Below are 51483 nucleotides of genomic sequence, written 5' to 3'. Positions count from 1 at the left end.
AAGCCTTGGTTCTTAACCGACTGGATTTGGCCAGGATCACCGGATCTGACGGCTTCGACGTAGCGTGCCGCGCGCTCCCCCCACGACACGAATGGCGAGCACAAACCCGATACCCAATAGCTGAGCGTCCAGCTCTCCGGCGTCATGCCATGCACGACGCCTTCCCTATCAACCCTCTGACCGGGAGCGACGTACACGCCGCGCGCGTTCATCCACTCCTTATTGTTCATGTTCGAGCCGGCCTTGAGATCCGTTTCAAAGATCTCGGCGCCACAGCACGGACAAATAAGGTGCGCCGTTTTCTGCGCCAACGAAGGCGTAGACGGAAGCTCCCGACCGCTTTCAGCTATCGGCTTCTTCCACTCAAGGCAGGAGAAGCGGGGAATGAAATATTCCCCACATTCGTCATGCGGGCACGGCCAAGCCCAATGGTATCGCGTACCGCTCATCCAGAGCCGCCAGATGGTGGACTCCACCTCCTCTGGGTCGGATTCGGCCCAGAACTCGAGGCCTGTTTCTGGATCCTTTTCCACTTCGGCGGCCCCCTTGCTCGGGGTCGACGTGATCGCGTGGACGAAATCCGCGTAGGTGTCGCCGCGCGCGTCGATCAGGCCGACCGGGTTTCCTTGACCGCGCAGGTTTCCCATCATCTCGTCCACCTCGTCGGTGATTGCGAGGCCAAACGGGTCCGACTTCATCGCTGTCGACGAGCCGCCGTGCGCCAGGCGGAGCGGGACGCCGTTGATGAACTTGCGGGTTTTCTTCTGCTTCGACGGCGGAGCAAGCCGGTCCTTCAGCGGCGTGTTCTGCATGAGATCGTCTAGCCGGGGCTCGAACTGCTCGTTCAGAAACTGCTTTGAAGGTCCGACGTAGATTGTCGGGACCGGCGCGGTGTCGAGGCGCTCGCCCATGATGTCAAGGAACGTCTCGGTCTTGCCCGATTGCGCCGATACCACGAACACGACGCGCTTGTGCGTGCGGCCGTGGACCGCCATGGCGAAAGGCGTCATGTAGGGGGTGATGTGCGGATTGCGCTGACCGGGTCGGCCTGCGGAGTCCGGGTAGTGTCGGTTCTTCGCCCATTCAGTCGGCGTCGTCCTCGGCCTCGGTGTCAGAAGTTTCTCGGCCCTCAAGAAGAGCTTGTCGCTTTTTGGCGAGACGATCTCTGATGCGGAGCCGTTCTCTGTCGAAGATTTCATCCAACCTCTGCCGCTCTCTCGGCACTCCCGTTATCTGCGCAGGAAGTCCAGAAAGGGACGAGACATATAGGCCCGTGACCTCATCGATGGCGCTCAGCGCTTCGTCGAGCGAGATGATTTCCCGGTCCTTCCGCGCTCGGTTAAGGCGGATGTCGAGCGCCTTCTCGGCGCGAAGCTCGTCCATGCTGCTGGAGCCAGATCGCTTTTCCGAACCCTGCTTGAGGAAGTCTGCATATGCCCGAACTGTCGAGCCTACCCGGAACTTCCCCTTCTCAGGCTGGAGCACCCCGTCAACCTGCAATTGGCGGAGAAACCGCGTGCTGATGTCGAGGATCTTCGCCATCTCGGTCTGATTGACCATCTGATCGGCGACCGAGATCTTCGGAGCAGCCTTGGTCGGCCTTGCGGGTTTCGCGCGGGGCGTTGCCTTCGCCATCAGTACCTCAGGAGCTTTGCGATACGCGGCGTCACTGCCGCCTCGAGTACGATCGGCGCGCGAGCCATGAAGTTTGCCGCCGACTGCCCATCCGGGATTTCCTTGCCGAGCGCCGGGCCATACAGCTGGCGAACCTTGCCCCACTTCGTTCCGGTCGATGCGAACCGGCCCTGCGCCGTTCGCGGCTGCCAGGACCGGTTGTCATGGGTCCACAAGATGCGCGGCGCCCGGACACCATCCTGTGCCGTGCGCATCATGTAGAAGGAGCCGTCCACCTCGAACGAGCGCTTGAAGACGCGCGGATTGTTCCAGACGCCTGACCGGACAGTACCCTTGTCGAACGCAGCCCGGCCGCCATTCAGCTTCTTGGCGACACGCCCGCCGCCCTTCAGGGACTTGAGCCCCTTATAGTTCTGGACCTTGATGCCGCCCTTCGACGAATAGATGTCATAGGCGAGGAGCGCCTGGCTTCCGACGCCGCGCGTGTTGGCCACGACATAGCTCTGATAGAGCCCGCGCTTGAGCGCCATCTGCTCGGTGACGACCTTCTGGGTGTCGGTTTTCATCCGGCGACCCGCGTCCACGACACCACGAAACAGCTCTCGCTTCGCCGTGCTGCTGCTGAGCCGCTTGGCCATCTGCGCGAACCGGCCGATGACGACGAGGTTCTGTCCGCTCTTCACGACGTACATCGAAACCTCCAAACGAAAGCTTTGTTCTACAGATCGGGCCGCCGAAGCGGCTTCTGTAGAAAATTATTTGTATTCGCCTTTGCAGCACCCGGGCATTTTTTGCCCGATCCACGCAAAATCATTCCAAGCCGGATCGGTCGGGAATTGCGGAATCGGAACCGCGAAATCGAAAACACCGAAATCGCTCAAATCGTGCGCTGCCGCTGACCCGCGGGCGCCGGGGTGGGAGAGAAGAACCTGCGCGTGGGGGGGTGCGTGCGCGGGTGGGCGGGCGCGCCTACGTGTGCGGGCGTGAGGGCCTGCGCGCATGTGAGGGCGAGCGCATGGGCGAGCGTGTCAGGCAGGGGCGAGCGTGTGAGGCGAGCGCAGGCATGGCGGGCAGGCTGAGGCAGGTGGAGAGGCAGAGGGCTGCTTCCCCCTCGCTACGCTCTCCCCCTCCCGCTACGCTCCTATGAGGCTTCCTTGCCTTCCCCTCTCCCCGTCCTCATGAGCGCGGCGCAGGGCCAGTGTGCGGGCCATCGAGTGACGACGGCGCATTGCCTGCCTGCCACAATCAGCGGGCGGCAGGGCCAACCTCGCAACAGGCGGGCGGCTCGAATGAGGGGGGAGAGGGGAAGCTCTTGCCGGGCGCAATGCCGGCTTATGGGGATTGGTATGACTCGCGGACTTTTGTTTCGTCCAGCGTTTTTTCTAACACCCCTCCCCCTTTCCCCATGCACGGCTTTCCCGGCAGGCCGGGGGGAGTATCACCCTGGGTGACGGCCTTGCCAGCGTTGGAAATCCGAGCTTTGTCCGGCCGTCGGAATGCCTATCGATACGATGTGAATTATTTTTATCTATTTGTTTTCAGCGTCTTACAAAATAATCGCAGTCTCAGCGCATTACCCGCTTGTATTTTCCGATACAAAACGTATCTTTCAATCATCGAACGGCGATACACAGCGGTTCGGGGTTCGGGACTTCCCGAAGGTTATTTGACAGCAAGACAACGGTTTCCTGCCAAGTACGGTTTTGGTTGCCTCAGGTTATCGCTTCGGCGGTCAGGTAGGTGGATTGAGCTTTACAGCGGATCAACAGGGAATGCGGTTTGCGAATCGGGCGACCCAATACGGCGAGAGCCGTAGGTAGCTGGCAAGACAAAGCCAGTGTTGCGGGGAAGGACGTGCGGCAAGGTACGGGCAACAAAATACTTGCATCGGTGAAGGTTCCGGCCGAAGCGGCGAAAGCCGTAGGGCAAAAGGGGCGCGAAGCATGATGTTCATCATGCACTGGAAAGGGGAATGAAACCCTTGGGCACAGCGAAAGACATGCACGACGCGAAAGCGTTAGGTGGCGGAAAGATAACCGGCAAGCGATGGACTCGCTCAGTGCTGCACCCCTCAACCGATACAGGCTTGGGCACCGAGAAAAAGAAATCACGTTGAATTCTGAGGCCGTCGGCGAAAGTTGGCGGTCTCACAAGAGGATCGTTTCTGAAAGGGCAATGGGCTTTGGCCTTTCAGAAGCAATCCGCTTCAAACCGCAATTATGCGAACGATGGAGAAACTACCATGGCAACGTTTTCGATCATCAAGGGCAAGGCTCTCGGCAAAGCTATCGTCGGTCAGGGCAAGCTGGTCGCCAACTTCACCCAGCGCGAGCACCAGCTCGCCGTGTCGTGCCTGATGCACGTCGAGGAACATTCCTGCCCGTCTCACCTCAACAGCCTTCTGGCTGTCACCCCGGCGAACTACCGCGCCGGTCTCAAGGCATGGGCCGTCGCCTTCGGCAAGGTCAAGTTCAACGCTGAGACGATGGTCTTCGACTACCACGGCAAGGGCGAAACCAAGCTCACCGACATGATGGAGATCGCACCGGCGAACTACATCAAGGAAACGAAGGCCGCTGCCGGCGGTGAAAAGGCACTGGACGAGGTGAAGGAGATCACCGCGTTCCTGAAGAAAATGACGGAAAAGGGCGCGTCCATCCGCGTCGTGCAGGCGCTCGAAGGTGCATTGCGTCTTGCGCAGACGCCCGCGGTTGTCGAGCTGGTTCCGGCCAAGCCGAAGAAGGTCAAGGCCGAAAAGACCGCCGACGCCGCCTAAAGCCGTCATGCGGTGCCCGGGGCTCCTCCCCTCCGGGCACCGCCCCCCCCCTCTATCGTGTCCCTACGAAAGGTCGCGCACCTGTACGCCTTTTCGCGGCGTCACGCCGAACCGCAATCATGCGCCAATGGAGACCTTCATGCCCCTTCCTCCTCAGCCGACCATGCGCCGACGCGCCTTCCTGCAAGGCCTCGCCGCGCTCGCCGTGGTTAGCCTCGCGGAGATCGACGTGGAGCCTCCCTAGTTGCGGCTGTGCCGCGCCCCAAACACCGCAATCATGCGAACTATGGAGACCATCATGCAATTCGCACCTGTGAAATCGCGGCGGACCGTCGCCCGCTGGTATCCGCACGCCGTCGCCATCGTGAAAGTCACCGGCGGCTATCTCGCCTTCTTCTCCCGCGCCGTCCTTGCCAGGTGGCGGCGCGATCGCTGCGCGGTCTAGCCATGGCCCATGTCTCCCCACGGGCCTGCCCGTCAATCCGTGCCCCGCCCACCAAGCCGCCTTCGGGCGGCTTTCTCGTCCCCTCTTCCACCTCGAACTATGGAGACTTCCATTGTCAGTTGCGTTTGATACACTCGGCTACTCCAAGCGCCTGCGCGATGCCGGCGTCACCCAGAAACAGGCAGAAGCACAAGCGGAGGCCGCTAGGGATTACATCATGGCCGATCTCGTGACGAAATCCGACCTCACCGCCGCGATGGACACGCTCACGCTGCGCATCACGGTTCGCCTTGGCGCGATCATGATAGCCGGCGTCGGCGCGCTCGCGGTGCTGATCAAGCTGACATAGCGCTCGCCTGCCTCAATAGATGCTTCCTAGAGCCGCCTCCGGGCGGCTTTTTCGTGCGCCTCTGCAATGTCGGCACGCCCGGCATTCCACGGCCGCACGGCCACCCCCGCAATTATGCGACCAAGGAGACCTCCCATGCACCTGCCGCTCGCGCTCGGCCTTACCGCCATTCTCGGGGCTTCGCTTGCCCTGCCCGCCTGCGCCGAAACCATCGGTTTCACCTCCTCCAACATGGCCGCGCTTGTCTCGACCAAGACGAAGGACCTGCCGCCCCCCGCGAAGACGTTCACGCTCGCCGTGGTCGACGAGGCCGCATTCCTCGCTGGTCGCACCATGACGAAATCCGAGGTGAAGACCGCGATTGCGCGCGCCATGCCGGAAGAGGCCTGCACCTCAACCAGCCGCAAGGCGAACGCCTATGGCGCGTTCACGGCCTGCATCGCCGAGTAAACGCCCATGCCCGCGCTCCCCCGACCCCGCACCATCGTGCTTGAGCCGATGGTGAAGCGACCGCCTGCGCCCTCCCGCAAGCTCGGCCTCGTGATCCTCGCTGTTCTCTGCATCGCGTTCGTCGGTGCCTGCGCCGCCATGGCGCACCGCCTCGCCCAGGTCGAGCAGTCGCTCGCCGCCGCGGCCCTCGTTTAACCGTTCCGGGGCCGCGCACCCATCAACCGGCCCAATGCGCGGCCAATGGCAACCGATCCCTCAAACGCGGAGGTGCAGCATGCGCCGGGCCTGAAAGCCGGCTGAATATCATCGGCGGGCTCGCCAGCCTCCCTTCCCGCCCACGCCACGGGGAGGCACCCTGTCCCTCCAGCCTTGGAGACGCATTGTATTGATCGCCTCGATCTATGAGGCCCATAGAGCCGCCGATCGCGCGTGGCTGGTGCAGATCGCCCTCGCCTTCCCCATGGAATGGCCCGGCGAACTCCGCCACACCCAGCGCGCGACAGGCGAACCCGGCACCCGATTGCGTGCCGCGTATGAGCGGTTCACCGAAACCCGCGACAAATGGGAGGCCGCGCATGCCGCGCTGGATCCGGAAGTCCGGGAAGTTCTACCGCTGAAACCCCGATAGCACGAACGGGCGGGATGAGGGCCTCACCCCGCCCGCTTTCGTGCTTCCGGTTGCCTTATCTCTCGAGCTGCCGATGGATAAGGGAGCCGGAATGCTCCACTTCGCCGCGTAGCGCTCCACTCCGCTGCACGTCGCTGCGCGCCGCAACACCACACTTCAGCCCGCCAACTCCCTTGTGGAGTTGGCACCCTGAAATCTGCCGGCACCTCGGCCGCTTTCAGGGTGTCAACACCCACTGCGCCGCGCCCTGCCGCGCGTCGTTTCGCCACGCGCTGCGGCTCGTCGCCCCGCCTCGCAACACATCAGCCCCATCAGAAAGGTCTCCTCAATGCGCATCGTCATCGCACACCTGAAATCCGCCACGCCCTATTCCCAGTCCGCCGCCATCGACCCGGACCATCATCCCAAGTTGGAGAAGGAATCCGCCGCCGACTACGACCTTCGCCTCTGGAAGGAGAAGGCAACCTATGACGACGCAGGCACCGTCTGCATCCCCGCCATGGCTCTCAAAATGAGCATCGATGAGGCGGTGAAGCGTCTCAACATTTCGATCCCCGGGCGCGGCAAGTCCACCTACACGAAGTTCTTCGTCGCCGGGCAGATCTGCGACGGCAACGTGCCGATCGGCGTCCACAAGGACAAGCTCCAGCCCATCACGATCTGGGCGAACGCCGACGGCGTGCGCGGCAGCGGCAAGCGTGTTCGCCGCAAGTTTCCGTACATTCCCTCCTGGGAAGGCAAGGCGCACTTCTCCATTCTGGACGAGGTGATCCCGAACAAAGTTTTCGAGCAGGCCCTCGTCGAAGCTGGGCGGCTCGTCGGCATCGGCCGCTTCCGGCCGGAGAAAGGCGGCTTCAATGGCCGCTTCACGGTCGAGAGGTTTGAGTGGTCTGAGGTTTAACCTCGCGTCACGACGCCACTCGTCGCACCGCGGCGCAGCGCGCGGCAACGTCTCGCATCGCAACACAAAGCATCAGCCAGCCGGTCTCTTCGGAGGCCGGCACCTCTATCTTGCTGAAATGAGCGGGACAGAGGTGTCGGCAACGGCATCACCCGCACCACCCCGCGCCGCAGCACAACGCTTCTCGTCACCCCACTGCGCCCCGCGACACTCCGCATCAGCCAGCCGGCCCGAAAGGGTCGGCACCTGTAAACCCTCGGCAGCACAAGGGCTTATAGGTGCCGAAAATGCACCACATCCGCCACTCCACGTCGCGCCTCTGCACAGCTCGCCACGTCGCAGCGCCCCACAACGTCGCGCCTCGCTATACACCAGCCGCCTCCCCTCTACATGGAGAACCCCATGCCCAAACCCTCATTCCGCATGTCCGTCGAATCCCGCCTGCTTCTGCAGGAACTGAAGAAGATCGAGGTCGGAGAAATCATCACCTACGGCCGCATGAGAGACATCACCTCGCTCCCGTTGAGCAAGCTGCGAGCGCCGCTCCGGACAGCCACCATCCGCGCCATGCGCGACCACGACATGGTTTTCGGCTGCGTTCGCAACGAGGGCTTTCGCCGGCTCAATGACGCCGAGATCGTCGAAGACGGCGCGGCCAATGCCAAAAGCGTTCGGCGGAAAGCCCTGCGCGCGCTGGAGCGCCAGGCCAAGGCCGATTTCGAAAACCTGACCCGCCTGCAGCAAGCGGCGGCATCCGCGCAGGCTTCCATCCTCGGCACCGTCGCGATGATGACGCAGCCGCGCTCACTCCAGAAAGTCGCCGATGCCGTCGCCGAAGGCGTGCGCGAACTTCCTGTCGCGGCCACCCTTTCCATGTTCATCAAGAAGCAGCCGGAGGCACGATGAACCCGTTCCCTCTCCCCTTGCAGTTCGAACCGCATTCGCTTTACGGCTCCGCCATCGATGGCGAGCCCATGCCGTTCGGCTACATCAGCACAGCCGCGCCCATGCCGATTTTCGAACTCAGCACGCCGCTGAAATGGCCGACCGATGCGCTGGCCTCCCTTGCTCGCCAGATGGCTGCAGCCCCTCAGATGTTTACCGCGCTACTCGCCGCCGAATCCTTCATTTCTGGGTTCGAGGACGACGATTTGCAGGAGGGCGTATCTCCCCTCCTACGCTCGATCCGGGCCATCATCAGGCCCTCCGGCGCGGGCTCCGTCGTCATTGTGAAGGCCCAAGCGCTCGGCAAGACCGAAAGCCTGCTGACCATCGTGCAGGAGACGCAGGACCCGACAATCTACGCCGTCACGGCAGACGACTGGCGCCCCATCGAGACCGCCCCGAAAGACGGTACGGCGATCCTCGCCAGATACATGTGGCTCGGCGAGCATCGCTATCTCGTCATTCGCCGGTCCCAAAACGGCCCTTGGTGGCTGGCCGATCATGATGGCCTCATCAAGCACGACGACGACAAAGCCAAACCGAGCAACTACGAGTTCACCCACTGGTGCCCGATCACTCCGCCCGCGCTCGATGGAGGGCGTGACCATGGATGAGGAGCCCAACAAGTACGGGTTCTTGCCCTCAGTATGGGCGGCTATGGCGAAGGAAGAGCGGCGTCGGCATTCCAAGAACTGGGGCGCTCGCAATAGATACCCGACGCGGACGAAGGCGCAGAAACAGCGTATGCGCCAGCTTCAAAAGGAGTTCCGAGAGCGCAACCGGGAAAGGCTTCTCCCCTACTGGAAGGCCCGCAGGGATGCCGCAAAGCTCGTTGAAGGTGCGCGCGAAAAAGAGCGCGCCTATCAGCGAGATTACTACTGGAAGACCATCGAAAAACAGCGCGCCAGGAACAAGCGGCGATATGCGAAAGAGCGTTCGATAAAGAAGATCACGCTGTCACCAGACGAGGTTTTCAAGCTCATCAACAAGGCGGTTTCCCGCGCCATTCCGAAGTTCGTTCGGGATGACGTTATCGCTGAAATGTGCCTCGCAGTGCTGGAGGGCAAACTCTTCATCGAAAACATCGGCAAGGAAGCATCCAAGTTCCTTGCCGCCCACAACCGCGCGTTCGACCACTTCAAGACGATCTCCGTCGATACCAAGATCTCGGAAGGCGTCACGATCTTGGATACGCTAACCCAGGAGAGCCTCGGCTATGTGTGACGCATCGCCCCACCGCCCCTCCTTCGGATTTTTTCAACATAGACAGGACCGCGACATGGCAACAAATCGCACGTCTCAACTGCGCTCCCCAGACCTGTTCGAGCAGGCCGCTGGGCTCCGCCGCGCACATGAGATCCTCCAGCAACTTCACGAAGGCGCCACAAGAGAGCACAAGGCTTTGCCCGGTACGTTTCTCCTCGGCCGCCCTCGGCGCCGCCATCACGAATTGATGGCCGTCAGTCGAATGCTCCGCGAGGCCGGCGCCCAACTCATGAACGAGCATGCCGTTTTGCTCCGTACGGCGAAAGATGGGGCCCACAAGGCGTTTCTCGATGCTGCGCGCGAGGGCTCCGCCACATCATCGAACGGGGGCGAATGATGGGCTGGAAAGCTGTCAAAGAACACTATCGCATCGTTCACGGCGTGCAGCTTACCGATGACGGTATCTGCATCGGATCGCCCTACATCCACGACATCATCGTCATCAATCGGGACGGCAAGATCGTCAAAGATGATGATCGCACGATGAACGACGACCTGATGAGGTATCAGGCCGAGATGAAGGGCGATCCCGAGACCCTGCGCCGCTTGGTCCGGCAGGAGGACACCTTCGAACTCTCCATACCGGTCTACACCTGGCGCGGCGCGGAGATCATCGAAAAGCAATGCGAGGAACTGGGCTGGCCCAACGTCACTCACGATGGCGAGATGATGTACGAGAACCGGTTCTCAAACGACCGGGCGAAGGTGGTTGCGTGGGCGAAAAAGGATGCGCGCATCGGCATCGAGCACTTCGAGGGACGCATCAGGGAGGCCGAAGACAGCCTCGCCTCTCTCAAAAGCGCGCTCGACCAGGAGCGCGAAAACCTCGCATCGCTTGATGCCGCATTCCCCGACGCCATAGGAACATCCGGAGGCGATCATGGCTGAAAACAGCAAGATCGAATGGACCGACCATACATTCAATCCGTGGATCGGATGCACGAAAGTCTCCCCGGCCTGTGACGGGTGCTATGCGGAAAACCTTATGGCGAACCGGTACGGCCGCGTGCAGTGGGGTGCCGGCGAGGATCGCCAGCGCACAGGCAGGGCAAATTGGCGCAAGCCAATCGCCTGGGACAAGGAAGCTGCCGCCAGTGGCACCCGGCCACGCGTGTTCTGCGCCTCACTCGCTGACGTCTTCGACAACGAGGTCGATGAGATGTGGCGTTACGACCTCATGAACCTGATCGAGGCCACGCCAAACTTGATCTGGCTGCTCCTAACCAAGCGGATCGGCAATGTCACGAAAATGACCGATCCGGCGCGAGGTCACCGCATGCTCCCGCGTAATGTCGCCATCGGCGCGACGATCGCCAACCAGCCGGAATACGACCGAGACCGGATGAAGCTCTGGGAGGTGAAGCATTCGCTGTCGCCGCTCTTCACCTTCGGCAGCTACGAGCCGCTCCTCAGCCGCATCATCCTCGATCGGTATGCACCGGACCTGATCATCACGGGCGGCGAGACCGATCAAGGATCGCACAAGGCCCGCCACACCGACCCGGATGATTTCCGCTATTTGCGGGATCAGAGCGCAGCGCTCGGCCGAGCGTTCTTCATGAAGCAAATGACCCGGAAAGCCCCGATCCCGGATGATCTTCTTATCCGGCAATGGCCTGTGGTCACCACAGACACGGACGGAGCCGCCCCCGGAGGCGATCATGGCCAATCTGACTGACGCTCAGTGGTGCGTTCTCGACTTGCTCCTTCGGGCCAAAAACAAGGGTGTTTCACGGGTGAACCGGCACGAATTGCTGCACGCCGCCGCAATCCCCGATGCGGTCAAGCTCCAGCTCGTCTTCGCCGCCCTGACATTGGCGAGCGGCGAATACGTCGCCTTGCACGGGCAGCATGACTTCGAGATCACGCCGGCTGGTGAAACCCTCTTCAATGCGAAATTCGGGCAACCGAGCAATATCGCTGACACGGTGATCGCCCTGCCGGATGGTAGCCGCGAAGTACTTCAATGACCGCCGACAAAGAGCGGGAAGCCCTTCGGCATATCGGCTAAGGCCCTTCCCTTCTCACCCGCTCCCACTCCTCGGGCGGGAGCGCCGCTTTCAGCACCACATCCACCTCCTCGAGCTGGCTTTCCCACATGGGCCGGCCCTCGAACTTCGTGTTCTCCGGCAGACCTCTTGAACTGCAAAGCGCGCGGGCGGCCAGCTCGCGCGGCGGCTTCACCTTTTTCATCGCACTCTCCCAACATGGACGGACCACCATGACCGATCTCCCCTCCCTCATCAATCTGCTGGCGGCTGCACCCGGCCCCTGCCGGTGGCTTGATGCCAAGATCGATGCCGCGCTGCGCGTCGGCGCAGAGAAAATGCTCGGCGATAGGACCGGCTATGCCTGGGCATGGGCGAACTATCCGACCTGGTCGCACCACAAGAACCAGCGCGGCATGTGCGGCCTGCAGTACGACAACGGCGATCTCGGTCTGATCTGGGACAGCTTGCCGTTCACCTCCTCTCTCGACGCTGCCCGCACGCTGGTGCGCATCGCCCTGCCCGGCTGGTCCTACCGTGTCGCCAGTTGCTGCGTCTCCGATGACGCATGGGTGCAGCCGGACTTCAACTGCCCTACGCACGGAGCGCGCCTGCTCTCCGAACTGAGCCCGGCTGTCGATTGGGCCGGCCTCACCGATGTGGACCTCCGCCCCTCCGGGCGGGAGGCTATCGCGCTTTGCATTGCCGTCCTGCGCGGTGTCCTCTCCAGCCGGCAGCAGGAGCATCGCAATGGCGCGGCCTGATCCCGACGCTCCACTCCCCACGGCCGGGCTTTCGCTCGACTTCAACAAGGCCAACTTCATCTGGTTCAAGTATCGCGATCCATATGACGACGGCTTCTTTCTCTCCTACCTCGCCGCCGAGCGCCTCTTCCGCGCCTTTTTCTACACCTGCCCGGCTGGAGGCGATGCAGGCGACACAACTATCCGGTATGCGTCGGACGATCAGTGCGATGAGTTGCGGGCGATGCTCAGCCCGGAGCAGGTTGCGATGTGCGTGAACGCGTCCCTGCGAAGGATCGGCTGATGGTACGAATCCCCTTCGGCAAGTTTGTTTCACGCCCTGCGCTGTCTTTCGACGACCATATTCGCAGCATCATTGAACAGTACCCCGATCGCATGCCCTGGCAATCATCAGACGAAGTGAGATGGACTTGGCCCGATGGCGGGGACGGCGCTTACGCCCTTCGATACAGTCTTGCTGATCGCGTGTTCACCTCTGAACACATGCGATTCCCGCGGAGCGCCGCACCTCCCCCGATTGGCCAGGGAGGGCAATTTTATGCGCTCGATGTTCCGGCCCGAATGCCCGAAGAAATCACGTCTCTGTTTCGCGCCACCCTAAGCGAACGAGACCTGGCGTACTGCGCTGCCGCCTCAATCAGGTTTGCGGCGGGGACATGGCGGCCATGAGCGGTGAAAGCCTCGCTCACCGGCTCATCGACGAGATGGCGATCACCTGCGAGACGCTTGGAGGTTCGTCTCTGTACATCCGCTTTGGGCGTCTAGATGGGTTCGAGGGGGCCGAGGGGCCGCACTGGTACATTTGCTACCAGATCGGCGAAAGAGCGTATCTGCCCGCTTGGAGCTATCACGGCACCTGCAGGCCACGGCCTCACTGCGTATGTGACCGCCTCCACGCCGTCCTCCTGTCGAGGATATCGCCAGAAATCAAAGCCCAGTGCATCGCCGCATCCATCCAGTACGCGGCGGGATAACCGCAATCATGCGAACAAGGAACCACCATGCCCACAAAGTTTGAACCCGTCCTCGCCTCCCCCGTCGAGCGCGAGGAGATGAAGTTCCCGCTGATCGGCACGCCGAAATACGACGGCTGGCGGATCGTCGGCCACCCGGAATACGGCTTCGTCACCCGGCGCCTCGAGCCGCTCGGCAACACCCAGATCCGGACCGCGCTCGAAGCCGCTAACCTAACGTTCCACGACGGGGAAATCGTCACCTACACCGACGGCGAAGCCGACCCGCTCGCCACGGTGCAGAGCAAGGTCTCCAAGCCGGGCGAAGTCGACTGGCGCTTTCATGTGTTCGACCACTTCCAGCATCCCAACATGCCCTACACCGACCGCCTGGCTCTCCTTTCCGGCAACCCCATCTTCCAGCGCGGCCGTATCGAACTGGTGCCGCACGAGCCGCTGCGAAATATGGCCGAGTTCGATGAATATGAGCGCGCCATGGTGGACACCTTGGGCTTCGAAGGCGTGATGCTTCGCCGCCCCGACGGCCGCTACAAGTTCGGCCGCTCCACCGTCACCGAGGCGATCCTGCTGAAGTTCAAACGGTTCAGCGACAACGAAGCCACCATCGTCAGCACCTTCGAGCAGATGCAGAACACCAACGAGGCGACCGTCAACAAGATCGGCAAGACGAAGCGCTCAAGCGCGAAGGACGGCAAGGTCGGGAAAGGCACGCTCGGCGGCTTCTGGGTGGACTGGAACGGTATCCGCTTCAAGCTCTCTACCGGCCTCTCCGCCGACCAGCGCGCGGGCCTGTGGGCGCGGCGTGACAGCCTACCGGGCAAGCGCATCACCTTCCGGTACAAGGGCGTCGGGCCGAACGGCAAGCCGCTGATCGCCAGCATCGTCACCATTCGGGAGGACATATAGATGGCCCGCTACCTCGTGATGTGGGAAATCGATGTTGTCGAGGCTTGTTCCCCTCGCCATGCCGCCCGCCAGGCGTTCGAGATAATGCAGCGACCGGGCACAACGGCCACGTCGTTCACGGTGATCGAGTTCGACAGCGGCGGAGAAGCGGTCTCCGTCGATCTCCTCGACGGCGAGGACGAACCGACCACAGGTTGACCACCACCCGACGCTGATACTACCTTCGGCGCATCTTCCATCCGAGGATGCGCCGATGAATTCGATCCTTGCTGCGATGCTGGCCGCAGCTACCTACATAACGCCGACCCCGCATGCTGACGTGCAAGCCTTCCTGCGCTTCATGTGGGCGAACGAACGCTGCCCGGCCTTCGCCATCAACTTCGAGAAAACTCTCGATCAGGTTCGCGACCTCGCCCAGGATCTAGGCTGGAGCAACGACCAACGACAGCAGGCAATCCTTGCCGGCACCCGCGCCGCAAAGTTCGATTTCGAACGGGACAGCGAGGGGTTCTGCGCAGCCGTACAGGAGGAGCTTACCTCATACGACCCCGCCCACCTGAAAAAGGTAGGTGTCATCGACTAACCCATCTGGAGCACGAACCATGAGCATCGTGAAGTACAATCGAGCAAAAGCGGCTTCCGTCATCGGCTCCCACGATCGCAGCTTCGATGCGATGTGGAACAGCATTCCCACTGATGTTCAGGCGACACTTTCCAGTTCCCAACTCGCCGCGCTGGTGGATAGCAATTGGCGGATGGCAGCAGAAAGCAAGGCGATAGCCGCAAGAGAAGCAATTGAAAATGGCTTTGTCTGGAATGCTGCCACCAACTCCCCGGCGCCGCTGGCGCAGGAAACGAAAGCGGCTACCCGTTGAGGTAGCCGCTCCGCGTTGCGGCAAAAGCCGGTAAACACCAATAAGAGAGTTTCAATCCAACACAGCAGGCGCGGCCGCTGCGACACCGCCGGCCCGATGCGCCGGCTAACTTCTCGCAACGGGTAGGAAGCTCCATACCGTCACTTAAAGAGTTTCAATCCAACACGACAGGCAAGGCCATCGCGACATCGCCGGCCCCAGGCGCCGACTGGTCTTTGGTAACAGCCAATCTCTTGACCGCCACTTAGAGGGTTTCAATCCAACGAAGTGGGCAGGACCACCACGACATCGCCAACTCCATGCGCTGACCAATTGAGGGTGTTCGAAAAGTACTCCGATGTCAACGCCAATTCAGAATGGTTCACAAGCCGGGTTTCAGCCCGGCTTTTTCTTTTCCCGCCGCTCATGGCAACACGGAGACCTGCATGAACATGAATATCCCCACCACCGCCCTCGCCTCCAATGCCCTGGCATCGCGGGCGATGGTCGTATCCCTCTCCATCGCGCAGTGGTCGGGCCGCCGGCTGGACCGCGATGTGACGAACGAGGTCAACCGCAGCAAGTCTGCCGCATCCGACGCCGGTCGCTACAACAAGGCGATCGTGAAACCGGATGCCCTGAAACCGATCGCCAAGCTCGTCGGCGAGATCCGCAACGAGTTCAACGGCCGCACCCTGCCCTGGATGGACGACGGCAAGCGGATCATGGCGGCGCAGGCCTTCATGGCCCACGCCAAATGGCTGGCCGACCAGCGCAACAAGTTCGAGAAAGAAGTCGAGCGCTTCCTCCGGGACTATCCGCAGCATGTGCAGGACGCGCAGCGCCACCTCGGCACCATGTTCCGGCAGGAGGATTACCCGGACGCCGACGAGATCACCATGAAGTTCAGCTTCATCACGAAGGTGATGCCGGTTCCGACTGCCGGCGACTTCCGCGCCAACCTCGCCGCCGAGCAGGTCCACAGCATCCGGCAGGATATCGAGCGCGATGTGCAGGAGGCGGCGCGCGCCGCGGTCCGGAACGTCTACGAGCGCATCGTCGGCGCCGTCGAGCACATGCATGAGCGCATGGTCAACTACAAGCCGGCCACCCGCCCGGGCGAGACCACGGCCGGCGTGTTCCGGGACAGCCTGGTCGAGAACATCCGCGATCTGGTCAAGGTGATGCCGTCGCTCAACATCACCGGCGATCCGGAGCTTGACGCCCTCGCCGATCGTCTGGCCCGGCTCTCCCGGCACGACGCGGAGACACTGCGCAACAGCGATTCCGCCCGCGAAAACATCGCGGACGAGGCGCAGCGCATCCTCGACGACATCAGTGCGTTCATGAAGTGACGGCCGCCGATGAAGCTGAGAGAGTTGGAGTTCCGGGAAGCGCCGCGATGGGTGCCTTGGGAACTTGAATTCGAGGCGCTTTGGCGCGGCCGCACCCACGCCTATGTCAGCTACAAGATTGTGGACCGAAAGTGGGTGTGCCGGGATCACAAGCGCCGGGACATCAGCGAAGGTAGACAACGCGCCATCATCGCTCGCATCCCTCCGGCAATCCTTGCTCGTTGCGTGACCGCGTCTCTGGCCGGAACCGAGGCCTGGCCATGACCGCCGTGCGCCTCATGTCCGAGGCCATGGATCTCGGTAGCTTATTGGAATGGCACTTCGCCCCCCCCGAGGACACATTCGCAAGCCACAGGCTCACCTACGTCGTCGCTGAGCGGAGCTTCGAACTCAGCCACCTGATCGATCCCGCCACCTATAAGCATCGCGGCCCAGACCTCACGCTGGACTACATCCTCACGATGCTGCCGGACGAAGAGAGGGCAAAGGCTGCAGCCGCCTCCATCACCCGCACCTCCAAGCGGCGATAACCCGCCGCTCACAGCAATCATGCACATCAGGAGAAACACATGCTCGACATGAACATCGTCGCGGCTGGCGCCGTGCTCGAAACCTACCTCCGCGTCGATAGCCCCGCCATGCTCTGGGGGCCGCCCGGCGTGGGCAAGTCCTCAATCGTGAAACAGATCGCCAAGGGCAGAAACTGGAAGGTCATCGACTACCGCTGCTCCACCCGCGATCCGGTCTCGATGATGGGCTTGCCCGATCTTGCCGCCGATACCACCCGGTGGAAGGTGCCGGACGAATTCCCGCAGGTCGCACGTGACGGCGAAGAAGGCATCCTGCTGCTTGATGAGATCAATGCCGCACCGCCGATGATGCAGGCTGCAGCGTTCGGTCTCGTCCTCGACCGCTTCATCGGCGAGTACCGCCTTCCCCCGGGCTGGCGCGTCGTCGGCGCCGGCAACCGCAAGAGCGACAAGGCCGCCGCCCAGGCCATGCCGACCGCCCTCGGCAACCGCTTCGCCCATATCGGCGTGGTAGCTGACCTCGAAAGCACAGTCGCCTACTTCGCAGCCAAGCGGCTTCCCGCCATGCTGATCGCGTTCCTCCGCTTCCGGCCCGGTCTGCTTCACCAGATGGGCGAAGGCGACAACATGGCGTTCCCGACCCCGCGCTCCTGGGAAGAGCTGAGCAAGGTTATGGATGTCGAAGATGACATGCTCCGGCTCCGGGCTTTCGCCGGCTACGTTGGCGAGGGTGCAGCCGGGGAGCTTAAGAGCTTCATCGAAATGGCCTCGGACCTTCCGACCGTCGACAGCATCGTCCGCAATCCCGCCAGCGCACGGCTCCCGCAGAATAAGGCCGCGCAGTTCGCGATCACCGCTGCCCTTGCTCACCACGCCGACGAGCACAAGCTCCCGGCGATGGATGCCTACATGCGCCGGCTGCCGCGCGATTTCCAGGTGACGTTCGGCATGGACTACGTCTCGATGCATCCCGCGCTGGCGAACACCCAGACCTACGTGGACTGGACGGTCACCAATCAGGACGTCCTCTTCAACAACTGAGGGCGCGATGACGATGGCCTCGAAAGTGACGGCCCTCTGGGGGCCGTCCAAGGTGCGCCAGCATAGAGACTGCTACGTCTGGGAGTTTTCCGGCGTGCTCGATGACGGCTCTCAGGCAGGCTGGCGGGTGATCTTCTACTTCGACACTCGCGCATTCAAGGTTCTGCGCACCTTCACGCGGCCGGCTAACAAAGGGCTGACGCAGGTCGACATGTTTCCCGGCGCCAAGCCGAAGCACCAGGAGAACACCCTGAAGGAGATGCTCCGTGCCCACATCCCACCGGCTCAACTGGCGGCGGCCATCGCTGCCGCCATCCAGTATCAGAAAGGAAGGTGACCATGGTCATGGTTCGCCAGGTCCTCGGCCCCTTCAATCCCGAGGAAAACATCCAGCCCTACGGCAGCGCAACGATGAAGTGGTACTTCATTGGCATCCGGGACAACCATGAAGTGGCCAACTGGATCCTTTCCTACGATGTCGACAAGCGGAAATGGAACGTGGCCAACGTGCCGCTGGGCCTCCCGACCGGGAAGCGGATGAAGGCCCTCACCGAAAAGCTCACGAAGGAGGGACGCGATCCGGTGAAGTCCATCGACCCGGACATGTTCTTCCGCGGCAGCACCAAGCTCCCCCTCGTCGGCGACCGCTTGATTGATGTGCTCCGATCCTGCCTTTCCCCCGCCGACCTCGCGAAGGCGACCACCTATTCTCTTCAAAGGAGGGGCAGATGACCCCGGAGATACTTCGCCGGTTCTACCGGATCCGACGCAGCAAAGACGACAGCGACCTTGTTGTCTTCGTGTTTCGCCCCCGAGACGGACGGTATCCGAGGCGTGTGTACCGTCTGGAGTATTGGGTCCGCTCCCGGCGCTTCAATGCAACCTGCTCTACGCATCTCAGCAAGGTGAACCGGCGTGAAGGACGTCTAGTCTTCGCGGACCATGTGGTGGTTTCGGTCGAGACCTCTCCTCTCGTCGCGGCCCTCTCCTCCGAGGAGATTGCATCGTTGGTGACGAAATCGATCAACGCGCAAAATGAACCGCCGCCTCTGGTCAAGCTTCAATACGTCCGGTTGCCGACGTTCGGCGCGCCCTACTATCCGCCTCCCGCGATCCTGCCACCCATCGAAGTCAAGTTTGAGGTGCGGGTGGACAACGATGCCTGGGAGAAAATGGCGGAAATGGTGGCGGCCGAAATAGCCCAACAAGGCGCCACGCCCTGTCAACCGCAATCATGCGACAAGGAGACCACCGATGCCGCCGAAGTTGGACATCGAAAGCAAGCTGCTGGCCGCGAAGACCGCACTCATGTTCGAGCAACCGTTCTTCGGGGCGATGATCGTTCAAAAGGAGATCGTTGAGGATCCGCGCGTCCCGACGATGGCGACTGACGGCAAGCGCTTCTACTACAACACCAGGTTCGTGGAGAAGCTGAGCAAGCGCGAGCTTGTCTTTGTTCTCGCTCACGAAATCCTGCACGACGTGTTCTACCACCACACCCGCATGGGCAATCGCGACCCGGAGAAGTGGAACATCGCCGGGGACTATGTCATCAACTTCGAACTGAAGGAGAGCAGCTGCGGCGAGATGCCGAAGGGCGGGCTTTACGACCCTCAGTATGGAGGCATGTCGACCGAAGACGTCTACCGGCTCCTCCCCGACAAGCCGCCGTCGCAGAGCCGCGGCAAGTCCGGACGCTCCGAAGAGGACACCGGAGCATCCAGCCCGGGCGGCGGTGGCACAGGCGCAGGGAGCCTCGGCGTTGACCCTGGTGGCTGCGGCGGCACGATGCCGGCGGCGCCAACCTATGACCGGGAGGGTCTCGCCTCGGCCGAAACCACCATCGCTACTCAGGTGGCGCAGGCGGCGGCTATCGCAAAGGCAAAAGGCAACGGCATCGGCAAGCTGTCTGCCGGATTGCAGCGGCTCATCGCTGACATCACCAAGCCGAAGGTGAACTGGCGGGAAAGGCTTCGCCGCTTCGCCGACGAGGTGTTCATGAGCGACTACAGCTGGGCGCGGCCGAGCCGGCGCTTTCTCCCTCACCGCCTGGTCATGCCGAGCATCGTGCCGACCGAAGGTATCAGGCATATCGTCTGCTGCGTCGACACCTCCGGCTCCGTCGATGACGACATGCTTGCCGAGTGCGGCGGCGAGATATCTGGCATCCTCGACGACGGCAATGTGGAACTGATCACCGTCATCTACACCGACGCCGCGGTCTGCAACGTCGAGACATTCCAGGCCGGAGACACCATCCGTCTGCGCGCTGCCGGCGGCGGCGGCACCGCCTTCACCGAGGCCTTCCGCTACATCAAGCGGCACCACTCCGACGCTACCGCCATCATCTTTCTCACCGACCTCTGCACCTACGATTTCGGCGAGAAGCCGGAGGCGCCCGTCATTTGGGCGCATACCGGCACCAAGCAGGCCTTCGACCAGTGGGCGCCCCGCGTCCCGTTCGGCGAAGTGATCCGCATCGAACCGTAACCCACCACAACAGGAGACCACGATGAACGTCACCGTGAACATCGCGGTGGACGGCACCCCTTTGGCCGTTCACCACTTCCCTTCGCTCCCCATTCCCGACGCCGGCGGCCGCCAGGTCCACGGCGTCACGACCTACACCTCGGCGGAGACCGAGGCCGCCCTCTGCGCGTGGGAATGGATCCTCGAAAACCGCGAGACCAAGTTCGCCGCCGACTTCGACGCTGCAGGAACATCCGGCATGCGCATGGTCGCTCAGCAGGCCGGCCGCATCATCCATGCCGTGTGGGAGAAGCTCGAAGGCGACCAGCACTATCACGGCGCCTTCGATTTCGATTTCGCGCCGGCCGTCCTCGAAAACCTCCCGTGGGACCGTGTCATCGAGAACAACCGCTACGGCGACGGGCGCTACTCCCCGACCGTCCCCGCCCTCGCCTTCATCGTCTGGTCCCAAGAGCGCGCGAACTTCGAGCACTGGCGCCAATCCCGCCGCTTCTGGACCACGCTGGCCACAGCCTACTCCGCCGCCGCGTTCAACTGCGCTCTCGAACTGGACCCGGCACAGACGCTCCGCGCCTTCAAGGCCGGCGAAGCACCCACCGATTTCGTCACCGGGCTTGCTGAGCGGCAAGGCTTGGCGGCCTGCCCTATCGTGGCGCTGTGACACCCGTGACGTTTCGTCCGCCACCTCGCAGTTTCTGGGACGGTGACCTGACCTTTCTTAAGCGGCTCCCGCAACCCGGATTGCTCGAGTTCACCGTCCAGTCCTTTGGCCGCGCTTGGTGCATCGCGGCATATGCGATCCACCTGCGAGAATTCTATTGCCTCACCCTCTACGACGACACGCCCCTCAGTGAAGAGGTGAGCCGTGAGGTTTGGGCGCGAGCACCACCGGAGGTCAAAGCCCAATGCGCCGCCGCTTCCGTCGCGGCGGCGCACCGATAACCCGCAACCATGCACAGAAAGGAGACCATATGTGCGCACTTGCTCTGCCGGTTCCGACCAGCGCCTCGCTTGACTATCGCCGCTTCGGTCGCGCCATCGAAAACGTCACGAAGGTGGTGCCGAGGAAGGCCACCATCCCGATCCTGGGCGCGGCGCTGATCACCGCCGTGAAGGGCGGCGTCGTCGTCACCGGGACCGACCTCGATGTCCAGACCTCGACCTTCGTTCCGGGCCGTGTCTCGCCGGACTTCAAGATCATGGTCGATGCCCATCGCCTGCAGCCGGCCTTGGCGAAGGTCCCGTTCGCTCAGTCCCTCGACTTCATCAGGCACGACGACCACACCGTCTGCATGTTCGGCAGAACTAAGCTCCAGCTTGTGCCGGGCGATGATGTCGATCAGTTCCCGGTCTTCTCCCGCGCCGACGGACTGAAGGCGACGAACTGCCGCTTCACGCTCGACACGAGCGAGTTGCGGAAAGCACTGGACACCGTCCGGTTCGCCATCTCCACCGATGCCACCCGCTACTACCTGAACGGCGTGTTCCTGAAATACGACGCCGACCAGGAGCGCTTGATGTTCGTCACCACCGACGGGCACCGGCTGGCGGCCTATGCCGTCGATCCGCCGGCGGGCTGCGAAGCCATGCACGAAGCTGGCGCAATCATCCCCGCCGCGACGGTCAAGGAAGTCCTCCGGCTCGCCAGCCGCAAGGACGCCCCGCCCGTGGTCGACATCGCTGTGTCCGGCGATGCCGTGCTGTTCTGCCTGGGCGACGAGCAGATCGAATCCAAGCTCGTTGACGGCTCGTTCCCGGACTACCAGCGCGTCTTCCCCGCCAACCTCGATCGCAGGGCGCTCTTCGTGACGGCCGCGCTCCGTGAGGCCGTCGACCGCGTTGCCTCCGTCTCGGACATCAAGCAGGCGCCGATCGCAATCGATATCGGCCGCGAGGTCGCCGAGCTCACCTGCGCATCGGAAGGTTTTGGCATAGGCAGCACGGACCTGCCCTGCCTCGCCAATGAGCCGTTCAAGGTCGCGTTCTCTGCCACCTACCTTGCCGACATCCTCGAACGGATCGCCGGCCAGGTCTCCCTCGAAATCAACGAAGCGGCCAATGGCGCGGGCCTCTTCCTCGACCAGAAGGAACCGAATGTCCGGTTCCTCCTCATGCCCCGTCGCGCCTAAGAGGATATCCCCATGATGAAGAAGCAGCCCAAGCCCGATGACATCCTCATCGGGATGAAGATCCGTGCGCGCCGTGTCGCGATCGGCATGAGCCAGGAGAAGCTTGGCGAGGCCGTCGGCGTCACCTTCCAGCAGATCCAGAAGTACGAGAAGGGCACCAACCGCGTCGGCGGCAGCCGGTTGATGCAGATCGCTGCTGCCCTGAAGACCACGGCACCGAACCTGATGCCGCTGGAGAACGCGGAGCCCGTCACCGAGGACGCCGGCCCCTCCGTCTACGCCATCCGCCTCGCCATCCAGATCGAGAACCTCCCCGACAAGCACCGCGCTGTCGTGTCCGATCTGGTGCGCGTCCTCTCCAACGAAGTCACGGCAACCGCCGCGGCTGCAGCATAAGGAAAGAGCTATGCACGAGTTTCAGCAGCTCTCCACCACCATCGACCGGCTCATCATCGACGAGAAGAATGTCCGTAAAAACCGGGAGAAGGACTCGATCGAAGCAATGAAGGCCTCGATCCTCGCCAATGGCATCATCCAGCCGATCGCAGTCCGCCCGCCGGCGGTATCGGACGCCGACCTCGAAGGGGCTCGCTACCGAACCTTCGGTGGCGGCCGCCGGTTCCTTGCGGTGCAGTCTCTCGTATCCGAAGGCTTAGTTCCGGCCGACTACCCGGTCCCGATCATCATTCGCGATGTCGATGACCATAAGGCCGAAGAGTTGAGCCTTGCGGAAAACATCATCCGTAGAGGCATGTCGCCGCTCGACGAATTTCGGGCGTTCAAGGATCTGATCGACGGCGGCGCAACGATCGAAGAGATCGCGTTGCGCTTCGGCCAGACCGAGAAGTTCGTGCGGGGCAGGCTGGCGCTGGCGAACGTCCACCCGGATCTACTCGCCGCGTTCGAGGCAGAGGAAATGGACTTCTCCACCCTCGCCGCCTTCACCCTGGAGCCGGAGCAAGAGCGCCAGCTCGAAGTCTGGTCCGGCCTCTACCGCTACGACCGTAACGCCCGCCAAGTTCGCTATCTGCTCAGCAAGGACTCGGTGAAAGGCGATAGCCGGATAGCGAAGTTCGTCGGCCGAGATGCCTACCAGGCTGCCGGCGGCCCGGTCCGCTCAGACCTCTTCACCGACGATGAAACCTGGGAGGACACCGCTCTTGTCGAGAAGCTGGCGGCGCAGCGGCTCGAAGACCTCAAGACTGAGGCTCTCAACGAGGGCTGGGCATTCATCGTCACCGCATCGGAGAGCGGCAAATCCTACTGGGACTATGCGCGCTACCAGCCGGAGGCCCAGTACACCGATGCGGAAGCCGCTCGCTCCAGCCAGCTCGAGAAGATCCTGAACTCCGAGGGCGAGACCATTGATGAAGCCGAGTTTGAAAAGCTGGAGGCGGAATACGAGGCCCTGCAAAAGCGGCCGGGAGAATTCACCTCCGAGCAGCGAGCGACATCCGGCGTGTTCATCGATGACAAGCAGTACGAGGTGACCTACGGCATCTACGAGCGCGGCAAGGAGACGGGCAGTGGCTCCGTCTCCGGCTCTGGCGGCGCGAAGGAAGAGGAGGACCCGTTTGCCATCTCGAAGGCGACGAAGTCGCTCCTCGCGAAGGCCGTGACGGACGCCGTCCGAAAGCGTGTCCAGACCCACTCTCCTACGGCCCTCGCCTTCGTCGTCACCATGCTCGACATGTCGGTGAACGCGCCGGGCGGCTACGGCAACGCCAAACCTTCCCGCATCACGGTCACCCGGGAGATCGGCCATCGCACCGATGAAGCGTCCGACGACAAGTTCCTGACCCGCTTCAAACGGTTCTCGAAGATGAAGCCTGACGCACTCGGTGCCAAGCTGGCCGAGCTGGCATCGCAGACCGTGGATGTCACTGAAGAATGGCTCTCCGGCTCCCACGGCTATGTCGCCGACGAGGCGCGCGAGGACATACAGACCGGCCTCCTTGCGACCATGAAGCTCGATCCGCTGGAGCACTTCGACGCAGAGCTCTACTTCAAGGGCCTGAAGAAGCAGCAGATCGCCGCCGCCTATCTGGAGATGACAGGCACGGAACTGGCCGATGGCAAGAAGGGCGAGATGGTGGATCTCGCCGCTGCCACGGCGCAGGAAAAGAAATGGCTGCCGAACCTGCTTCGCGCGGGCGTCTACCACTTCAAGCAATAGCCGGGCCTTCCGGCTCAGACCTCAAAGGGCTGGCGTTCGCGCCGGCCCTTTTCTTTTCGCGGGCCGGTGGTCGGCTCGCGGCACCAAGGGGAAAGGAACCCTCACATGAAAATCGCATACCTCACTCTCGTCGCGGCCGCTGGCATCGCCATGGTCTCGGCGAGCCACGCCAGCGCGGAGCCGATCCGGCTTTGCACCGGAAGCCAGAGCGGCAACTACTATGCAGCCGGCGCCATGATCGCAAAGATGGCCGGGAGCCCGGCCGAGGTCGAGGTGGTCGAAAGCGCCGGCACGATCGACAGCATGGAGCGCATGCTCGACACCCCGGCGAGCGACCCGAAGGCGTGTGATGCGATGATCGGCCAGCCGGACGGCCCGGTCTACCTCGCCCGCCAGTCCCAGGCGAAGGCGCGCAAGCTCCTGCAGGTGGGCTCTCTCCACCGGGAATATCTGCATGTGCTGTGCAACAAGGCGAGCGGCGTGGATGACCTCGGCGACCTCGAAGGCGACCCGGACAAGTACCGCATCGCCATCGGCGAGCCGGGCTCCGGCGCCTGGGTGATCTGGCAGAACCTCACGGCCGAGGACGAGGACTATGCAGCCGTCCCGGTTTCCAACGACAGCGACATCCTCGCGCTCAACTCCGTATCGAACGGCGACACCACCTGCATGCTGGTCCCGGCCGGCCTGAAGAACGGCGTCGTCAACGAGGCGGACGCCACGTTCGGCGATACCATCGCTCTCGTCGGAGCCAACGACCGCGACTTCGACGATGCCGTCGATATCAAGGGCAACCCGCTCTACGAGTACGCCAAGATCCCGGGCGAGGCATATCCGCTCTCCTTCGATTATTGGTCGGACGTGAGCACGATCAGCTGGCCGGCTGGTGTCTACGTCAACACGGATCGCCTCAAGGACAAGGCGTTGCTGAAGGCCTTCGTCACCGCCGTGGCGCGCGCCGCCCCCGGTATCAAGGCGGAGTTCGGCAAGTGAAGAAGCTCGTCGACAAGATCCGCGAGCATCTCGCCACGATCCTCGTGACCATCGCCGGCCTGCTCGTCTTGATGCAGATCGCGGCAGGTTTCATCGGCGACGTCGTCATCGGCTGCATGCTGGTCGGCCTCGTATGGGCCGCCCAGCGGGTCGCGCCAAAGGGCTGACAATCCATGCCGGCGCCCATCCACGGCGCCGGCCCCTTCAACAGACAAGTATGGAGGAGCACATGGGCTCCCAGGACACACGGATCGTGGTATTCCGCCACGCCGGGCATTCCTACGTGCAGAAGAAGCAAGGTGGTGGCTATCACAATGCCGGCCTCACCGGCTACGGCTACACAGCTCACATCAACGGCAAGGCCTGCACCGATTTCCCGGATGCAATAGGAGACGAGAACTTCGTTGATGTTGTGGGCGATATCACCTCGATTGCCGCGCACTACCCACAGCGAAAGGTGATTACCCATTACGTCCCTCGACCCGAGTTCACCGACACGGTGAAGGGCCCGTTGAGTATTGCAGAATACTCCGCGCTGAACGAGGATCGGCGCGAGGTGATCTACCAGCCGGCCTACCGGATGGAAGACGTTCCGCCACGGCCGATGGAATACGTGGTCTACGAAGTCGATGCCGCACCGCGGAAGTTCCCGCCTGGCGTCATGATCACGGTTCCCGATTACCTCCGGCGTTACCGAAACGTCTGGCACACGCTGCCCTGCTTCATGGAGAAGAAGGAACTGTTCACCCGGCTGGCCGATGCGGTCGTCGCGGAAACAAAGAACCGTTCGCACTTCAAGGTCGGCGATCACCGCAATATCGGCTCCCTATCCGTCGATGCCGCTGTGAAGGTGCAGGGCTTCCCCCAGGAATTCAGTTTCCGAATCCTCCGCTGGGGGCTGACCAACGACTACGGCAACACGATCGTACCGCAAATCCAGGGGGACAACTTGGATGATCTCCTCGCCAAGGTTGGCGCCTGGATCGGAGAACAGGTCGAGCGCGTGCGCCTCGTTCACTCCCCGGTCAATTGCCCGTGCTGCGGCAGGAAACTGCCGAAAGACACCAAGGTCGTCGTCGCCGCAGGCAGGAGATAGTCAATGCGAACACCGGACCCCGCGCAACTGCGCAACCAGTGCGAAATATTTAACAGCCGATATCCGATCGGCACCAAAGTCGCCGTCCGCAAGGACGACGGCGAGGCCTTCATCACCAAGACCCGCTCGAAAGCCGATGTCATTTCCGGGCATACGGCTGCCATCTGGTTGGAGGGCCTCACCGGCTGCTCCGTGCTCGACCGTGTTTCTCCCATTAAATCGCAGGGCTGCGGCAAGCCCCCCAAGCTGCCCCGCATGGATCGCGACCTCTTGGGGAAGATCATCGATGACGTCTTTGACGGAGCGATTGAGGACGCCTCGGTCATCGAAGACATCTATGCCTCCATCGCCAGACACGCTTCACTGCCGCTCTCAGGTCAGGAAGGAGGGACCGGCGCCACGCACCGTCACAGGAAACGCGGTACGGAATACGTGCTGCTCGGCGTCGGCAGAATGCAGACCGAGAGATGGGAGGATGTGACCTATCGCAACCAGGTAACGTCGGTCGATATGCGCGAGGTCGCAATCTATCGCTCCATCGAGGACGGGTCGCTGTGGGCCCGTCCTCGCGAAGAGTTCGAGGATGGTCGGTTCGAGGCGATCTCCACTTGCGTGCACGACTGGTTCGACTGCTCGAACGCCGCCGGTCCTCCGCCTGCGAAGTCCTGCCGAAAATGCGGGTGGACGTGCGGAGATGATGAATCGCGCGGCGTCTTCATCGTGTGGCCCTGGCTGCAGAACAGCCACGGTGAGATTGGAGGCGGCCATGGATGACGCCGGCATCATTCGCATCCTCAAATGCGCGGAGGCCGCCGTCTCCTTCCCGGACTTCAAATCGGACGAGGAGAGAAACCAATGGGCGCTCACCCATCTGGGGCAGTACACGTTCCGCGAAGTTGATACGGCCCGGAAGATCATCGACCTGCTCGAAAAGCTCGATGGCTGACCGCCTCTCCTGCTGCGTTCCCTTCTGCCGGCGCACCGTCGACCGGCAGAAGCTCGACGCCGGCCACAACGAGTGGCTCTGCCACATTCACTGGAAGCTTGTGCCTGCCCGCCTCAAGCGGCGCCGGGCCAAGCTCCGCCGCCTTGCGAAGCGGACGGGTGATCCCGCCCGCCTCGCCCGTATCCACCGCGCCGACGATGCCGCCTGGGCGGCATGCAGAGCCAAAGCAATCGAAGGAGCCGCCGGCCTATGAGGTATGCTGTCAAAGCCCGCGAAGTCGGAAAGAAGAAGTGGAAGTTCATTGCGCCTAACGGTGCGCTTAGCTCGCTCCGGATCTACGCCTCCCGCTGGGCAGAGAAGGAGAAGGCCGAGAATTTCATCGCCGTCAACGCTGGCGAGAACCCGGGATGGGAATTCAAGGTTGTCGATATGGGAGGCGACGGTGGATGACGAGGATCTAGCCGCCGCCTTCCACGCCCACAAGGAAGGGCAGACCAAATTCACCCGTCGCATGGCGATCGACATGGCGGACTTTTTCGACCTCTCGGTGCGGCAGTTGGTCTGCCGCCTCGAAACCCTTGGCCTTGTAAAGCGAGGCACTTGGGATTGGTTCGTCGCCAATGGCGGCTTCACCAAAGAGCACTACGAGCAGGCCCGCAGCGACCGACATCCGGTCTAGCCGGCCGGCACCACCGCAATTATGCGCTCCCAGGAGACCACCTCATGCCCCCCATTACCAACGTCGCCCTCACCGGCGATGTCGTGGCGCTTGTCAATGCAGACGCGCCCGTTGCCATTGGCGTGTCTGGCGGCAAGGACAGCCAGGCGGCCGCCCTCGCTACGTTTCAACATCTGGATATCGTCGGCCACGCCGGCGAACGCATTCTCATCCATGCCGATCTCGGTTCAGTCGAATGGAACGACAGCTTCCGCATCTGCGAAGAGCTTGCCGGCCACCTGAAATGCGGCCTCGTCGTGGTCCGCCGAAAAGCCGGTGGCCTGATGGAGCGTTGGGAAAGCCGCTGGTTGTCCAGCATGACCCGTTACGAGACACTGAGCACCGTGACGTTGGTACCCTGCTGGTCGACACCCGACATGCGGTTCTGCACCTCCGAGCAGAAGACCCACGTCATCATCGCCGAACTCAAGCGGCGCTTCAGAGGCAAGCAGGTCCTGAATGTGACCGGCGTGCGCCGGGAGGAAAGCCGCAATCGGTCCAGGATGTCCGTTGCGGATGCCGATGCCACCGGCAGGATCATGAACTGGCGCCCGATCATCGACCTTACCGTCGACGAGGTTTTCGCCCTCATTGACGCGTCTGGCCTCCACCCTCACCCGGCATACCGGGTCTTCGGTATGAGCCGCGTCTCTTGCCGCTTCTGCATCATGTCAGCGCTCGGCGACCTTATCGCGGCAACCGGCCAGTCCGAGAGCCACGACCTCTACCGGAACATGGTTGCGCTGGAGATCGCCAGCGGCTTCGCATTCCAAGGAGCACGGTGGCTCGGCGATGTCGCCCCGCACCTCCTCACCAGCAAAGGCCGAGACGGCTTGGCGATGGCAAAGGAAAAGGCCCGCCGCCGATCCGAGATCGAAAAGCGGATCACCAGGCGCATGCTCTACGTGAAGGGCTGGCCGACACGGATGCTCACCAACAACGAGGCCGACATTCTCGCCCGAGCCCGCAGCGAGGTCACCGAACTCTATGGCTTCCAGTCACGCCACCTCACACCGGACAGCGTCCGCGAACGCTATGCCGAATTGCTCGCGCAGAAGCAGCAGAAGGCGAGCCAGCCATGAGCACCCAACACCTCAAGACAATCTCGAAGCTATTCGAATCCCTGCGATATCGGCACGACCTATACACGGTCTTCTCGGATTGGTGCGCGTGCGCGGCGATCGCCATCAGCAACGCCATCGATGTTCGCCAGCGCGAAGCGAGGGAGGCTCGCTACCTTGACATCGTCCGCCGCTATCAGAAGGACGAACTTGCAATCTTCCCACAGATCCTCGGGGAAGTGACGATGGCGCTGGAGACCGCGCCGCAGGATATCCTCGGCGCCACGTTCCACGAATTGGAGTTGCACAACAAGGCGCGCGGCCAGTTCTTCACGCCTTACGAGCTTTGCCTCATGATGGCGAAGATCAACATCGGCGGCTTCGACGACCTTCAAAAGGTCATCAATGCGCACGGCTACGTCACCGCGCACGAGCCTGCTGTGGGCGCAGGGGCAACGATTATCGCCCTCGCAGAAGCGATCAAAGACCTGGGCATCAACTATCAAAGGAAGCTGCATGTGGTGGCGGTCGATGTTGACCCGCGAGCCGTCCACATGGCCTATATCCAGTTCTCTCTCCTCCACATACCCGCGCAGGTCATCGTCGGCGACACGCTTCGAATGGAGTTTCGCGAGGACTGGTTCACGCCGGCGCATATCCTTGGCTTCTGGTCGGGCCGTCTGGCGGCGAAACAGGTGGCGCAGCCCGACGCCAAACCCGAAGTTCCGGACGCCGCTGTCACTCCGCCAGCGAAGAAGGTAAAGATCCGAAGCACGGCTGGCCTTCCGCTATTCGATTTCAGCGATTGAGCTTTTCGATCACCACTTTAACCGTGCAGTAATCAAGGATGGGAAATATGTCCGTCACGCTCGCCGCGCCACCGCGGCCCACCCTAACGATGAAGACCGCAACGGACATGAAGCCAGCCTCCCGCCGCATCTGCCGGGCCGTGCCGAAAGGCGACAAGTTCGTCGCCGAGTACGCAATGCCCGGCCTTGTGCCAGAGTATGTGCAAGTCGGCGGTGCGGTGAAGAAGTTCGAGACTGCCGAGGCGGCGGAGATCGCTGCACTCAAGGCGTTCGCCTCGCTCTACGACAGCCGGACGCTCGATACCCGGAAGAACAAGGGCTATGTCCGGATGACCGGCGCCGAACTGGCGCTTGCCCTGGATGAACTGAACGTCACGCCGACGTTCTTTGCCGAGCTGACCGGCTTCCCGCAGTCGCGGGTCATGGGGTGGATCGACGGAGTGCAGGACATCCCGCACTCCGTCTACCTCGTCATTCACCTGATGCGGTTCAATCCTGAGAAGATGATCGACCGCGCCGAAGATCTTCTTGATCGAGTTGAGGACGCCACGTCTCGTCCCGGTAGGACCTGATCGGCCCGCCGCCGGCACGTCCCTTCTTCCATTCCTCATGGTTCCAGCGATGCTGGACGCTATTGTCGTCGAGATAGCCGAGCGATGCTGCCGCCACGTCGAGCGACAAGTGCAGGAGGGTGAGCATCTTCTCGTGCGGCATCGGGTCAGCCTGGGCGATTTCGCGCGGCCGAGGATCTCGGAACGCATCGTGGCAAACCACGTCCTCCAGAAGATCGGCGAGATTGGCCTCGCCCCAAGCACCGAGCTGCTCCCGCATCCGCCGAAGCTTCCCCATGCAGTCCAGCTGATACCCGCGGATTTCGCCCGGCCCAAAGCCACCACCGCCACCCTCCTTGTCGAGCGCGGGCGAGCGCATCGTCTTGACCTGGGCGCCATCGATAAGCTCCCGCAGCTTGAGCGCCGTATGATAGCGGATCCCGAGCATTCCCTTGCTGTCTCGATCAGTGGTCATTTCCCGAGCGGCAACCAGTTTCTCTACCAGCCCTGCATCCGGGTTCACGATGGCCATCTTGCCGTTGACAATCACGAGCCGCTGGCTTCCTGCGATCTCCATGTCGTCAATCTCGGTGCTGTTGAAAACTCGCTCGCACCGGTCGTAGAAGCGCCTGCGCATTTCCTCGGCCGCAGGTTCTCGCCCATAAAATGCGATCAGCGGCAACGCGCCGCCGGTCAAATGCTCCCCGGTCTGAACCTTCCGAAGCCGTTCCTTCAACGCCTTTCCTGCGCTCATGTCTCTCTCCTCTTCACCTGCCGGCTGCGAAGCTGCAGCGGGGTCAGCGACACCCGGTCGAGCAATCCGCCATCGATGGGCTTTCCGTCGTCGCCGTACCGGGTCATCATCAGCTCAGCGATGGCGACCCGGCGCTCTTCGATGTTCATTGCGGAGCGATTGGGGTAAGGGGACCGATTGACGAGACCGGCCACCTGTTTCTTCCGCCGCCCGATAACCTGCCCAACGGCGCTCTCGGAGTGACCGACGAGCCAGAGCACCCAGGCGATCAAGAGTTCCTTCTCGGTGTAGTTAGCCACGGACAGGCCTCCGGTTCGTGACGACGGTGATCTGCCGGGTTCGCCCCTTCTGCTTGACGATTCGGAACACGGCGTTGACGGCCGCCGCCGTGTGTCCGGCTATTTCTCCGTCACGCTCATAATGCCCATTGACGAAGGCGCAGAGATTCGTGAGGAGCGCTTCGGCGGCCGCGGCCCGGGCGACGAAGACGATGGGCTTTCCCTTTTTGCCGACGAGCGGACGCATAGCCCCGTCGCGAGCGGTGCGCATCTTGGCGACAAACCCGTTGCCCTTCGGCTCGATCTCGTAATCAAAGTCGTTCATCAGTTGTAGACCTCGTGGAATGTGGGTTCGTCGGTGAAGAGGCTGTTTTGCTTGGGGGCCACGTCCTGGTCCTCGAAGCGGGTGAGCCGGCCGTTCCAATTAAAGATCCGGCGATCTCGCCCCGGGCCCAATCGGTCCTTCAACTTGTAGACTTCGATTTTCCCTTTATTGACGATCAGCTTCCCGTCGTATTCCTCCTGCTTGTTCTTCGTTTTCGGAGGATTCTTCGTTAGCCAGGCATGGCGATTGAAGTTGGCCAGCATCATGTCGGCATGCTCTTCCAGCGCACCGCCGTAGAAGTCCTCCATCTCCGGTTCTGGATTGTCCTCGCGCGAGCGCGCGTCCTTGGTGAACTGGCAGAGCGCAATGATCGCGCAGTCGAGTTCCTTTGCGAGGGCCTTCAGCGTGCCGCCGTTCTTGTAGACGATCTCCGGCCCGCTCAGCCGGCCAGCATTGGCCCGGCCGAGCAGCTTCATGTGGTCGACCAGCAGAAGCCGGAGCCCATGCTTGCGCTTGTGCGCCCTCGCCCGCATCGCAAGCTGCTCCATGGTCATTTCGCCGCGGCAGATCAGACGAAGCGGGACCTCCCGCACTTCCTTGCGAACGTCGAGGATCTTGCCCAGCTGCTCCTCGGTCAGGCCGAGCATGGCATCGCGTGCCGTGACACCGGTGCGGCCAGACAGCGCGCGGGTGACGAGCGACCGGTTGTCCATTTCCAGTTCAAAGAACGTGGTGGGCTCACCATCCATTTCGGCGGAGAAAATTGCCTGCTGCGCGGCGATTGCCGTTTTGCCCCCGCCCGGTCCGCCTCCCCAGAGGATGAGCGATGACGTGGGGATGAACCCGATCATTTCCGTCAGGCCGGCAAGGCAAGGCCGCAGCGCGAGGCTGGTCTGATTCTGCTCGAGCTGCACGTTCGCCCGCTCGAACACCTCGTCGAGCGATGACGCGAGAGTATGCTCCTTCTCGATGGTGCTGGCCCGGGAGATGTCCGCCATGCGCTGCGCAGTGCGCTCGATCAAATCGTTCGGGTCGAGCCGAAGGTCACCAACCGATTTCAGGATACTGTTCGCCAAGCTCTCCAGGCGCCGGCGCGCCGACAAAGAGAGCAGCTCGTCGAGATATTGCGGCAGCTTGGCCTGCAGCATCTCCTCGCGGGCCGCGAGGTGGAGCAGCATGGAGATATAGCCGTCTGCATCCTGCCCATCGGAGATCTTCCCGACGCGCCCGCTTACGATTGCCGGCGAAATGACCTTGCCAACCGTGGCAAGCTCGCTGACCACCGCATAGATTTTCTTGTGATCGTCGGTGGAGAATACCTCCATCGACAGGCTGTCCGCCAATTCCCAGAACGAATCCTCGCTCTGCAAGATCGCCCCCAAGACGATCTTTTCGACCTGCGTATTACCAATAACGCTGTTCGTCATCCCGCTTCTTCTTTGCTGTCTGCCACACATCAAGCCAATCGTCGGGGGCCGGCGACGGGTAGATGCCTACCTCGACGCCAACGGCCCTTGCCCGCGACTGGAGAGTTTCTGCTGCCCGGATGCCCGGCGGCGTCATCACGTCGCCGGTGCGCTTGTTGAGCCGGTGGTGGTCGCCATCGGCATAGATCTGCAGACGGCGAACGCCGGCCGGGATCTGAAAATTCTGCATTCCTGAGGTCGACAAGGTCGCCCAGACGGATGCTTCGGATTGGAGGAGCGCCATGACGGCGGTCGCGGTCTCAATGCCCTCGGCGAGACGCAGCGTTTCGGTGACCGGCCCGAGCCGCACCGCGCCGCCCGACGCAGGGCCGAAGCCAAGCTTGATCTTTTTTCCGTCCGCGTTCGTCAGGGCCTGCCCCTCGGCCGAGAGGAAGATGCGCCAGACGGCGGTGACACGGCGATCCGGCGCCTGGACTGCGCCGATCAGAGCCGGGAAGCGCCGCCGATGGAATTCGAGCGGGATGTCTTGGTTGGTGGGCATCAGGAGCCCGGGGTGAAACCGGAGCGATTGCGGCCACACGGGCACCCGGAGGTCGGAAAGCTCAATGGAGCGGCCGTTCAGGTAGGTTTCCGCAAGGGTGCCGGCGATCGGCTGGGCGGCCTTCCAGAGCCACCGCGCGTTATCAGCCTTCTCTTCTTCCTCCCGGCGCTGATCGGCGGCGCGGCGGTCCGCGTCCACCTTGCGCCGCTGCTCCGCCGCCTCTCGCTTGCGCTTCTCGGCCGCTGATTCTTCTCGACCGCCCGGCAGCGAAACGCCGGCGAGGGATGCAACTATTTCGACCGCCCGTGGAAACGACACGCCGTCAAGCTCGGTTAGGAACCGGAAGTGATCGCCGCTCGCGCCGCAGCCGAAGCAATGGTATCGGCCCTTCCGAACCTCGCAGTGGAAGGACGGCCGGCTTTCGCCATGGAACGGGCAGCAGCCCCAGTAATCGCCACGCGAGACGTTCGTCTTCTTCCGGTCCCACGCCACCCGTGTCCCAACGACATCGGCAATCGACACACGGTCCCGGAGGTCGGCAAGAAACTGATCGGAGAAACGCATCAGGTCCAGCCTTTGCCTTGGATGTTCAGGCTCCAGCCATGGTCATCAAGCCGGACAAGGCGCGCCCCACATCGGCAAAGAGGGAACCGCTCCCCATCCCGGAAACGCATTCCGGCTTGCAACGGCGCAAAGTCGCAAGCTTTGGTCATCTGGCCGGCCACCATGGAATTTTCGACTACCGCTGCAGCGTGCCCTGCCTCGCAGAGCAGCACCGCTCCGCGCGGAAGCAGGGCGTTGGGGTCATCGAGATCCATCTGGCGCAGTTCGAGCCATCCTGTTGCCTGATCGACAATCTCCCTGGGTTCAAAACGCGCCATCAGAGGAAGCTCTCCTGCTGATAGGATCGCCCCTTGTCGAAGGCGTAGGTCGGCTCGTGCTCGATGCGCAGGTAGTCGAGCATGCACAGAGCTTCGGCCTCGTCCTCGGTGTTGTAGGACCAGCCGTTGCGGTCGCAGTATTTCTTGGCTTCGACCTTGAACCATTTCGACCGGGCGTTCTGGTCAAGGTTCAGGTTCTTCGGCGTGTAGACCTTGCCGTGCGTCTTGGAACGCCACGTCTGGATTGCGATCAGCTGAGGCTCGCGCAGCGCCAGCGAATGGCAGACAGTCTGTGCAATTGAGGTCCACCCGGAAGAGAAAAGGACCTGCTGCGCGTCAACCTTGTTGTCTTCGCCATGACCGACGATGGTCATCAACTCTATGCCGATAAGCGGGTCTGGGAGGCCGGCGAGGACGCGCCGCAGGCTCTGCGAGAATTCGAAGAAGGTCGCGCCTGCACTGGGGTCCCGGAAGCGCCAAGTGCCATGGCGAAGGTTCTTGCCACCGGGCAAACAAGATGCCCAACCGCATGTCCGGCCTGGGTCGAAGACGAAGTAGGATCCGGGGATGTCCATGGATGCTCCAGTCAGGAAAGCCAGTTGAGGCCGTCGGCCGTAGGCGCGTGCCGGTCCCAGACGATCCAAACGAAATCGGGGTTGCCGCCAGTGGCCTTGCCACCGGCTTCAAGGAACTCGCCGGGAGGGCACGACGGGCGCGGCGTCACGAAGTGAACGCGGGACGGCTTGTGGTCGCGGTAGAGGCCGGTCGCCCGGCCCTCGCCGAAGAGGAAGCGTGCCTCGGTGAACGCGCAGACCTTCCCGCTCGTGACCGAGATTGCCTTTCGGATGAAGAACTCGGTGCCCTCGCCGCGGAAGAACGGCGGGTTCATGACAATGTTGGCCCGCTTGCGCCGGCAGGTGCGGAAGTCGCTCAGGCCGGTGAACCACGGTGCACCGCCCGTCCGGTCAACGACATCCGAGCCTGTGGCCTGATAGCCGCAGCGCAGGAGGGCGGTGACGATATTGCCGCCACCGCACGACGGATCGTGAACCGGCCCGTCGAAATCCTCATGCTGGCAAAGCTGCTCAGTGCACCGGGTCGGCTCCACATACCAATCCCGGTCGCCGCGCTCCCAGATGTGGGAGTTGCGCTCTCTCAGCTTTCCCAATTCGCCCCCCATATTGCCCGCATGACGTTGCGTTCCATGCGGTCGAGCGCGAGGTTCAGCCGGCGTTGGCACCAGATCAGAAGGTACTTCGTCGGCTCCCCAGGGCGCGGGGATGTGATCAGCCGGAGGAACTGCTTCACGGGAAGACTGCCCTTCGTCAGATTGCACGGGCTGCATGCGACGACGATGTTGCTGTCGAGATTGGACCGCCCTTGGAGCGCGGGATCACATGGTCCCGCGTTGCCTGTTTCATGGTCAGCCGGTCGAGGCAGTACTTGCAGCGACCGTTCTGCTTCCGCAGCACCGATGCGCGCTGCTCTCGGTCAAAGGCTCTTTCGAGCCTCAGGTCTCGATAGTGCCACCCAGACATAGATCAGGCGCCTTCCTGCTCGACGGCGTCCTTAAGCTCCTGATTGATGAAGGACGTGCCATCGTTGAACCCGCGCTGCCAGGCCTGCCCCTTGTCCGAACCGACATCGTAGGGATTACGGTTGTCCTTCCGCAGCTTTCCAACGGTGTACCCTTCTTCGAAGGCCTTCTCCGTCTCGGAGTAAGGGTCGTCATCGAGCAGAGACAGCTGACGGCCAACGGGGTGCCCCATGAGCAACGCGATGCGCTTCTTCATTTCGATGTCAGCGAGCACTTCGCCGATATCCTTGTCCTGAAGCCACTTCGCATACTCGAAGTGCTTCTTCGTCCAGCCGATATCCTTCAGGCGATTGTAAACGGCGCCCTGATCGGCCCGGATGCCGGCACCCTTCGATTCGAGCTCCTTCAACTGGGTGAAGGCCTTGAGGAACTGCTGATCCTCATAGATCTCCTGCGAATTATGCTCTGCACCTGCCATATTCATGCTCCCTTTCGGTTAGAGGGCGAGGCGCCGGCGCGCTTCCGCGACCGGGATGCCTGTCTTGAGAAGTTCGATGTATTCCGCCTGCTTTTCGGGCGGCACGGAGAAGCCCCGGCGATAGTCGGCGGCGGCGCGGACGCGGCCCTCAACAGAGTGATCGACGGGCGCTGGCTCCGGCTTGAGCAATGCCGGGCGGGCAGACGGGATATGGTTCCGGAGCTGCCGGAGACGGTACCGGCAATAGGACGAGGTCAGTCCAAAATGGTTGGCGAGCGCCTGCCCCTTTAGCTCCTGCGAAACCCGCAAAAGTTCTTCGTCGCGCTCTTTGGTCCAGAATGATCCGCGCGGCCTGCCAGTTCGGCTCATGCTGCGGCAGCCTCCGTGTGCTTGGTAATCAGCCGCTTGATCGCCTCGCTTTCGCGGTCGAAGACTGGCACCGCCGGAAGCTCAATGCCCTCCTGCTTGGCGATACCGCACAGCAGGATTACGGCCGGGCCGTCATGAAGTGCGCCGGGGTCGGCGGGGTCCTTATTCTCCAGGCGCAGGATGCTCGGCTGCGATGTCGCAAGACGACGGCCGAGATTGCGCTGGGAGAGGCGGAGGCACTGGCGGACAAACCACACTTGATCGGAAGTGAGTTTGAACTGGCTGCCGTCCTCCGCCGTGAGGATGGGGATTGCTCCGTTCGGCTTCGGCCGGCGCGGGGTTTTCATGTGGTCTCCATTCACGATTTGGAAATACGCACATGATACATAACGTGTCGATTTTGGCAACGAAATAATACGACACGTATCGCTCAAGTAGGGTACAAAAAGGAAAGGAGTATCGCCGATGAAGAACAATACAGCGGCCGAAAGGCTCAGGATTGCAAGGAAGAATGCTGGTTTTAAGAGCGCTCAGCACGCCGCGCGGGCCCTCGGAAAAAATCCGGTAACGTACACAGCGCATGAAAATGGCGGTCGCCAATTCGATACGAATGACGCGCTGTTATACGCTGCGAAGTTTAATGTTCCTCCGGAGCACCTTCTGCTCGGGGATGAACAACAACCGGGGATCGAATTCGAGGATAGCTCTTGGCCGACAAACGGCACCCCGGAACTCGATCCGCTGGTTGATGTTGACGACCTCCCGAATGAGCGTGGTGTCGCGCCGGGCGCGGTAGCGATTGCGCGATGGCAACTGCCGGAGGACTTTCTGGCCGGGATGCTACGGGTAAAACCGGCGCACGCGTGGGTGTTCACCTATCAGAGCGATTCTCAGTTCGATCCGAGCCAGCCGGGGCTTGCGACCACAATCCAACCTGGCGACCGCGTCATCATCGATGCCAGCGACCGCCGCCCTTCACCGCCGGGATTGTTCCTCGTTCATGACGGCACCGGGCTCGTCATCAATCATCTGGAGGTCACGCACTCGATGACTGACCGCAAAGCCGAAGGAACGATTCGCGTAAGTTCCCGCAATCCGCAATACGCAACCTATGAGGTATCCCCGTCCTATCTTCGTATTGTTGGACGGGTCAAAGGAAAGATCGGCCGGCTATGAGTGAAGGACAACCCACAATGGAGAGATGATGCACAACGTATCGTCTCTCCTATACACCTATAGTTTCCGTTAAACCCTTATTGTTGAATGTATATTCTTAAAGTCTTACCGATGGAGAGCTTAGAGCTTAGACATAGGAGGACTAAGCCCCGTGCTTCAAAAGCATCCGGGGTTAGCTCCCAAGTCTAGGTGACCTTACCGACCGAGCCGCTCGTCACATAGACCTGACGATCGCACCCAGCGCCGTCAGTTTCTCGCACTTCTTCGTCACCCCTGGGCGGGTAACGGCGACAAGCCCTTCGAGATTTCGGAGTGGGCCTTCCATTCTGTCGCGCCCGATGGTATGGAAAATACGCTGATACAGCGCGGGATCGCCATCGTCATTCAACCTTCCGATCCCTTATAACCCCGGCCTTTGCCCAGGCCGGGGTTTTCGTTTTTATGCTCCGTCGATACGCATCGCGTCAACTGCTGAATTTTTTATTCATTTCGTATTGACCTGTATCGATACGCTATGTATCGTCTTCATCGTGGTTGATGAAATCGGTGGTTCGAAGCATGGGCATAGCTTCTGAAAAACCAGTGGCAGAGAAGCAGGCGATCATCGCTGCATTTGCAGCATGGCACGCCGGGAAATCCCTGACCGCTGAGCAGCAGCGCCTCATTGATGAGGCGGGCGTTGCGACCCTGCGACGCCAGTTCGGGCACTACTTCTCGGCCGCCTGAGAACAAGCAACAAGATAGGACAGTTCATGAAGATCATCGGTTTCCAGGCCGAGGCGATCAAGCGCATCCGTGCGGTCAAAATTGACCCGAAGGGCAACGTGATCGAACTCACCGGCAAGAACGAGCAGGGTAAATCCTCCATCCTCGATTCCATCTGGTGGTGCTTCTCCGGGAAGAAGCCCATCGACAAGGATCCGATCCGGGCGGGCGAGGAGAAGGCTACCATCCAGATCAAGCTCGGCGACAACGGCGTCGAGAAATACACCGTCACCCGTCGGTTCAAGCGGAAGCCCGATGGCGACTTCACGACCTCCCTCGTCGTTGAGGGCGAAGATGGGTTCCGGGCATCCGATCCGCAGGACGTGCTCAACAAGCTGATCGGCGCCCTCTCCTTCGATCCCGTCGCGTTCTCGCGCATGAAGCCCGCGGACCAGATCATGGCGCTCCGGGGCCTCGTTCCGGACTTCGATTTCGAAGCTCACGACAAGCAGAACCAGGCCGACTTCCAGAAGCGGCAGGGCATCAACCGGATCATCCGCGACAATGAAGGCAGGCTCGAAAGCCTGAAATTCCCGGATGACACGCCGGACCAGCCCATCAGCTTGTCCGACCTCATGGCCGAGATGCAGGAAGGGATCGACAAGAACAAGTTGGTCGAGCGCTTCCACGCCACCACCAGCAAGCTTACGGCGGACGTCGACTTCGCGAAGGAAAGCGCGGACGCGCAGCAGCGGCAGGTGGCTGACCTCGCAGAAAAGCTGGAGACAGCACGACGCATCCTGCAGGAAAAGCGCGGCCACATCGAGGAAGCGGAAGGGGCGCTTGCCGCTCACCTTGAGCAGGCGGCGCCGGAGACAGTCGATATCGACGCCATCCGCGACCGAACCACGAGCGTCGAGGCCGTCAACGCCAATGTGCGGCGAAAGATCGAGGCGCGAGAAACCCGCGACGAAATCAAGGTGCTCACCGAGGAATCGCAGGAGCTTTCCGACGCGATCACCAAGCGCACCAATGAGGCCCGCGCCGCCATCGCGAAGGCGGACCTCGCTCTCGAAGGTCTCGAATTAACGGAGACCGACGTTCTGCTCGACGGCCACCCGTTCGCGCAGGCCTCGGATGCTCGCCGGCTCAGGGCTTCGATCGCCGTCGCCGCCGCCGCGAACCCGAGCCTCCGTGTGCTTCGTGTCCGCGACGGCTCGATCCTTGACAGCGAGGCGTGGCAGGCGCTCTCGGCCTTCGCCGACGAGAAGGACATGCAGATCTGGGTCGAGACCGTCGAATCCTCCCGCCCCACTGCCATCGTTATCGAAGACGGCATGGTCGCGGCGCACCGCGAAGCAGCGGAGTAGGCGCCATGCAGATCATCGGCAACACCGACAAGGGCTACCTCATCTCAGCAACCGAGGACGAGCTAGCCATCGCTACCGGCCACACCAATACCTACTCCGAGGGCTGGCGGAAATTCAAACGCGCCATCCCGGCATCGGATACCGCGCGCCTGCCCATCGGCACGGTCCTGAATGTCCAGGGTGTCTTCCGCTACAACGCCTCCATCGCCGCGCACGCCGACAAGGCTCGCGAATGCTCCTCGACGCTCCGCGCGCTCGCCGATCTCATCGATCGCACGACACCGGACGCGGTTATTCCGCCGGAGCCTGCCGGCGAAGAGACGGAGGCCTGAGCGATGAAGGTCACGACCGAATGGTTCAACCAATGCCGCTTCGCCGAGGAGATCAGCGCCCTTTTCCGCGCTGGTCGAGGCGACTGGGCGCCGCCGCGCGAGATCGATGCCCTCGAGCCGAATGCGGACATGCAGGTGACCGTGGTTACCGACGGCGACCGCATGATCGGCTTCGGCGTCCACTATGAGGCACCGCAGTGGCACTGCGAGTTTCTCTACCTGCTCTACGTGAAGCCGGAAGCCCGTCGTCAGGGCATCGGCAGCCTCATCGTCTCGCGTTGCGCGGAGATCGCCCGACAGAAGGGGCACACCTCCGTCAAGCTCGGCACGATGCCCACCAACGACCGGATGCACGCGCTCATGGCGCGGGCCGGCGCCACCCAGTTCGCCATCTATTATCAACTTTCAGCGTGAGGACAGCCATGCGCGGAATCCATCTCGACATGTACCGGAAGGAGGACGGCTCGTATTGCCTCCCCGACGGTATCTATTTCGGCCTGGCCGAAGACATCTACCACTCCGATAAGGCCCTCGGCTCGACGTCCATCAAGGGCCTCGCGACGAAACCGTACAAGTGGCAGCGCGATCGCATCCGCCCGAAGGATACGGAGCGCGAGCCGGAGCACCTGAAGTGGGGCCGCGCCTTCCATTGCCGCGTGCTGGAAGGCAAGGGAGAGTTCGACGAGCGGTATGCCGAACCTCCGTCTCCGGCCGACTACCCCTACCCCGCCTACTTCCACAATTCCGACCAGATCCGCGCCTTTCTCAAGGAACACGGGATGAAGGTGAGCGGCTCCAAGGCTGAGGTTTTCGCCCGCGCCCAGGAGATCGATGGTTGCCCGCGGCTCTTCGACGACGTGGTCAGCGCCTGGTGGGACGCCCACCCGAAGCACGAGGATGTCTCCAAGGCGCAGTTGATCGAGATCGAGGACGCCGTCTCCAATATGGCGCGCGACCCATCCCTGTCGGCCGTGATGACGGCAGGATCTTTGATCGACGGCGCGGCAGAACTTTCGATCTTCTACACCGACGAGCGCGGTATCCGGCGCAAGGCACGCCTCGACTACGCCATCCCCATGACCGGTGGCCGCCCTTACTCGATGGTGGTCGACCTGAAATCCTTCACGACGTTCCGCTCCGGTACCGACGAGGAAGGTGGCGTTCGCAAGGTATACGACGAATTCTATGACGTGCAGGCTGGCTACTATCGCGATGCGATCGACGCGGCCCGCCTCCTCGCAGCGAACGGGCAGGTCTTCGGTGACTGCGAGGACGGATTCCTCCGTGATTTCCTCGGTGCCCCCAAGCACGCGTTCATGTGGGTGTGGGTGATGATGCGCCGCGACAACGGGATGATCCCCGTCATCCTCGCCACCGACATCTACAGCGCGCTGATCAACCACGGCAACGACATCGCCCGTGCTGCGCTCGACACCTACCACCACCACGTCACCACCCAGGGCGCCGACCAACTGTGGACGCCGGCGCCGAAGGTGCCACGCCTGCTCGATGCCCAGTCCCTGCCCTCCTACAATCGCGGAGCCACCTATGAGCAACCAGCCGACCGCTGACGCAGCTGCGATGCTCGACGAGTTCAGGGACGACCTTACGTCCCTCCTCGCCGACAGCGGCCTTTCCTTCGACCGCCTGCGGTCTACCTTCATGATCGCCGTCCAGCAGGAGCCGGATATCCTGAAATGCACGCCGGAAAGCATCCGCCGTGAAATTTCGAAGTGTGCCGCGGATGGCCTGGTGCCGGACAGCAAGGAAGCGGTGTTGCTGGCCTACTTCGAGACCGACCGTAAAACAAACGAGAAGCGCTACGTCGCCAACTACCAGCCGATGGTCTACGGCATCATCAAACGGATGCGCGAGCTAGGCGGTGTATTCCAGATCGTTTGCCGCCTTGTCAGGGAGAACGACGATTTCGTTCTCGACGAGGCCAACCCGGATTCGCTTTCACACAAGTCGAAGCCGTTCGCGAGCAAGGAGACCCGGGGGCCGGTCGTTGGCGGCTACGTCATCTTCCGCGACGAACACCTCCGTGTGATGCACCTCGAAACGATGTCGGCTGAGGACTTCGACCAGGTGAGGGAGGCGTCCAAGGCCCCGAACTCGCCAGCGTGGACGAAGTGGGAGGACGAGATGAAGAAGAAAGCTGTGCTCCGGCGCGGCTCGAAATACATCTCAATCGACAACGATAAGATCCGCCGCCTGCTCGAGCGCCAGGACTCGATGTTCGATTTCCAGAACAATCCGCGTCAGGTCGAGCGTTTCAATCCATTCGCCGCTGGCACAATCGAAGGCACCGGCATGGCGGCGCTGCCTTCTAGTGGCCAGCAGCCGATGGAGAAGATCGTCGGTAAGCCTGAAGCGGACTTCGCTCAGACCACCTCCGACAAACGCGAGCACCCGAAGCTGCATGCGAGGCCCGACGCCTCCCCCCGGAAGGACGACCAGAAGAAGCCCCTCGCCGACAAACCGGACACATTGCCTGACGTCATGATCCCGCCGAAGGACATCGACCTTCTGACGGAAGCCGCCTCCAAAATTCTTGGCGTTGCCACGGACGAAGGCCGAGGCCCGGAAGATCGCAGGGCGAACCTTAAGCAGGTCGCGGTGAACTGGCAGGAGGCGATACCGGATCATGCCAGGGATTTCGTAAGGGCCCTCATCGCAGCCGTAGACTGGACGATCCAGCGTGACAGCCTGAGCCTTCCGTGGGCGACGGAGCTTTCCCTCACCATCCACGAGGCAAAGGAAGCGCTCGGCGTCGATAAGCTCGACCTCGCAAAATACCCGGCTCCCGAATCAACCGTACAGTCCGACGCATGAGCAGAAGGGCCGCCGGCGCGGCCCTTCCACCCCACTACCTTTGAGGATTTAACGTGGCACAGGTTTTCCATGTGGTCGACTTCGAGACCACTGACTTCGACAAGGCCAGGCTCGCCGGCAAACCGGCTGAGGTTTGCGAGACCGGCATCACGATTGTTCAGGACGGCGAAGCATCAGCGGCCATCAGCTGGTTCGTCAACCCAGGGCACCCTATCCCGCCGCAAGCGCGCGCCATCCACCACATCAGTGACGCCGATGTCGCTGGCGCAATATCACCGGTGGAGAACGCTCGTCTTCTCGTAGAGAAATCCCGCGGGCTCAACAGCATGCTCGTCGCGCACCATGCCAAATTCGAGATGGCGTTCCTCGACGCGCCAGGGCGCAAGTGGATCTGCACCAAGACGTGCGCCCAGCACCTGTGGCCCGAAGCGCCGGGATATTCGAACCAGTGCCTCCGCTACTGGCTGGACCTTGACGGCCGTGGGCTTGTTGATCCTCGGCAGGCCATGCCAGTGCACCGCGCCGGCCCCGACACCCACGTCACTGCCGGCATTCTGCTCTGCCTGCTCCGCGAGCGCTCCGCAGATGACCTGCACCGCCTCACCTTCGAGCCTGTGATCCAGAAGCGCGTCCTCTTCGGAGGCGAGCATCATGGTCGCCTGTGGTCCGAGCTCGATACCGGCCTTCTAGAATGGGTATTGAAGAAGGAATTCGACGAAGAAACCAAGGCGACGGCCCGCCATTGGCTCGCAATTCACAGGAGCAAAACGACGGTTTTCTAAAATCTTAGCCCTTAATCTTAACAAACGAATTCTCGCCAAACTGTCCCAAAACGGCATCACGATTTGTTTGGGTGCATTGACCAGCCGTGAACCACGACGCTCAACTGCCGCAACCGGTGAGCAACTGGGAGGGCTGCACAAAACGATCAATACGTGCGTGCGGTGGCAAGTGGTGAGTATTTCAGGAAAGAGAAAAATGAAGAAATACAAGGCAATTAGCGTGAGCTACTCGAACATCGGCGAAACGTCCCATTTCATCGCGGAGGAACGTGTCACCGAGGAAGAGGTTCGCGCCGGCAACGACGAGGGGGTCGTCTGCCAAGTCCTTGATCTGAGCCTTATCGGCACAATGCTCAGCGCATTGAACGGGCACCATGGGCACGACACGGACAGTCAGAAAGAAAATCCCTGACCGCATCAAGCTCGAGGTCGCCCTCCGCCGCATGGGCTTGAAAATCGAGGAGGTGCAGTTCGATCACAATCCGGCGCTCGGTTTGCGCCGGATCGACCCGGTAACGGGGGAAACGATCCCCCCGGCCAACGATCCAGACTTCATCGACATGCTCGTCCACGAGACCGAGCACAAGCCAAAGACCTACGGTCCAGGCGGCGAGAAGAGGATCACGACAGCGGGCGGCGACATCCACGCAATCGCGAAGATGAAGCGGCTCGAAAAACAGCAAGCGGAATTCCGGCGCCGGTTAACGGCAAAGCAATCGTGCGAAGCCCCCGATCCGGACGGGGGCAAGAGCGGGAAGCCGAAGTCGAAATGGCCGACGCGGCCCTTCCCGAAACGGAGACCAACGGAATGAAATCGATCCACATCGAAAAGGTGGCCCATAGCAGCATCGTGGGTTCGTCGCTCATGGTGAAGGACGGCCCGGCCGGCCGGTGCATCGCGGTCCTCAAGATCATGAACGCCGATGGCAAGGACGAGGAAATCGCTCAGGCGGTCGCCGGTCTGTCGAGGCCGATGATCACCCCCGCGGAAACCGCGCTCCTCAACAAGCTATCGGACGCGGCTCGTGACTTTTCAAATCTCCCCGGACGTCATTCCGATGATGCGGAGTTTGAACGGAAAATCAGCCGGCTACAGGACATGGTACTGGCGCGCGTCGGTTTCCGCGCGACTGGATGGCCGGCATGAGCACCCAGGACGCGAAGGCATGGGTATCCGCTCGAATGCTTCGGCTCTCCATCCACCCCTATCTCGATCACTACCTGCACCGCAAAAAGGAATATGAGGCGGCATTGCGCGAATGGCGAGAGGCGGCCCCGAAAAGGGTCCGGTATATGCCGCCCGCATCCCTTCCGTTCCACGATGTACGCATCGTCGACGCGCTGTGCGGCGTAGCTGAAAATGACCGCGTGCTGATCAGCGCCAGCCAACTCCACCTCTGCCAGCGTCTTTCGCCGCACATGGTGGACGAGGCTATTACCAAGCTGAACATTGCTGCTTTCGATGCGCGCGAAGAGGCCGCTCGTGAACGTGCGCTCTTCAACCTACAGCGGAAGCGCGTGGCAGCCGCAAAAGCGAAGTGGGTATTGATAACCTTCCTGCTCGTCATGGCCGCCACCCTACTCGTTCTACGCACCGACCCGACGATCGTCTGGAGTTCAACGCGATGAAAGCACCAGTCACCAAACCACTCGACCGCTCAGAGCTTGAGAAATGCTTCTTCTGCGAGAAGGGAATGATGCACGGCGGCGACATCCACTTCTACGAGGTCACCGTCGGCCAATGCATTGTTGACCTGCCAGCGGTCCAGCAGCAGGCCGGCATGGACATGTTGATGGGGCACCCTGCCCTCGGCATGGCGCTCTCCCCGGTGACCAGGGTCGCTCATAGGATGCCGACCAAACGTGCGCTGATATGCGCCGGCTGCGCGCTGGAACCACAGGTCATCCCTCTTGTGCTGGAGGATGAATGATGGCGCTCGCACCACTTTGCCCGAAATGCGGCGGCAACGGCCACGAGGGGCACACGTTCGTCGCGACCGAGTGGACCGCAGATGATGCGGCTCGGCACGGCTACGACCCCGAGCGTACCAGCGCAGCCGTGTTCCGCTGCCAGGGGTGCGGCCATTGGTTCCCTCTGTACCATTGGAACCCCGAGACGCCCGGGATTGTCCACACCGGCCTGTTCGACGAAGAGGGCCGCCCCCACGACCCCTTGCATTCTTCAGGCACCACACCATGAAGCGGTCCGTATTGCGCCAGAAGGACGCGGAACGCCTTATCAAAGCCGCCGAGAACCAAGGCGCCATCGTGCAGATCGATCTGACCACGTTGGTAGCGACCGTTTTTCCGGCAGCCCGCGGGACGAAACCTGTTGACTTTTCGGTGAAGCCGGTTGGCATCCTCTCCCAGGGCAATCTCGCCCCTGATGGAAAGGAAAACTGGGATGAGGACTGATAGGCCCGGCTACCAAAGCCGGAAAAACAAGGATGGGACAGCCGTCCATTACTGGAGCCCGAAGAGGGCTATAAAGGGGGCTCCCGATTATCTGAGCACTCGCCGGCTTGAAGATGGCTTGACCGATGAACAGATCGCGGAGGAGTGCCAACGGTTAACGCAGCTTCTCCGCGACGACCTCCGTAAACTCGGGGCATCACCGACCTACGACGGAACGATCAAATCCCTTATTGATCTGTACCGGACCGACAAGACGAGTAGCATCCACCGGGTCAAGCACTCAACGCGGATCCGCGACTATGAACCTAGCCTCAGAATCTTGGTGGATGCCGTAGGCGGCCGACGTATCGACGCCCTACGAGCCTCCGACTTCATTCGCTGGTTCGAGCAATGGCGCAAGAAAGGCCACAGGCGGGCGTCTGGCGCGATCAAGCTCCTCAGGGTAGTGATCTCCTACGGAGCCGGAGAAAAGCTTCACGGGTGCGCGGACGCTCGTTTGATACTGTCTGACATGCGGTTCGAGCAGCCAATGCCGCGGAAGGTCGCCATGACCTACGAGCAGTGCCTCGCGATCGTTCGCAAGAGCGCAGAACTGGAGTGCCCTTCCATCGGCTTCGTCGAAGCCCTGAAATTCGAATCGGCACTGCGCCGCATCGACGTGATTGGTGAATGGCAACCAACTCCGGACGGCGGCCCATTCCGTTGGCGCGGCATGACGGTCGGCGACATCTCCAAAGACATGATCCTCAAGGTCACGACGAGCAAGACTGGCGTCGACGCCGCTCGCGACCTGAAGCTTATGCCGCTGGTTCAGGAAGCATTGAAGGCCTACTCGATCCCTCAGATCGGCCCAGTCGTCATCGACGAAAACACCGGGCAGCCATACTGGGAGAATCGCTACACGGAAAAATTCCGCATCGTGCGGGATAAGGCGGGAGTTCCTGCACATGTGTGGTCGATGGATTCGCGAGCCGGCGCGGTATCAGAAACCGTCGAAGCAACCGGATCGTTGGAAGCCGCTCGTGATTTGGCGACTCACACCACTACGAAGACGACCCGACGCTACAGCCGGGGCGATGGCCTTGAGGCAAGCAGGAAGGTTGCCGAGGCGCGCGCTGAAAAGCGCAAGTGACATGACGTGACACGAGTGACACGCCGTTTTTCCAAGTAATTGAAAGTATTGGAGCGGGTAGCGGGAATCGAACCCGCGTATTCAGCTTGGAAGGCTGCTGCTCTACCATTGAGCTATACCCGCGGGGGTCTTGATCCGTGCAACGGAATGGTGGAGGGAGTTGGATTTGAACCAACGTAGGCTGAGCCAACGGATTTACAGTCCGTCCCCTTTAACCACTCGGGCATCCCTCCATATTCCGTCGGGATCAAGCGACCAGTGTCGACCGGCGGGCAGTGCCTTGTGGCCAGCGCCTTCGATCTGGCGGCGTATATGACGGGCACAAATCGTCCTGTCAACACGAGGCCACGGAAAAAATTGCGAAAAACGTCATCGTCCCCAATCGGCGGTCGGCCGGCACGGTTCGCAAGCCGCCGGCACTCCACCGGAAGCGGAGCATCCCGCCCTCCGGCCGATGTTTTTCTGTTTTTCGCCCGTCCCTTGTGCAAAACCGCTGCACACTTCGCTGCGACTTGGTCTATAAGGCCGCATGAGCAAAGACGATACCGGCGGCAAATCCGCAAAAGACACCCACTATGCCAAATTGCGCCGGGCGCATCGCGACCAGCGGCGCGAGCGCGGCGAGATTCCGACACCCCGGGACGACCGTCGTCGCAAACCGGCGGAGGGCTGGAAGGCCCCGACGGCTTCACCCGACCAGGTCTACCTCTACGGCCTGCACACGGTGCGCGCCGCGCTGGACAATCCGGAACGGAAGATCATCAAGCTTTCGGTGAGCCAGAACGCCGCCCAGCGGCTGGAGCTGCCCGATCTCTCCACCCTGCCCTATCCGGTCGAAACCGTGCTGCCGTCCGACCTAGACAAGGTGCTCGGCCCCGATGCGATCCATCAGGGCGTCATGCTGGAGACGCGTCCCCTGCCCGTCCGGCGGCTGGAAGCGCTGAAGGACAGTCCGCTGCTGCTGGTGCTCGACCAGGTGACGGACCCGCACAATGTCGGCGCCATCATGCGTTCGGCCGTCGCCTTCAATGCCGGCGCGGTCATCACGACGCAGCGCCACTCGCCGACCGAGTCGGGCGTGCTCGCCAAGACGGCCTCGGGCGCGCTGGAGCTCATTCCCTATATCCAGATCACCAACCTCGCCGACGCGCTGGACGAGCTGCACAAGCTCGGTTTCCTGACGATCGGCCTTGATTCGGAAGGTCCGGAACCGCTGGAGGGCACGCTTTCGGGCGATCGCATCGCCCTCGTCATGGGCGCGGAGGGCAAGGGCCTGCGGCAGAAGACGCGCGCCACCTGCAAGGCGCTCGCCCGGCTCGATATGCCCGGCGCGATCAAGTCGCTCAACGTCTCGAACGCCGCGGCGATCGCGCTTTACGCCACGCAGCGGCACCTTCTGGGCTGAACCGACCGCTGACAAACGAAAAGGCCCACCGGCTTTCACCGGCGGGCCTTTTGCGTTTCGAAGGGCAGCGCCTAGCTGGCAAGCTTCAGCACGCCGCGACCGTTGATGGTGCGCTCGGCTTCGGAAATCGCCTCGATCTTCGAATCGGGGCTGAGGTTCAGGCCTTCGGCACGCACCACCTCGACATCCGTGATGCCGAAGAAGCCGAGCACGACCTTCAGGTAGCTTTCCTGGTGGTCCATGGCGGCGGCCGGACCGGCGGAGTAGTGGCCGCCGCGGGTGGAGACGATGATGACCTTCTTGCCCTTGGCGAGGCCTTCCGGCCCCTCGGCCGTGTAGCGGAAGGTCTTGCCGGCGACGGCAACGCGGTCGATCCAGGCCTTCAGCTGGCTGGGCAGGGAGAAGTTGTACATGGGCACGCCGAGAATGACCGTGTCGGCCGCGAGGAACTCGTCGAGCACGATCTTGCTTTCGGCGACGTCGGCGGCGATCTGTGCGTCGAGCTCTTCCGGCTTGGCATTGGCGGCCATCAGATGCGCACCGGACAGGTGCGGCAGCGGATTGGCGACGAGATCGCGGTAGGTGATGGTGGCGGAAGGCTGTTCGGCCTTGATCTGGGCGGCAACAGCGGCCGTCAGGCGGCGGGAGACGGAATGATCGCCGAGAATGCCGGAATCGATATGGAGGATGTTCATGGATCAGCACCTTGGTTGCGGTTTGGGTGCGATACATATGTCCCGAAAACAATCACGCGATTAGACAGCAAAAATCCAATTGACTGTTTCACTGAGGAAACAATAATTCGCAAAACCGCCCGGAGACACCCATGCAGGACCTGAACGATCTCGCGCTCTACGCCGCCGTGGTGCGCCACAAGGGCTTTACCGCCGCGGCAAACGCCCTGTCCGTACCCAAGTCCAAGATCAGCAAGCGCATCGCGGCGCTGGAGGAACAGCTCGGCGTGCGCCTCATCGAGCGCTCCACCCGCAAGCTCGCCATCACCGATATCGGCCAGTCCTTCTATGAGCGCTGCGAGGCCGTGCTCTCCGGCGTGGAGGCGGCCGAGGCCGTGATCGCAGTCGCCAAGGCGGAACCGGCGGGCACCGTGCGCCTGTCGATGCCGCCGGGTTTTGCCCCCATGGTGGCCGACGTGCTGCCGGGTTTCATGAAGCGCTATCCCGGCGTCCGCCTCTCCATCCTCACCACCGGCCGCGCGGTCGATCTCATCGAGGAGCGCATCGATATCGCCCTGCGCGTGCGCGACGGCTACGACACGGACCAGTCGCTGATCGTGCGCCGCTTTGCCGGCACGCGGCGCTATCTTGCTGCAAGCCCGCGCTTTCTGGAGCAGCACGGCCCGGTCGATCTCGAGACGATCGGCCGCGTACCCACACTCTCCATGCAGGAAAACAGCCCCCGGGCGATCTGGACACTCTTTCACGAGAACGGCGAGGTACACGACGTCTCCCATTCCCCCGTGCTGCTCTGCTCGGATTTCAGCGTGCTGGAGCGGGCGACGATCGAAGGCATCGGCCTTGCCCTCTTGCCCGACATGATCGTCGAACGCGGCTTCCGCAGCGGCTTCCTGACACCGGTCCTGCCGGAATGGACCAGCGCGGAATCGACCGTGCACGCCGTTTTCACCTCGCGCCACGGCATGCTGCCGGCCGTGCGCGCCCTCATCGATCACCTCGCCGAAAACCTGCCCCGCTCGATGGTGCGCTGCCAGGAAATCATCCCCAGAACCGCCCTCGACAGCAACTGGTCGATCTGAAGCCGCCTTTTCCCTTTACAGCGGCGGAGAATATGCTAACTCCCTCGCTGAGTGCCCTTATAGCTCAGTTGGTAGAGCACCTGATTTGTAATCAGGGGGTCCCGGGTTCGAGTCCTGGTGGGGGCACCATTCGCTTTTTCAAGCATTGTTTCCGCTTCTCTTTTTGCGGTTTCCCCCAAATCGGAAAACAT

76 protein-coding genes, 3 tRNA genes and 1 pseudogene (1 of these 80 only partly in view) are annotated in these 51483 nt (G+C 62.0%); 61 read left to right on the top strand and 19 right to left on the bottom strand.

What is annotated here, in order from left to right:
- The 3 genes in view from EXZ48_RS26730 to EXZ48_RS26720 are tightly spaced (each overlapping or abutting the next) and all read right to left on the bottom strand, a layout consistent with a single transcriptional unit that may run on beyond the window.
- On the bottom strand, positions 1-1199 hold the 5' portion of the coding sequence (locus tag EXZ48_RS26730; protein WP_130519631.1) for a terminase gpA endonuclease subunit. The gene continues 862 nt to the left of window position 1, outside the view; 1199 of the gene's 2061 nt are visible here — the first part of the coding sequence; its start codon is at positions 1197-1199; its stop codon lies beyond the left edge, outside the window.
- Entirely contained in the window at positions 1084-1635 is a 552-nt protein-coding gene (locus EXZ48_RS26725; RefSeq protein WP_130519629.1) for a hypothetical protein, read from the bottom strand. Before EXZ48_RS26725 ends, EXZ48_RS26730 begins: the two co-directional genes overlap by 116 nt.
- The gene (locus EXZ48_RS26720) at positions 1635-2327 is read right to left on the bottom strand and encodes a hypothetical protein (RefSeq protein WP_130519627.1); all 693 of its coding nucleotides are present in this window, start codon (positions 2325-2327) and stop codon (positions 1635-1637) included. Before EXZ48_RS26720 ends, EXZ48_RS26725 begins: the two co-directional genes overlap by 1 nt.
- A 1550-nt stretch (positions 2328-3877) precedes the next feature.
- Between EXZ48_RS26720 and EXZ48_RS26715 the strand changes: the two genes are divergently transcribed.
- The 14 genes from EXZ48_RS26715 to EXZ48_RS26655 all read left to right on the top strand — a co-directional run bounded on the left by EXZ48_RS26715 (position 3878) and on the right by EXZ48_RS26655 (position 11365).
- On the top strand, positions 3878-4411 hold the full coding sequence (locus EXZ48_RS26715) for a hypothetical protein (protein ID WP_130519625.1): 534 nt from the start codon (positions 3878-3880) through the stop codon (positions 4409-4411).
- A 298-nt stretch (positions 4412-4709) separates the two neighbouring features.
- Positions 4710-4856 carry a hypothetical protein gene (locus EXZ48_RS35025; protein ID WP_165909435.1) on the top strand — a complete coding sequence of 49 codons (147 nt, stop codon included), beginning with the start codon at positions 4710-4712 and terminating at the stop codon, positions 4854-4856.
- A gap of 112 nt (positions 4857-4968) precedes the next feature.
- Positions 4969-5205, top strand: coding sequence for a hypothetical protein (locus EXZ48_RS26710; protein ID WP_130519623.1), 237 nt, complete (start codon positions 4969-4971; stop codon positions 5203-5205).
- Between the two features lie 135 nt (positions 5206-5340).
- Positions 5341-5655, top strand: a complete 315-nt coding sequence (locus tag EXZ48_RS26705; protein ID WP_130519621.1) for a hypothetical protein — start codon at positions 5341-5343, stop codon at positions 5653-5655.
- Between the two features lie 6 nt (positions 5656-5661).
- Positions 5662-5850: a hypothetical protein gene (locus EXZ48_RS26700; protein WP_130519620.1), complete on the top strand. Its 189-nt coding sequence runs from the start codon at positions 5662-5664 to the stop codon at positions 5848-5850.
- A gap of 190 nt (positions 5851-6040) precedes the next feature.
- Positions 6041-6283 (top strand): hypothetical protein, encoded by a 243-nt coding sequence (locus EXZ48_RS26695; protein WP_130519618.1) that lies wholly within the window; start codon positions 6041-6043, stop codon positions 6281-6283.
- A gap of 328 nt (positions 6284-6611) precedes the next feature.
- Positions 6612-7184: a hypothetical protein gene (locus EXZ48_RS26690; RefSeq protein WP_130519617.1), complete on the top strand. Its 573-nt coding sequence runs from the start codon at positions 6612-6614 to the stop codon at positions 7182-7184.
- Positions 7185-7586: 402 nt separating this feature from the next.
- Entirely contained in the window at positions 7587-8090 is a 504-nt protein-coding gene (locus tag EXZ48_RS26685; RefSeq protein ID WP_130519615.1) for a hypothetical protein, read from the top strand.
- Entirely contained in the window at positions 8087-8743 is a 657-nt protein-coding gene (locus EXZ48_RS26680) for a hypothetical protein (protein WP_130519613.1), read from the top strand. The genes EXZ48_RS26685 and EXZ48_RS26680 overlap by 4 nt, the downstream gene beginning before the upstream one ends.
- Positions 8736-9353, top strand: a complete 618-nt coding sequence (locus EXZ48_RS26675) for a hypothetical protein (protein ID WP_130519611.1) — start codon at positions 8736-8738, stop codon at positions 9351-9353. Before EXZ48_RS26680 ends, EXZ48_RS26675 begins: the two co-directional genes overlap by 8 nt.
- 55 nt (positions 9354-9408) lie before the next feature.
- Complete coding sequence (locus tag EXZ48_RS26670) at positions 9409-9732, top strand: hypothetical protein (RefSeq protein WP_130519609.1); 324 nt, start codon at positions 9409-9411, stop codon at positions 9730-9732.
- Entirely contained in the window at positions 9729-10283 is a 555-nt protein-coding gene (locus EXZ48_RS26665; protein ID WP_130519607.1) for a hypothetical protein, read from the top strand. The genes EXZ48_RS26670 and EXZ48_RS26665 overlap by 4 nt, the downstream gene beginning before the upstream one ends.
- Positions 10276-11073, top strand: coding sequence for a DUF5131 family protein (locus EXZ48_RS26660; protein ID WP_130519605.1), 798 nt, complete (start codon positions 10276-10278; stop codon positions 11071-11073). Before EXZ48_RS26665 ends, EXZ48_RS26660 begins: the two co-directional genes overlap by 8 nt.
- A complete protein-coding gene (locus EXZ48_RS26655; protein WP_130519603.1) occupies positions 11057-11365 on the top strand; it encodes a hypothetical protein in 309 nt (102 codons plus the stop codon). Before EXZ48_RS26660 ends, EXZ48_RS26655 begins: the two co-directional genes overlap by 17 nt.
- A 37-nt stretch (positions 11366-11402) precedes the next feature.
- Here the strand turns inward: EXZ48_RS26655 and EXZ48_RS26650 are convergent, their stop codons facing one another.
- Entirely contained in the window at positions 11403-11588 is a 186-nt protein-coding gene (locus EXZ48_RS26650) for a hypothetical protein (protein ID WP_130519601.1), read from the bottom strand.
- 28 nt (positions 11589-11616) lie between these two features.
- On the opposite strand from EXZ48_RS26650, the gene EXZ48_RS26645 reads away from it, so the two are divergent.
- From EXZ48_RS26645 to EXZ48_RS26515, 28 genes are all read left to right on the top strand, one after another.
- Positions 11617-12147 (top strand): hypothetical protein, encoded by a 531-nt coding sequence (locus EXZ48_RS26645; RefSeq protein WP_130519599.1) that lies wholly within the window; start codon positions 11617-11619, stop codon positions 12145-12147.
- Entirely contained in the window at positions 12134-12430 is a 297-nt protein-coding gene (locus EXZ48_RS26640; protein ID WP_130519597.1) for a hypothetical protein, read from the top strand. Before EXZ48_RS26645 ends, EXZ48_RS26640 begins: the two co-directional genes overlap by 14 nt.
- Positions 12431-13148: 718 nt before the next feature.
- Positions 13149-14027, top strand: coding sequence for a hypothetical protein (locus tag EXZ48_RS26635; RefSeq protein ID WP_130519595.1), 879 nt, complete (start codon positions 13149-13151; stop codon positions 14025-14027).
- Complete coding sequence (locus EXZ48_RS26630; RefSeq protein WP_130519593.1) at positions 14028-14225, top strand: hypothetical protein; 198 nt, start codon at positions 14028-14030, stop codon at positions 14223-14225.
- Positions 14226-14280: 55 nt separating this feature from the next.
- Positions 14281-14610 carry a hypothetical protein gene (locus tag EXZ48_RS26625; RefSeq protein WP_130519591.1) on the top strand — a complete coding sequence of 110 codons (330 nt, stop codon included), beginning with the start codon at positions 14281-14283 and terminating at the stop codon, positions 14608-14610.
- A gap of 19 nt (positions 14611-14629) precedes the next feature.
- Positions 14630-14902, top strand: a complete 273-nt coding sequence (locus tag EXZ48_RS26620) for a hypothetical protein (RefSeq protein WP_130519589.1) — start codon at positions 14630-14632, stop codon at positions 14900-14902.
- 425 nt (positions 14903-15327) lie between these two features.
- Positions 15328-16236 carry a DUF3150 domain-containing protein gene (locus tag EXZ48_RS26615; protein ID WP_165909434.1) on the top strand — a complete coding sequence of 303 codons (909 nt, stop codon included), beginning with the start codon at positions 15328-15330 and terminating at the stop codon, positions 16234-16236.
- A 260-nt stretch (positions 16237-16496) separates the two neighbouring features.
- Entirely contained in the window at positions 16497-16766 is a 270-nt protein-coding gene (locus EXZ48_RS26610; RefSeq protein WP_130519586.1) for a hypothetical protein, read from the top strand.
- 39 nt (positions 16767-16805) lie between these two features.
- Positions 16806-17807, top strand: a complete 1002-nt coding sequence (locus EXZ48_RS26605) for an ATP-binding protein (RefSeq protein WP_130519584.1) — start codon at positions 16806-16808, stop codon at positions 17805-17807.
- Positions 17808-17814: 7 nt separating this feature from the next.
- Complete coding sequence (locus EXZ48_RS26600; RefSeq protein ID WP_130519582.1) at positions 17815-18144, top strand: hypothetical protein; 330 nt, start codon at positions 17815-17817, stop codon at positions 18142-18144.
- Between the two features lie 2 nt (positions 18145-18146).
- The gene (locus EXZ48_RS26595; RefSeq protein ID WP_130519580.1) at positions 18147-18539 is read left to right on the top strand and encodes a hypothetical protein; all 393 of its coding nucleotides are present in this window, start codon (positions 18147-18149) and stop codon (positions 18537-18539) included.
- Positions 18536-19168: a hypothetical protein gene (locus tag EXZ48_RS26590; protein ID WP_130519578.1), complete on the top strand. Its 633-nt coding sequence runs from the start codon at positions 18536-18538 to the stop codon at positions 19166-19168. Before EXZ48_RS26595 ends, EXZ48_RS26590 begins: the two co-directional genes overlap by 4 nt.
- On the top strand, positions 19062-20297 hold the full coding sequence (locus EXZ48_RS26585) for a VWA-like domain-containing protein (RefSeq protein ID WP_130519576.1): 1236 nt from the start codon (positions 19062-19064) through the stop codon (positions 20295-20297). The genes EXZ48_RS26590 and EXZ48_RS26585 overlap by 107 nt, the downstream gene beginning before the upstream one ends.
- A 22-nt stretch (positions 20298-20319) precedes the next feature.
- The gene (locus tag EXZ48_RS26580) at positions 20320-20958 is read left to right on the top strand and encodes a hypothetical protein (RefSeq protein WP_130519574.1); all 639 of its coding nucleotides are present in this window, start codon (positions 20320-20322) and stop codon (positions 20956-20958) included.
- Between the two features lie 310 nt (positions 20959-21268).
- On the top strand, positions 21269-22426 hold the full coding sequence (gene dnaN, locus EXZ48_RS26575; protein ID WP_165909433.1) for a DNA polymerase III subunit beta: 1158 nt from the start codon (positions 21269-21271) through the stop codon (positions 22424-22426).
- A 12-nt stretch (positions 22427-22438) separates the two neighbouring features.
- On the top strand, positions 22439-22822 hold the full coding sequence (locus tag EXZ48_RS26570; RefSeq protein WP_130519569.1) for a helix-turn-helix domain-containing protein: 384 nt from the start codon (positions 22439-22441) through the stop codon (positions 22820-22822).
- A gap of 10 nt (positions 22823-22832) precedes the next feature.
- Entirely contained in the window at positions 22833-24602 is a 1770-nt protein-coding gene (locus EXZ48_RS26565) for a ParB/RepB/Spo0J family partition protein (RefSeq protein WP_130519567.1), read from the top strand.
- Between the two features lie 105 nt (positions 24603-24707).
- Entirely contained in the window at positions 24708-25595 is an 888-nt protein-coding gene (locus EXZ48_RS26560) for a TAXI family TRAP transporter solute-binding subunit (RefSeq protein WP_130519565.1), read from the top strand.
- Complete coding sequence (locus tag EXZ48_RS35020) at positions 25592-25762, top strand: hypothetical protein (RefSeq protein ID WP_165909432.1); 171 nt, start codon at positions 25592-25594, stop codon at positions 25760-25762. The genes EXZ48_RS26560 and EXZ48_RS35020 overlap by 4 nt, the downstream gene beginning before the upstream one ends.
- A 62-nt stretch (positions 25763-25824) precedes the next feature.
- Positions 25825-26691 carry a hypothetical protein gene (locus EXZ48_RS26555; protein WP_130519563.1) on the top strand — a complete coding sequence of 289 codons (867 nt, stop codon included), beginning with the start codon at positions 25825-25827 and terminating at the stop codon, positions 26689-26691.
- Between the two features lie 3 nt (positions 26692-26694).
- Complete coding sequence (locus tag EXZ48_RS26550; protein WP_130519561.1) at positions 26695-27465, top strand: hypothetical protein; 771 nt, start codon at positions 26695-26697, stop codon at positions 27463-27465.
- Complete coding sequence (locus EXZ48_RS26545) at positions 27458-27637, top strand: hypothetical protein (protein ID WP_130519559.1); 180 nt, start codon at positions 27458-27460, stop codon at positions 27635-27637. The genes EXZ48_RS26550 and EXZ48_RS26545 overlap by 8 nt, the downstream gene beginning before the upstream one ends.
- Positions 27630-27890, top strand: a complete 261-nt coding sequence (locus tag EXZ48_RS26540; protein ID WP_130519557.1) for a hypothetical protein — start codon at positions 27630-27632, stop codon at positions 27888-27890. The genes EXZ48_RS26545 and EXZ48_RS26540 overlap by 8 nt, the downstream gene beginning before the upstream one ends.
- On the top strand, positions 27887-28087 hold the full coding sequence (locus tag EXZ48_RS26535; protein ID WP_130519555.1) for a hypothetical protein: 201 nt from the start codon (positions 27887-27889) through the stop codon (positions 28085-28087). Before EXZ48_RS26540 ends, EXZ48_RS26535 begins: the two co-directional genes overlap by 4 nt.
- Positions 28080-28316: a hypothetical protein gene (locus tag EXZ48_RS26530; RefSeq protein WP_130519553.1), complete on the top strand. Its 237-nt coding sequence runs from the start codon at positions 28080-28082 to the stop codon at positions 28314-28316. Before EXZ48_RS26535 ends, EXZ48_RS26530 begins: the two co-directional genes overlap by 8 nt.
- Positions 28317-28360: 44 nt before the next feature.
- A complete protein-coding gene (locus tag EXZ48_RS26525) occupies positions 28361-29437 on the top strand; it encodes a phosphoadenosine phosphosulfate reductase family protein (RefSeq protein WP_130519551.1) in 1077 nt (358 codons plus the stop codon).
- Entirely contained in the window at positions 29434-30225 is a 792-nt protein-coding gene (locus EXZ48_RS26520; RefSeq protein ID WP_207900507.1) for a class I SAM-dependent methyltransferase, read from the top strand. Before EXZ48_RS26525 ends, EXZ48_RS26520 begins: the two co-directional genes overlap by 4 nt.
- 47 nt (positions 30226-30272) lie before the next feature.
- Entirely contained in the window at positions 30273-30797 is a 525-nt protein-coding gene (locus tag EXZ48_RS26515) for a hypothetical protein (protein WP_130519549.1), read from the top strand.
- Here the strand turns inward: EXZ48_RS26515 and EXZ48_RS26510 are convergent.
- The 12 genes and pseudogenes from EXZ48_RS26510 to EXZ48_RS26455 form a co-directional block, all read right to left on the bottom strand.
- Positions 30715-31530: a hypothetical protein gene (locus tag EXZ48_RS26510; RefSeq protein WP_130519547.1), complete on the bottom strand. Its 816-nt coding sequence runs from the start codon at positions 31528-31530 to the stop codon at positions 30715-30717. The genes EXZ48_RS26515 and EXZ48_RS26510 overlap by 83 nt on opposite strands.
- Entirely contained in the window at positions 31527-31829 is a 303-nt protein-coding gene (locus EXZ48_RS26505) for a hypothetical protein (RefSeq protein ID WP_130519545.1), read from the bottom strand. The genes EXZ48_RS26510 and EXZ48_RS26505 overlap by 4 nt, the downstream gene beginning before the upstream one ends.
- The gene (locus EXZ48_RS26500) at positions 31822-32133 is read right to left on the bottom strand and encodes a hypothetical protein (RefSeq protein WP_130519543.1); all 312 of its coding nucleotides are present in this window, start codon (positions 32131-32133) and stop codon (positions 31822-31824) included. Before EXZ48_RS26500 ends, EXZ48_RS26505 begins: the two co-directional genes overlap by 8 nt.
- On the bottom strand, positions 32133-33560 hold the full coding sequence (locus EXZ48_RS26495; RefSeq protein ID WP_165909431.1) for a DnaB-like helicase C-terminal domain-containing protein: 1428 nt from the start codon (positions 33558-33560) through the stop codon (positions 32133-32135). Before EXZ48_RS26495 ends, EXZ48_RS26500 begins: the two co-directional genes overlap by 1 nt.
- A complete protein-coding gene (locus EXZ48_RS35815; RefSeq protein ID WP_371687681.1) occupies positions 33538-34299 on the bottom strand; it encodes a toprim domain-containing protein in 762 nt (253 codons plus the stop codon). Before EXZ48_RS35815 ends, EXZ48_RS26495 begins: the two co-directional genes overlap by 23 nt.
- A 63-nt stretch (positions 34300-34362) precedes the next feature.
- Positions 34363-34665, bottom strand: a pseudogene (locus EXZ48_RS35550) (CHC2 zinc finger domain-containing protein); the annotation flags it as partial.
- The gene (locus tag EXZ48_RS26485) at positions 34665-34982 is read right to left on the bottom strand and encodes a hypothetical protein (protein ID WP_130519537.1); all 318 of its coding nucleotides are present in this window, start codon (positions 34980-34982) and stop codon (positions 34665-34667) included. The pseudogene EXZ48_RS35550 and the gene EXZ48_RS26485, both read right to left, overlap by 1 nt.
- Positions 34982-35557, bottom strand: a complete 576-nt coding sequence (locus tag EXZ48_RS26480; protein WP_130519535.1) for a hypothetical protein — start codon at positions 35555-35557, stop codon at positions 34982-34984. The genes EXZ48_RS26485 and EXZ48_RS26480 overlap by 1 nt, the downstream gene beginning before the upstream one ends.
- 11 nt (positions 35558-35568) lie before the next feature.
- Positions 35569-36150, bottom strand: a complete 582-nt coding sequence (locus EXZ48_RS26475; RefSeq protein ID WP_130519533.1) for a hypothetical protein — start codon at positions 36148-36150, stop codon at positions 35569-35571.
- A 373-nt stretch (positions 36151-36523) separates the two neighbouring features.
- Entirely contained in the window at positions 36524-36997 is a 474-nt protein-coding gene (locus EXZ48_RS26465) for a hypothetical protein (RefSeq protein ID WP_245462367.1), read from the bottom strand.
- Between the two features lie 18 nt (positions 36998-37015).
- On the bottom strand, positions 37016-37366 hold the full coding sequence (locus tag EXZ48_RS26460; RefSeq protein WP_130519529.1) for a hypothetical protein: 351 nt from the start codon (positions 37364-37366) through the stop codon (positions 37016-37018).
- The gene (locus tag EXZ48_RS26455; RefSeq protein WP_130519527.1) at positions 37363-37713 is read right to left on the bottom strand and encodes a hypothetical protein; all 351 of its coding nucleotides are present in this window, start codon (positions 37711-37713) and stop codon (positions 37363-37365) included. The genes EXZ48_RS26460 and EXZ48_RS26455 overlap by 4 nt, the downstream gene beginning before the upstream one ends.
- Positions 37714-37831: 118 nt before the next feature.
- Between EXZ48_RS26455 and EXZ48_RS26450 the strand changes: the two genes are divergently transcribed.
- The 16 genes from EXZ48_RS26450 to EXZ48_RS26380 all read left to right on the top strand — a co-directional run bounded on the left by EXZ48_RS26450 (position 37832) and on the right by EXZ48_RS26380 (position 48113).
- A complete protein-coding gene (locus tag EXZ48_RS26450) occupies positions 37832-38542 on the top strand; it encodes a LexA family transcriptional regulator (protein ID WP_130519525.1) in 711 nt (236 codons plus the stop codon).
- Positions 38543-39124: 582 nt separating this feature from the next.
- Positions 39125-39268: a hypothetical protein gene (locus tag EXZ48_RS35015; protein ID WP_165909430.1), complete on the top strand. Its 144-nt coding sequence runs from the start codon at positions 39125-39127 to the stop codon at positions 39266-39268.
- 26 nt (positions 39269-39294) lie between these two features.
- Complete coding sequence (locus tag EXZ48_RS26445) at positions 39295-40617, top strand: AAA family ATPase (protein ID WP_130519523.1); 1323 nt, start codon at positions 39295-39297, stop codon at positions 40615-40617.
- Positions 40618-40622: 5 nt separating this feature from the next.
- On the top strand, positions 40623-40949 hold the full coding sequence (locus tag EXZ48_RS26440) for a hypothetical protein (RefSeq protein WP_130519521.1): 327 nt from the start codon (positions 40623-40625) through the stop codon (positions 40947-40949).
- Between the two features lie 3 nt (positions 40950-40952).
- Entirely contained in the window at positions 40953-41363 is a 411-nt protein-coding gene (locus EXZ48_RS26435) for a GNAT family N-acetyltransferase (protein WP_130519519.1), read from the top strand.
- Between the two features lie 8 nt (positions 41364-41371).
- Positions 41372-42520 carry a PD-(D/E)XK nuclease-like domain-containing protein gene (locus tag EXZ48_RS26430; protein ID WP_130519517.1) on the top strand — a complete coding sequence of 383 codons (1149 nt, stop codon included), beginning with the start codon at positions 41372-41374 and terminating at the stop codon, positions 42518-42520.
- Positions 42498-43784 carry a RecT family recombinase gene (locus tag EXZ48_RS26425; protein ID WP_165909429.1) on the top strand — a complete coding sequence of 429 codons (1287 nt, stop codon included), beginning with the start codon at positions 42498-42500 and terminating at the stop codon, positions 43782-43784. The genes EXZ48_RS26430 and EXZ48_RS26425 overlap by 23 nt, the downstream gene beginning before the upstream one ends.
- A 53-nt stretch (positions 43785-43837) precedes the next feature.
- Complete coding sequence (locus EXZ48_RS26420) at positions 43838-44566, top strand: exonuclease domain-containing protein (RefSeq protein ID WP_130519514.1); 729 nt, start codon at positions 43838-43840, stop codon at positions 44564-44566.
- Positions 44567-44762: 196 nt separating this feature from the next.
- Entirely contained in the window at positions 44763-44978 is a 216-nt protein-coding gene (locus tag EXZ48_RS26415) for a hypothetical protein (RefSeq protein WP_130519512.1), read from the top strand.
- Positions 44941-45378: a hypothetical protein gene (locus EXZ48_RS26410; RefSeq protein WP_130519510.1), complete on the top strand. Its 438-nt coding sequence runs from the start codon at positions 44941-44943 to the stop codon at positions 45376-45378. Before EXZ48_RS26415 ends, EXZ48_RS26410 begins: the two co-directional genes overlap by 38 nt.
- Positions 45375-45713 (top strand): hypothetical protein, encoded by a 339-nt coding sequence (locus tag EXZ48_RS26405; protein ID WP_130519508.1) that lies wholly within the window; start codon positions 45375-45377, stop codon positions 45711-45713. Before EXZ48_RS26410 ends, EXZ48_RS26405 begins: the two co-directional genes overlap by 4 nt.
- Positions 45710-46195 (top strand): hypothetical protein, encoded by a 486-nt coding sequence (locus EXZ48_RS26400; protein ID WP_130519506.1) that lies wholly within the window; start codon positions 45710-45712, stop codon positions 46193-46195. The genes EXZ48_RS26405 and EXZ48_RS26400 overlap by 4 nt, the downstream gene beginning before the upstream one ends.
- Positions 46192-46497, top strand: a complete 306-nt coding sequence (locus EXZ48_RS26395; RefSeq protein WP_130519504.1) for a hypothetical protein — start codon at positions 46192-46194, stop codon at positions 46495-46497. Before EXZ48_RS26400 ends, EXZ48_RS26395 begins: the two co-directional genes overlap by 4 nt.
- Positions 46494-46766, top strand: a complete 273-nt coding sequence (locus tag EXZ48_RS26390; RefSeq protein ID WP_130519502.1) for a hypothetical protein — start codon at positions 46494-46496, stop codon at positions 46764-46766. The genes EXZ48_RS26395 and EXZ48_RS26390 overlap by 4 nt, the downstream gene beginning before the upstream one ends.
- Positions 46763-46981 (top strand): hypothetical protein, encoded by a 219-nt coding sequence (locus EXZ48_RS26385; protein WP_130519500.1) that lies wholly within the window; start codon positions 46763-46765, stop codon positions 46979-46981. The genes EXZ48_RS26390 and EXZ48_RS26385 overlap by 4 nt, the downstream gene beginning before the upstream one ends.
- A gap of 118 nt (positions 46982-47099) precedes the next feature.
- Entirely contained in the window at positions 47100-48113 is a 1014-nt protein-coding gene (locus tag EXZ48_RS26380) for a hypothetical protein (protein ID WP_130519498.1), read from the top strand.
- Between the two features lie 49 nt (positions 48114-48162).
- Here EXZ48_RS26380 and EXZ48_RS26375 read toward each other — a convergent pair.
- Together EXZ48_RS26375 and EXZ48_RS26370 are read right to left on the bottom strand one after the other, a co-directional pair.
- Positions 48163-48236: transfer RNA gene (locus tag EXZ48_RS26375), tRNA-Gly, on the bottom strand.
- 25 nt (positions 48237-48261) lie between these two features.
- Positions 48262-48346, bottom strand: a tRNA-Tyr gene (locus EXZ48_RS26370).
- 296 nt (positions 48347-48642) lie between these two features.
- Here EXZ48_RS26370 and rlmB point away from each other — a divergent pair.
- Positions 48643-49518, top strand: coding sequence for a 23S rRNA (guanosine(2251)-2'-O)-methyltransferase RlmB (gene rlmB, locus EXZ48_RS26365; protein WP_130519495.1), 876 nt, complete (start codon positions 48643-48645; stop codon positions 49516-49518).
- A 71-nt stretch (positions 49519-49589) separates the two neighbouring features.
- Here the strand turns inward: rlmB and EXZ48_RS26360 are convergent, their stop codons facing one another.
- Positions 49590-50213, bottom strand: coding sequence for an FMN-dependent NADH-azoreductase (locus EXZ48_RS26360; RefSeq protein ID WP_130519493.1), 624 nt, complete (start codon positions 50211-50213; stop codon positions 49590-49592).
- A 131-nt stretch (positions 50214-50344) separates the two neighbouring features.
- On the opposite strand from EXZ48_RS26360, the gene EXZ48_RS26355 reads away from it, so the two are divergent.
- Complete coding sequence (locus EXZ48_RS26355) at positions 50345-51292, top strand: LysR family transcriptional regulator (RefSeq protein WP_023514325.1); 948 nt, start codon at positions 50345-50347, stop codon at positions 51290-51292.
- 53 nt (positions 51293-51345) lie between these two features.
- Positions 51346-51421: transfer RNA gene (locus tag EXZ48_RS26350), tRNA-Thr, on the top strand.
- The last annotated feature ends 62 nt before the right edge of the window (positions 51422-51483 follow it).

Origin of the sequence: Shinella sp. JR1-6, assembly GCF_004284735.1 — a bacterium.
Lineage (GTDB): Bacteria > Pseudomonadota > Alphaproteobacteria > Rhizobiales > Rhizobiaceae > Shinella.
Note: the sequence above shows the minus strand (reverse complement) of the source record. Positions and strands in the feature narration are given on the sequence as shown.

Bases quoted from the DNA above. Each gene is read 5' to 3' on its own strand.
- EXZ48_RS26525 (WP_130519551.1), top strand. From the start codon at position 28,361: ATGCCCCCCATTACCAACGTCGCCCTCACCGGCGATGTCGTGGCGCTT.
- EXZ48_RS26645 (WP_130519599.1), top strand. From the start codon at position 11,617: ATGACCGATCTCCCCTCCCTCATCAATCTGCTGGCGGCTGCACCCGGC.
- EXZ48_RS26705 (WP_130519621.1), top strand. From the start codon at position 5,341: ATGCACCTGCCGCTCGCGCTCGGCCTTACCGCCATTCTCGGGGCTTCG.
- EXZ48_RS26720 (WP_130519627.1), bottom strand. From the start codon at position 2,327: ATGTACGTCGTGAAGAGCGGACAGAACCTCGTCGTCATCGGCCGGTTC.
- EXZ48_RS26660 (WP_130519605.1), top strand. From the start codon at position 10,276: ATGGCTGAAAACAGCAAGATCGAATGGACCGACCATACATTCAATCCG.
- EXZ48_RS26610 (WP_130519586.1), top strand. From the start codon at position 16,497: ATGACCGCCGTGCGCCTCATGTCCGAGGCCATGGATCTCGGTAGCTTA.
- EXZ48_RS26630 (WP_130519593.1), top strand. From the start codon at position 14,028: ATGGCCCGCTACCTCGTGATGTGGGAAATCGATGTTGTCGAGGCTTGT.
- EXZ48_RS26675 (WP_130519611.1), top strand. From the start codon at position 8,736: ATGGATGAGGAGCCCAACAAGTACGGGTTCTTGCCCTCAGTATGGGCG.
- EXZ48_RS26550 (WP_130519561.1), top strand. From the start codon at position 26,695: ATGCGAACACCGGACCCCGCGCAACTGCGCAACCAGTGCGAAATATTT.
- EXZ48_RS26425 (WP_165909429.1), top strand. From the start codon at position 42,498: ATGAGCAACCAGCCGACCGCTGACGCAGCTGCGATGCTCGACGAGTTC.
- EXZ48_RS26435 (WP_130519519.1), top strand. From the start codon at position 40,953: ATGAAGGTCACGACCGAATGGTTCAACCAATGCCGCTTCGCCGAGGAG.
- EXZ48_RS26445 (WP_130519523.1), top strand. From the start codon at position 39,295: ATGAAGATCATCGGTTTCCAGGCCGAGGCGATCAAGCGCATCCGTGCG.
- EXZ48_RS26625 (WP_130519591.1), top strand. From the start codon at position 14,281: ATGAATTCGATCCTTGCTGCGATGCTGGCCGCAGCTACCTACATAACG.
- EXZ48_RS26700 (WP_130519620.1), top strand. From the start codon at position 5,662: ATGCCCGCGCTCCCCCGACCCCGCACCATCGTGCTTGAGCCGATGGTG.
- EXZ48_RS26385 (WP_130519500.1), top strand. From the start codon at position 46,763: ATGAAGCGGTCCGTATTGCGCCAGAAGGACGCGGAACGCCTTATCAAA.
- EXZ48_RS26400 (WP_130519506.1), top strand. From the start codon at position 45,710: ATGAGCACCCAGGACGCGAAGGCATGGGTATCCGCTCGAATGCTTCGG.
- EXZ48_RS26360 (WP_130519493.1), bottom strand. From the start codon at position 50,213: ATGAACATCCTCCATATCGATTCCGGCATTCTCGGCGATCATTCCGTC.
- EXZ48_RS26500 (WP_130519543.1), bottom strand. From the start codon at position 32,133: ATGAACGACTTTGATTACGAGATCGAGCCGAAGGGCAACGGGTTTGTC.
- EXZ48_RS26635 (WP_130519595.1), top strand. From the start codon at position 13,149: ATGCCCACAAAGTTTGAACCCGTCCTCGCCTCCCCCGTCGAGCGCGAG.
- EXZ48_RS26715 (WP_130519625.1), top strand. From the start codon at position 3,878: ATGGCAACGTTTTCGATCATCAAGGGCAAGGCTCTCGGCAAAGCTATC.
- EXZ48_RS26515 (WP_130519549.1), top strand. From the start codon at position 30,273: ATGTCCGTCACGCTCGCCGCGCCACCGCGGCCCACCCTAACGATGAAG.
- EXZ48_RS26510 (WP_130519547.1), bottom strand. From the start codon at position 31,530: ATGAGCGCAGGAAAGGCGTTGAAGGAACGGCTTCGGAAGGTTCAGACC.
- EXZ48_RS26465 (WP_245462367.1), bottom strand. From the start codon at position 36,997: ATGGCAGGTGCAGAGCATAATTCGCAGGAGATCTATGAGGATCAGCAG.
- EXZ48_RS26355 (WP_023514325.1), top strand. From the start codon at position 50,345: ATGCAGGACCTGAACGATCTCGCGCTCTACGCCGCCGTGGTGCGCCAC.
- EXZ48_RS26600 (WP_130519582.1), top strand. From the start codon at position 17,815: ATGACGATGGCCTCGAAAGTGACGGCCCTCTGGGGGCCGTCCAAGGTG.
- EXZ48_RS26655 (WP_130519603.1), top strand. From the start codon at position 11,057: ATGGCCAATCTGACTGACGCTCAGTGGTGCGTTCTCGACTTGCTCCTT.
- EXZ48_RS26620 (WP_130519589.1), top strand. From the start codon at position 14,630: ATGAGCATCGTGAAGTACAATCGAGCAAAAGCGGCTTCCGTCATCGGC.
- EXZ48_RS26460 (WP_130519529.1), bottom strand. From the start codon at position 37,366: ATGAGCCGAACTGGCAGGCCGCGCGGATCATTCTGGACCAAAGAGCGC.
- EXZ48_RS26410 (WP_130519510.1), top strand. From the start codon at position 44,941: ATGGGCACGACACGGACAGTCAGAAAGAAAATCCCTGACCGCATCAAG.
- EXZ48_RS26680 (WP_130519613.1), top strand. From the start codon at position 8,087: ATGAACCCGTTCCCTCTCCCCTTGCAGTTCGAACCGCATTCGCTTTAC.
- EXZ48_RS26580 (WP_130519574.1), top strand. From the start codon at position 20,320: ATGAACGTCACCGTGAACATCGCGGTGGACGGCACCCCTTTGGCCGTT.
- EXZ48_RS35025 (WP_165909435.1), top strand. From the start codon at position 4,710: ATGCAATTCGCACCTGTGAAATCGCGGCGGACCGTCGCCCGCTGGTAT.
- EXZ48_RS26605 (WP_130519584.1), top strand. From the start codon at position 16,806: ATGCTCGACATGAACATCGTCGCGGCTGGCGCCGTGCTCGAAACCTAC.
- EXZ48_RS26640 (WP_130519597.1), top strand. From the start codon at position 12,134: ATGGCGCGGCCTGATCCCGACGCTCCACTCCCCACGGCCGGGCTTTCG.
- EXZ48_RS26540 (WP_130519557.1), top strand. From the start codon at position 27,630: ATGGCTGACCGCCTCTCCTGCTGCGTTCCCTTCTGCCGGCGCACCGTC.
- EXZ48_RS26615 (WP_165909434.1), top strand. From the start codon at position 15,328: ATGAACATGAATATCCCCACCACCGCCCTCGCCTCCAATGCCCTGGCA.
- EXZ48_RS26585 (WP_130519576.1), top strand. From the start codon at position 19,062: ATGCCGCCGAAGTTGGACATCGAAAGCAAGCTGCTGGCCGCGAAGACC.
- EXZ48_RS26545 (WP_130519559.1), top strand. From the start codon at position 27,458: ATGGATGACGCCGGCATCATTCGCATCCTCAAATGCGCGGAGGCCGCC.
- EXZ48_RS26455 (WP_130519527.1), bottom strand. From the start codon at position 37,713: ATGAAAACCCCGCGCCGGCCGAAGCCGAACGGAGCAATCCCCATCCTC.
- EXZ48_RS26405 (WP_130519508.1), top strand. From the start codon at position 45,375: ATGAAATCGATCCACATCGAAAAGGTGGCCCATAGCAGCATCGTGGGT.
- EXZ48_RS26670 (WP_130519609.1), top strand. From the start codon at position 9,409: ATGGCAACAAATCGCACGTCTCAACTGCGCTCCCCAGACCTGTTCGAG.
- EXZ48_RS26395 (WP_130519504.1), top strand. From the start codon at position 46,192: ATGAAAGCACCAGTCACCAAACCACTCGACCGCTCAGAGCTTGAGAAA.
- EXZ48_RS26595 (WP_130519580.1), top strand. From the start codon at position 18,147: ATGGTCATGGTTCGCCAGGTCCTCGGCCCCTTCAATCCCGAGGAAAAC.
- EXZ48_RS26560 (WP_130519565.1), top strand. From the start codon at position 24,708: ATGAAAATCGCATACCTCACTCTCGTCGCGGCCGCTGGCATCGCCATG.
- EXZ48_RS26665 (WP_130519607.1), top strand. From the start codon at position 9,729: ATGATGGGCTGGAAAGCTGTCAAAGAACACTATCGCATCGTTCACGGC.
- EXZ48_RS26555 (WP_130519563.1), top strand. From the start codon at position 25,825: ATGGGCTCCCAGGACACACGGATCGTGGTATTCCGCCACGCCGGGCAT.
- EXZ48_RS26430 (WP_130519517.1), top strand. From the start codon at position 41,372: ATGCGCGGAATCCATCTCGACATGTACCGGAAGGAGGACGGCTCGTAT.
- EXZ48_RS26495 (WP_165909431.1), bottom strand. From the start codon at position 33,560: ATGACGAACAGCGTTATTGGTAATACGCAGGTCGAAAAGATCGTCTTG.
- EXZ48_RS26485 (WP_130519537.1), bottom strand. From the start codon at position 34,982: ATGGCGCGTTTTGAACCCAGGGAGATTGTCGATCAGGCAACAGGATGG.
- EXZ48_RS26650 (WP_130519601.1), bottom strand. From the start codon at position 11,588: ATGAAAAAGGTGAAGCCGCCGCGCGAGCTGGCCGCCCGCGCGCTTTGC.
- EXZ48_RS26390 (WP_130519502.1), top strand. From the start codon at position 46,494: ATGATGGCGCTCGCACCACTTTGCCCGAAATGCGGCGGCAACGGCCAC.
- EXZ48_RS26590 (WP_130519578.1), top strand. From the start codon at position 18,536: ATGACCCCGGAGATACTTCGCCGGTTCTACCGGATCCGACGCAGCAAA.
- EXZ48_RS26685 (WP_130519615.1), top strand. From the start codon at position 7,587: ATGCCCAAACCCTCATTCCGCATGTCCGTCGAATCCCGCCTGCTTCTG.
- EXZ48_RS26440 (WP_130519521.1), top strand. From the start codon at position 40,623: ATGCAGATCATCGGCAACACCGACAAGGGCTACCTCATCTCAGCAACC.
- EXZ48_RS26450 (WP_130519525.1), top strand. From the start codon at position 37,832: ATGAAGAACAATACAGCGGCCGAAAGGCTCAGGATTGCAAGGAAGAAT.
- EXZ48_RS26520 (WP_207900507.1), top strand. From the start codon at position 29,434: ATGAGCACCCAACACCTCAAGACAATCTCGAAGCTATTCGAATCCCTG.
- EXZ48_RS26690 (WP_130519617.1), top strand. From the start codon at position 6,612: ATGCGCATCGTCATCGCACACCTGAAATCCGCCACGCCCTATTCCCAG.
- rlmB (WP_130519495.1), top strand. From the start codon at position 48,643: ATGAGCAAAGACGATACCGGCGGCAAATCCGCAAAAGACACCCACTAT.
- EXZ48_RS26565 (WP_130519567.1), top strand. From the start codon at position 22,833: ATGCACGAGTTTCAGCAGCTCTCCACCACCATCGACCGGCTCATCATC.
- EXZ48_RS26415 (WP_130519512.1), top strand. From the start codon at position 44,763: ATGAAGAAATACAAGGCAATTAGCGTGAGCTACTCGAACATCGGCGAA.
- EXZ48_RS26725 (WP_130519629.1), bottom strand. From the start codon at position 1,635: ATGGCGAAGGCAACGCCCCGCGCGAAACCCGCAAGGCCGACCAAGGCT.
- dnaN (WP_165909433.1), top strand. From the start codon at position 21,269: ATGTGCGCACTTGCTCTGCCGGTTCCGACCAGCGCCTCGCTTGACTAT.
- EXZ48_RS26480 (WP_130519535.1), bottom strand. From the start codon at position 35,557: ATGGACATCCCCGGATCCTACTTCGTCTTCGACCCAGGCCGGACATGC.
- EXZ48_RS26535 (WP_130519555.1), top strand. From the start codon at position 27,887: ATGAGGTATGCTGTCAAAGCCCGCGAAGTCGGAAAGAAGAAGTGGAAG.
- EXZ48_RS26570 (WP_130519569.1), top strand. From the start codon at position 22,439: ATGATGAAGAAGCAGCCCAAGCCCGATGACATCCTCATCGGGATGAAG.